The sequence below is a fragment of the Mycolicibacterium sp. Y3 genome (genome assembly GCF_051188035.1).
GTDB lineage: Bacteria > Actinomycetota > Actinomycetes > Mycobacteriales > Mycobacteriaceae > Mycobacterium > Mycobacterium fluoranthenivorans.
Genome location: NZ_JAVQLT010000001.1, coordinates 2,175,252 through 2,232,922, shown reverse-complemented (window position 1 = coordinate 2,232,922; position 57,671 = coordinate 2,175,252). Strand labels below are relative to the sequence as shown.

Annotated in this window: 54 protein-coding genes and 1 tRNA gene (2 of these 55 cut by a window edge); 27 read left to right on the top strand and 28 right to left on the bottom strand. The window is 67.9% G+C overall.

Going from position 1 to position 57,671, the window contains the following annotated elements; all coding sequences use genetic code 11:
• The 7 genes from QN239_RS10930 to QN239_RS10900 all read left to right on the top strand — a co-directional run.
• Nucleotides 1-822: the 3' portion of a mannitol dehydrogenase family protein gene (locus QN239_RS10930; protein WP_499010217.1), read on the top strand. It extends 672 nt beyond the left edge of the window; 822 of the gene's 1,494 nt are visible here — the last part of the coding sequence; its start codon lies off the left edge, out of view; it ends in the stop codon at nt 820-822.
• Nucleotides 819-1,868: an L-idonate 5-dehydrogenase gene (locus tag QN239_RS10925; RefSeq protein WP_499010215.1), complete on the top strand. Its 1,050-nt coding sequence runs from the start codon at nt 819-821 to the stop codon at nt 1,866-1,868. Before QN239_RS10930 ends, QN239_RS10925 begins: the two co-directional genes overlap by 4 nt.
• On the top strand, nt 1,865-3,256 hold the full coding sequence (locus tag QN239_RS10920) for an MFS transporter (RefSeq protein ID WP_499010213.1): 1,392 nt from the start codon (nt 1,865-1,867) through the stop codon (nt 3,254-3,256). The genes QN239_RS10925 and QN239_RS10920 overlap by 4 nt, the downstream gene beginning before the upstream one ends.
• A 37-nt stretch (nt 3,257-3,293) precedes the next feature.
• Nucleotides 3,294-4,535 (top strand): D-mannonate dehydratase ManD, encoded by a 1,242-nt coding sequence (manD, locus tag QN239_RS10915; protein ID WP_499010212.1) that lies wholly within the window; start codon nt 3,294-3,296, stop codon nt 4,533-4,535.
• Nucleotides 4,525-5,181, top strand: coding sequence for a bifunctional 4-hydroxy-2-oxoglutarate aldolase/2-dehydro-3-deoxy-phosphogluconate aldolase (locus tag QN239_RS10910; RefSeq protein WP_499010210.1), 657 nt, complete (start codon nt 4,525-4,527; stop codon nt 5,179-5,181). The genes manD and QN239_RS10910 overlap by 11 nt, the downstream gene beginning before the upstream one ends.
• On the top strand, nt 5,178-6,125 hold the full coding sequence (locus tag QN239_RS10905) for a sugar kinase (RefSeq protein ID WP_499010208.1): 948 nt from the start codon (nt 5,178-5,180) through the stop codon (nt 6,123-6,125). Before QN239_RS10910 ends, QN239_RS10905 begins: the two co-directional genes overlap by 4 nt.
• 84 nt (nt 6,126-6,209) lie before the next feature.
• Nucleotides 6,210-6,614 carry a GlcG/HbpS family heme-binding protein gene (locus tag QN239_RS10900; protein WP_499010206.1) on the top strand — a complete coding sequence of 135 codons (405 nt, stop codon included), beginning with the start codon at nt 6,210-6,212 and terminating at the stop codon, nt 6,612-6,614.
• 318 nt (nt 6,615-6,932) lie between these two features.
• Here QN239_RS10900 and QN239_RS10895 read toward each other — a convergent pair whose 3' ends face one another.
• Both QN239_RS10895 and QN239_RS10890 read right to left on the bottom strand, forming a co-directional pair.
• Nucleotides 6,933-7,703, bottom strand: a complete 771-nt coding sequence (locus QN239_RS10895) for an SDR family NAD(P)-dependent oxidoreductase (RefSeq protein WP_499010204.1) — start codon at nt 7,701-7,703, stop codon at nt 6,933-6,935.
• A gap of 302 nt (nt 7,704-8,005) precedes the next feature.
• Nucleotides 8,006-8,773 carry a FadR/GntR family transcriptional regulator gene (locus QN239_RS10890; protein ID WP_499010203.1) on the bottom strand — a complete coding sequence of 256 codons (768 nt, stop codon included), beginning with the start codon at nt 8,771-8,773 and terminating at the stop codon, nt 8,006-8,008.
• 48 nt (nt 8,774-8,821) lie between these two features.
• Here QN239_RS10890 and QN239_RS10885 point away from each other — a divergent pair, with 48 nt between their 5' ends.
• From QN239_RS10885 to QN239_RS10840, 10 genes are all read left to right on the top strand, one after another.
• Nucleotides 8,822-9,979, top strand: coding sequence for an acyl-CoA dehydrogenase family protein (locus tag QN239_RS10885; RefSeq protein WP_499010202.1), 1,158 nt, complete (start codon nt 8,822-8,824; stop codon nt 9,977-9,979).
• Nucleotides 9,976-10,872, top strand: coding sequence for an acyl-CoA dehydrogenase family protein (locus QN239_RS10880; RefSeq protein WP_499010200.1), 897 nt, complete (start codon nt 9,976-9,978; stop codon nt 10,870-10,872). Before QN239_RS10885 ends, QN239_RS10880 begins: the two co-directional genes overlap by 4 nt.
• On the top strand, nt 10,869-12,032 hold the full coding sequence (locus tag QN239_RS10875; RefSeq protein WP_499010198.1) for an acyl-CoA dehydrogenase family protein: 1,164 nt from the start codon (nt 10,869-10,871) through the stop codon (nt 12,030-12,032). Before QN239_RS10880 ends, QN239_RS10875 begins: the two co-directional genes overlap by 4 nt.
• Nucleotides 12,032-13,090, top strand: a complete 1,059-nt coding sequence (locus QN239_RS10870) for an acyl-CoA dehydrogenase family protein (RefSeq protein WP_499010196.1) — start codon at nt 12,032-12,034, stop codon at nt 13,088-13,090. Before QN239_RS10875 ends, QN239_RS10870 begins: the two co-directional genes overlap by 1 nt.
• 71 nt (nt 13,091-13,161) lie before the next feature.
• Nucleotides 13,162-13,692 (top strand): anti-apoptotic protein, encoded by a 531-nt coding sequence (locus QN239_RS10865; protein WP_187096475.1) that lies wholly within the window; start codon nt 13,162-13,164, stop codon nt 13,690-13,692.
• Nucleotides 13,693-13,867: 175 nt separating this feature from the next.
• Nucleotides 13,868-14,236: a heme-binding protein gene (locus tag QN239_RS10860; RefSeq protein WP_499010195.1), complete on the top strand. Its 369-nt coding sequence runs from the start codon at nt 13,868-13,870 to the stop codon at nt 14,234-14,236.
• Nucleotides 14,237-14,288: 52 nt separating this feature from the next.
• Nucleotides 14,289-15,056 carry an Rv3717 family N-acetylmuramoyl-L-alanine amidase gene (locus QN239_RS10855; protein ID WP_499010193.1) on the top strand — a complete coding sequence of 256 codons (768 nt, stop codon included), beginning with the start codon at nt 14,289-14,291 and terminating at the stop codon, nt 15,054-15,056.
• Between the two features lie 3 nt (nt 15,057-15,059).
• Nucleotides 15,060-16,496: a neutral zinc metallopeptidase gene (locus QN239_RS10850; protein WP_499010192.1), complete on the top strand. Its 1,437-nt coding sequence runs from the start codon at nt 15,060-15,062 to the stop codon at nt 16,494-16,496.
• The gene (locus tag QN239_RS10845; RefSeq protein WP_499010191.1) at nt 16,496-17,941 is read left to right on the top strand and encodes a serine/threonine-protein kinase; all 1,446 of its coding nucleotides are present in this window, start codon (nt 16,496-16,498) and stop codon (nt 17,939-17,941) included. Before QN239_RS10850 ends, QN239_RS10845 begins: the two co-directional genes overlap by 1 nt.
• A 6-nt stretch (nt 17,942-17,947) precedes the next feature.
• Nucleotides 17,948-18,475, top strand: a complete 528-nt coding sequence (locus QN239_RS10840) for a DUF4333 domain-containing protein (RefSeq protein WP_499010189.1) — start codon at nt 17,948-17,950, stop codon at nt 18,473-18,475.
• Between the two features lie 4 nt (nt 18,476-18,479).
• On the opposite strand, the gene QN239_RS10835 is transcribed toward QN239_RS10840, so the two are convergent.
• The 5 genes from QN239_RS10835 to QN239_RS10815 all read right to left on the bottom strand — a co-directional run bounded on the left by QN239_RS10835 (nt 18,480) and on the right by QN239_RS10815 (nt 25,192).
• Nucleotides 18,480-19,739 (bottom strand): ammonium transporter, encoded by a 1,260-nt coding sequence (locus QN239_RS10835; RefSeq protein ID WP_499010187.1) that lies wholly within the window; start codon nt 19,737-19,739, stop codon nt 18,480-18,482.
• 52 nt (nt 19,740-19,791) lie between these two features.
• Nucleotides 19,792-21,012, bottom strand: a complete 1,221-nt coding sequence (locus QN239_RS10830) for a sensor histidine kinase (RefSeq protein WP_499010185.1) — start codon at nt 21,010-21,012, stop codon at nt 19,792-19,794.
• A gap of 255 nt (nt 21,013-21,267) precedes the next feature.
• Complete coding sequence (locus QN239_RS10825; protein WP_499010183.1) at nt 21,268-23,043, bottom strand: PGRS repeat-containing protein; 1,776 nt, start codon at nt 23,041-23,043, stop codon at nt 21,268-21,270.
• Nucleotides 23,044-24,164: 1,121 nt separating this feature from the next.
• Complete coding sequence (locus QN239_RS10820; RefSeq protein ID WP_499010182.1) at nt 24,165-24,968, bottom strand: GAF and ANTAR domain-containing protein; 804 nt, start codon at nt 24,966-24,968, stop codon at nt 24,165-24,167.
• Nucleotides 24,969-25,107: 139 nt separating this feature from the next.
• A tRNA-Leu gene (locus tag QN239_RS10815) sits at nt 25,108-25,192 on the bottom strand.
• Between the two features lie 176 nt (nt 25,193-25,368).
• Here QN239_RS10815 and QN239_RS10810 point away from each other — a divergent pair.
• Together QN239_RS10810 and QN239_RS10805 are read left to right on the top strand one after the other, a co-directional pair.
• Complete coding sequence (locus tag QN239_RS10810) at nt 25,369-25,731, top strand: hypothetical protein (RefSeq protein WP_090352896.1); 363 nt, start codon at nt 25,369-25,371, stop codon at nt 25,729-25,731.
• Complete coding sequence (locus QN239_RS10805; RefSeq protein ID WP_090352894.1) at nt 25,728-26,072, top strand: DUF3817 domain-containing protein; 345 nt, start codon at nt 25,728-25,730, stop codon at nt 26,070-26,072. Before QN239_RS10810 ends, QN239_RS10805 begins: the two co-directional genes overlap by 4 nt.
• On the opposite strand, the gene QN239_RS10800 is transcribed toward QN239_RS10805, so the two are convergent.
• The 11 genes from QN239_RS10800 to clpS form a co-directional block, all read right to left on the bottom strand.
• A complete protein-coding gene (locus tag QN239_RS10800; RefSeq protein WP_499010180.1) occupies nt 26,020-27,471 on the bottom strand; it encodes an MFS transporter in 1,452 nt (483 codons plus the stop codon). The genes QN239_RS10805 and QN239_RS10800 overlap by 53 nt on opposite strands.
• A 27-nt stretch (nt 27,472-27,498) precedes the next feature.
• On the bottom strand, nt 27,499-28,113 hold the full coding sequence (gene rdgB, locus QN239_RS10795) for an RdgB/HAM1 family non-canonical purine NTP pyrophosphatase (RefSeq protein ID WP_499016697.1): 615 nt from the start codon (nt 28,111-28,113) through the stop codon (nt 27,499-27,501).
• On the bottom strand, nt 28,110-28,892 hold the full coding sequence (gene rph, locus QN239_RS10790; protein WP_090352891.1) for a ribonuclease PH: 783 nt from the start codon (nt 28,890-28,892) through the stop codon (nt 28,110-28,112). The genes rdgB and rph overlap by 4 nt, the downstream gene beginning before the upstream one ends.
• Before the next feature lie 22 nt (nt 28,893-28,914).
• Nucleotides 28,915-29,682, bottom strand: a complete 768-nt coding sequence (locus QN239_RS10785; RefSeq protein WP_090352888.1) for a cyclic nucleotide-degrading phosphodiesterase — start codon at nt 29,680-29,682, stop codon at nt 28,915-28,917.
• A 124-nt stretch (nt 29,683-29,806) separates the two neighbouring features.
• Nucleotides 29,807-30,466: a rhomboid family intramembrane serine protease gene (locus QN239_RS10780; protein WP_499010178.1), complete on the bottom strand. Its 660-nt coding sequence runs from the start codon at nt 30,464-30,466 to the stop codon at nt 29,807-29,809.
• A gap of 70 nt (nt 30,467-30,536) precedes the next feature.
• Nucleotides 30,537-31,505, bottom strand: coding sequence for a cysteine synthase (locus tag QN239_RS10775; RefSeq protein WP_499010177.1), 969 nt, complete (start codon nt 31,503-31,505; stop codon nt 30,537-30,539).
• 3 nt (nt 31,506-31,508) lie between these two features.
• The gene (locus QN239_RS10770) at nt 31,509-31,781 is read right to left on the bottom strand and encodes a MoaD/ThiS family protein (RefSeq protein WP_090352884.1); all 273 of its coding nucleotides are present in this window, start codon (nt 31,779-31,781) and stop codon (nt 31,509-31,511) included.
• A 9-nt stretch (nt 31,782-31,790) separates the two neighbouring features.
• Nucleotides 31,791-32,207, bottom strand: a complete 417-nt coding sequence (locus QN239_RS10765) for a M67 family metallopeptidase (protein WP_499010175.1) — start codon at nt 32,205-32,207, stop codon at nt 31,791-31,793.
• A 1-nt stretch (nt 32,208) separates the two neighbouring features.
• Nucleotides 32,209-33,270 carry a P1 family peptidase gene (locus QN239_RS10760; protein ID WP_499010174.1) on the bottom strand — a complete coding sequence of 354 codons (1,062 nt, stop codon included), beginning with the start codon at nt 33,268-33,270 and terminating at the stop codon, nt 32,209-32,211.
• 2 nt (nt 33,271-33,272) lie between these two features.
• On the bottom strand, nt 33,273-33,851 hold the full coding sequence (gene aosR / locus QN239_RS10755; protein ID WP_090352878.1) for an oxidative stress transcriptional regulator AosR: 579 nt from the start codon (nt 33,849-33,851) through the stop codon (nt 33,273-33,275).
• Nucleotides 33,852-33,855: 4 nt separating this feature from the next.
• On the bottom strand, nt 33,856-34,170 hold the full coding sequence (gene clpS, locus QN239_RS10750; RefSeq protein ID WP_167161222.1) for an ATP-dependent Clp protease adapter ClpS: 315 nt from the start codon (nt 34,168-34,170) through the stop codon (nt 33,856-33,858).
• A gap of 101 nt (nt 34,171-34,271) precedes the next feature.
• Between clpS and QN239_RS10745 the strand changes: the two genes are divergently transcribed.
• Genes QN239_RS10745 through QN239_RS10735 form a run of 3 tightly spaced genes read left to right on the top strand, consistent with a single transcriptional unit; the run spans nt 34,272 to nt 39,053 of the window.
• The gene (locus QN239_RS10745; protein ID WP_499010171.1) at nt 34,272-35,594 is read left to right on the top strand and encodes a nicotinate phosphoribosyltransferase; all 1,323 of its coding nucleotides are present in this window, start codon (nt 34,272-34,274) and stop codon (nt 35,592-35,594) included.
• Entirely contained in the window at nt 35,591-37,573 is a 1,983-nt protein-coding gene (locus tag QN239_RS10740; RefSeq protein ID WP_499010169.1) for an ATP-dependent DNA helicase, read from the top strand. Before QN239_RS10745 ends, QN239_RS10740 begins: the two co-directional genes overlap by 4 nt.
• A 43-nt stretch (nt 37,574-37,616) precedes the next feature.
• Entirely contained in the window at nt 37,617-39,053 is a 1,437-nt protein-coding gene (locus QN239_RS10735; RefSeq protein ID WP_499010167.1) for a neutral zinc metallopeptidase, read from the top strand.
• On the opposite strand, the gene QN239_RS10730 is transcribed toward QN239_RS10735, so the two are convergent.
• Genes QN239_RS10730 through glgP form a run of 3 tightly spaced genes read right to left on the bottom strand, consistent with a single transcriptional unit; the run spans nt 39,050 to nt 43,306 of the window.
• Nucleotides 39,050-39,781 (bottom strand): MspA family porin, encoded by a 732-nt coding sequence (locus QN239_RS10730; RefSeq protein ID WP_499010165.1) that lies wholly within the window; start codon nt 39,779-39,781, stop codon nt 39,050-39,052. The genes QN239_RS10735 and QN239_RS10730 overlap by 4 nt on opposite strands.
• A 58-nt stretch (nt 39,782-39,839) precedes the next feature.
• Nucleotides 39,840-40,691, bottom strand: coding sequence for a virginiamycin B lyase family protein (locus tag QN239_RS10725; RefSeq protein ID WP_499010163.1), 852 nt, complete (start codon nt 40,689-40,691; stop codon nt 39,840-39,842).
• Entirely contained in the window at nt 40,688-43,306 is a 2,619-nt protein-coding gene (gene glgP / locus QN239_RS10720; RefSeq protein WP_499010161.1) for an alpha-glucan family phosphorylase, read from the bottom strand. The genes QN239_RS10725 and glgP overlap by 4 nt, the downstream gene beginning before the upstream one ends.
• Nucleotides 43,307-43,457: 151 nt before the next feature.
• On the opposite strand from glgP, the gene QN239_RS10715 reads away from it, so the two are divergent.
• A complete protein-coding gene (locus tag QN239_RS10715; protein ID WP_499010158.1) occupies nt 43,458-45,527 on the top strand; it encodes an alpha-1,4-glucan--maltose-1-phosphate maltosyltransferase in 2,070 nt (689 codons plus the stop codon).
• A 4-nt stretch (nt 45,528-45,531) separates the two neighbouring features.
• Nucleotides 45,532-47,727, top strand: a complete 2,196-nt coding sequence (glgB, locus tag QN239_RS10710; protein WP_499010156.1) for a 1,4-alpha-glucan branching protein GlgB — start codon at nt 45,532-45,534, stop codon at nt 47,725-47,727.
• 9 nt (nt 47,728-47,736) lie between these two features.
• On the opposite strand, the gene QN239_RS10705 is transcribed toward glgB, so the two are convergent.
• From QN239_RS10705 to QN239_RS10695, 3 genes are all read right to left on the bottom strand, one after another.
• Nucleotides 47,737-48,618: a tetratricopeptide repeat protein gene (locus tag QN239_RS10705; protein WP_267293863.1), complete on the bottom strand. Its 882-nt coding sequence runs from the start codon at nt 48,616-48,618 to the stop codon at nt 47,737-47,739.
• 13 nt (nt 48,619-48,631) lie between these two features.
• Nucleotides 48,632-49,009 carry a DUF3817 domain-containing protein gene (locus QN239_RS10700; RefSeq protein ID WP_499010154.1) on the bottom strand — a complete coding sequence of 126 codons (378 nt, stop codon included), beginning with the start codon at nt 49,007-49,009 and terminating at the stop codon, nt 48,632-48,634.
• A gap of 65 nt (nt 49,010-49,074) precedes the next feature.
• A complete protein-coding gene (locus tag QN239_RS10695) occupies nt 49,075-50,268 on the bottom strand; it encodes an acetyl-CoA C-acetyltransferase (RefSeq protein ID WP_499010152.1) in 1,194 nt (397 codons plus the stop codon).
• Nucleotides 50,269-50,364: 96 nt separating this feature from the next.
• On the opposite strand from QN239_RS10695, the gene mce reads away from it, so the two are divergent.
• Nucleotides 50,365-50,841, top strand: coding sequence for a methylmalonyl-CoA epimerase (mce, locus tag QN239_RS10690; protein ID WP_499010150.1), 477 nt, complete (start codon nt 50,365-50,367; stop codon nt 50,839-50,841).
• Between the two features lie 7 nt (nt 50,842-50,848).
• Here the strand turns inward: mce and QN239_RS10685 are convergent, their stop codons facing one another.
• Together QN239_RS10685 and nucS are read right to left on the bottom strand one after the other, a co-directional pair.
• Entirely contained in the window at nt 50,849-51,145 is a 297-nt protein-coding gene (locus QN239_RS10685; protein WP_499010148.1) for an Rv1322 family protein, read from the bottom strand.
• On the bottom strand, nt 51,145-51,831 hold the full coding sequence (gene nucS / locus QN239_RS10680) for an endonuclease NucS (protein WP_267293867.1): 687 nt from the start codon (nt 51,829-51,831) through the stop codon (nt 51,145-51,147). The genes QN239_RS10685 and nucS overlap by 1 nt, the downstream gene beginning before the upstream one ends.
• Before the next feature lie 47 nt (nt 51,832-51,878).
• On the opposite strand from nucS, the gene QN239_RS10675 reads away from it, so the two are divergent.
• The gene (locus QN239_RS10675) at nt 51,879-53,483 is read left to right on the top strand and encodes an adenylate/guanylate cyclase domain-containing protein (RefSeq protein WP_499010145.1); all 1,605 of its coding nucleotides are present in this window, start codon (nt 51,879-51,881) and stop codon (nt 53,481-53,483) included.
• On the opposite strand, the gene glsA is transcribed toward QN239_RS10675, so the two are convergent.
• Nucleotides 53,472-54,764, bottom strand: coding sequence for a glutaminase A (gene glsA, locus QN239_RS10670; protein WP_499010143.1), 1,293 nt, complete (start codon nt 54,762-54,764; stop codon nt 53,472-53,474). The genes QN239_RS10675 and glsA overlap by 12 nt on opposite strands.
• 11 nt (nt 54,765-54,775) lie before the next feature.
• Complete coding sequence (locus QN239_RS10665) at nt 54,776-56,692, bottom strand: DUF1214 domain-containing protein (protein ID WP_499010140.1); 1,917 nt, start codon at nt 56,690-56,692, stop codon at nt 54,776-54,778.
• Between the two features lie 376 nt (nt 56,693-57,068).
• On the opposite strand from QN239_RS10665, the gene QN239_RS10660 reads away from it, so the two are divergent.
• Nucleotides 57,069-57,671, top strand: partial view of a TetR/AcrR family transcriptional regulator gene (locus QN239_RS10660; RefSeq protein WP_499010138.1) — the 5' portion only. Its footprint extends 72 nt past the window's final position; only the first 603 of its 675 coding nucleotides appear in the window; its start codon is at nt 57,069-57,071; the stop codon falls past the right edge of the window.

Genomic DNA, 57,671 nt, shown 5'->3' with positions numbered 1-57,671 from the left:
ATCGTGCCGGCGACCACCGGCCAGACCAGCGCCGAGGTCGCCGAGTTGATCGGTGTGGAGGACCGCTGTCCCGTGCCCGCCGAGAGCTTCACCATGTGGGTGTTGGAGGACGACTTCGCCGCCGGGCGGCCGGCCTGGGAGCAGGCAGGCGCGATCATGAGCGACGAGGTGCACGCCTACGAACTGGTCAAGTTGAGGCTGCTCAACGGATCGCATTCGCTGATCGCGTATCTGGGCATCCTGGACGGCCAGGCCGGCATCGCCGACGCCTGGGCGCAGGACTTCGTCAGGGACGCGGTACGCGCCGGCATCGCCGCGGACTATCTGCCCACCATCGCGCTGCCGAAGGGATTCGATACGGACGCCTACCTGACATCGCTCGCCCACCGGTGGGCCAACGCGGCGCTGGGCCACCGTACGTCCCAAGTGGGCACCGACGGTTCGGTGAAACTCCTGCAGCGCATCCCCGAGCCGGCCCTCATCGCGCTGCGCGCCGGCCGGGTGCCGCACCTGCTGGCCCTGACGGTGGCCGGGTGGATCTGCACGGTCGCTCCGCCACCAGGATTTGCTCCCGGCCCCTACGCCGCCGAGGTCCGCGAACCCGCGCGCCCCCGGCTCGCGGAGGTGACCAGAGGCGCGATCAGTCCGCGAGATCACGCAATGGCGGTGTTGAACAACGGGTTTCTCCCCGACGCCCTCACCGCGCACACCGCATTCACCGACCGGGTGGCCGACCTCGTGCTGGCGATCACGACAAGCGGGGTGCGCGCCGCCGCACGCGAAGCCACCGAGGCGGCCGACCAAGACAGGAAAGTCTCATGAAAGCACTCGCGATCCACGGCAAAGAGGACATCCGCTGGGAGGACCGCGGCGAGCCGGTCCCGGCCGACGGGGAGATCCGGCTGCGGGTCAGCTACGTGGGCATCTGTGGCTCGGACCTGCACTACTACTTCCACGGGGCCAACGGCGAGAACGTGGTGCGGGAGCCCTTCACTCCCGGGCACGAACTGTCGGGCGTCGTGGATCTCGACCCGTCCGGGCGCTACCCGGCGGGCACCGCGGTGACGGTGCATCCCGCGAGGTACGGGCAGCCGGTACCAGGTCTGACCGATCACCCCCACCTTCGTCCCGGCGGGGACTACCTGGGTAGTGCGGCCACCTTCCCGCATCGACAGGGCGGCGCAGCCGAACTGCTGATCGTCGAGGACCGGATGGTCCGTGCCCTGCCCGCCGGGTTGCCGTTACGCCGAGCAGCACTGGCCGAGCCGCTCGCGGTGGCATTGCACGCGGTCGGATTGGCCGGTGAGCTCACCGGCCGGCGTGTGCTGGTGATCGGCGCCGGCCCGATCGGTCTCCTCGTCGTCGCGGCCGCCCGGCATCACGGCGCCACCGAGATCGGGGTGAGCGATCTGCGCCCGGAGCCGTTGGCCCGAGCGGTGGCTTTGGGAGCCACCGAGTCCGTCCTGGTGGGACACGACAGCATCGCCGACGAGTCGTATGACGTCATCTTCGAATGCTCCGGCGTCGGCGTCTCGCTGACCCAGGCGGTGCGCGCCGCGCGTCGCGCCGGGACGGTGGTACAGGTCGGAACGCTTCCCAACAGCGAGATCTCGGTGAACCTGGCACCGATGCTGAGCAAGGAACTACACCTGCTGGGCGCCTTCCGGTTCGCGGGCGAAATCGACGACGCGATCAGCTTGCTCGCCACCTCCGACCACTTCGACGCCGTCATCTCCCATGTCGTCCCGGCGACCGACGCCATCAATGCCTTCACCTTGGCGCGGGATGCCTCGGCGTCGGCCAAGGTCCTGCTTGCGCTCCAAACCGACACTGACGACTCCGACACTCACGACGAGGAACAGCGATGACCACTGCTCACGACCCACAGGCCCCCGCCCGCGCACCGGCCACCCAGCGCAGCATGGCCGACCTGATCCGCGCCGCCGTATCCGGATGGCTCGGCACCGCACTGGAATTCATGGATTTCCAGCTGTATTCACTGGCCGCCGCGCTGGTCTTCAGCCAGCTGTTCTTCTCCGGCGAAAGCGCGGGGATGGCGGTGGTGCTGTCGATGGCCACCTATGGGGTGGGCTACATCGCCCGCCCGTTGGGTGCGGTGTTCTTCGGCAGGCTCGGCGACCGGATCGGTCGGCGAAAGGTGCTGTTCTACACCATCGCGCTGATGGGCGCGGCGACGACGCTGATCGGCGTGCTGCCCACCTACCACCAGGTGGGCATGTTGGCGCCCATCCTGCTGGTGACGTTGCGACTGCTGCAGGGGTTCGGCGCTGGTGCCGAGATCAGTGGCGCCGGAGTCATGCTCGCCGAGTACGCACCCCCACACCGGCGCGGATTCGTGGCCTCGCTGGTGGGACTGGGCACCAACTGCGGCACGCTGTTCGCATCGGCGATCTGGGCCATCCTGCTGGGCACGCTGGTCGAAAGCGATGTGATCGCCTGGGGCTGGCGCATCCCGTTCATCGCCAGCGCCGTGGTGATGGTCTTCGCGGTGTGGATTCGGTTGAACCTCAAGGAAAGCCCGGTCTTCGAAGAACGCGAGGATGTCGTCGACGGGCGGGCACTGACCCGCGAGCAGATCCTCGAGCGGGCCACCGACCGGGCAGACACCCGCACCTTGGAAGCGATGCAACGCAAGCCGGTCAAGGCCCTTGTGGTGTCGTTCTTCCTGCGGTTCGGCCAGGCCGGTAACTCCGGCCTCATCCAGACCTACCTGATCTCGTTCATGACGCTGACTCTCACCCTGCAGAAGGGCGTCAGCGCCAATGTCGTGATCGTGTCCTCGCTCGTCGGTTTCCTCACCATCCCGGCGATCGGCTGGCTCGGTGACCGGCTGGGCCGGCGCCGGATGTACATCATCGTCATGTCGGCGGCACTGGTGGTCATCGTTCCGGCCATGCTGGCCATCGATTCGAGGGACCTGGTGTGGGTGTTCGTCGGCTACGTCGTGCTGCACAACGTCGCGGTACTCAGCCCGGCCTCACTGGAGAACGTCTCGATCCCGGAGATCTTCGGTGCCCGCAACCGGTACACGATGACCGCGATCATCCGTGAGATCGCGGCGGTGATCGCCACCGGCATCGGTCCGGTCGTGGCCGCCGCGTGGGTCGCGGCCACCGGAAGCGCAGTGCCGATCATGGTGATGCTGGTGCTGTACTCACTGTCGGCACTGATCGTGGCCGTCTGGGCCAAGGACTGGACCGGTCGCGATCTCACCGACCCACGCCCGGCGATGTGACCGCTCCGAACATGAACCAGCGCAACGAAAGATAACAATGAGTATCGACAAGATCGACGTCAACGTCTGCAGTCCGGGGCGCAACTTCGTCACCCTCAAGATCGTCACGAGCGACGGAGTCGTCGGGTGGGGTGACGCCACCCTCAACGGACGCGAGCTGGCCGTCGCGGCCTACCTGTCCGAACACCTCGCGCCCACGCTGATCGGCCGGGACGAAGACCGCATCGAGGACACCTGGCAGTACCTCTACCGCGGTGCGTACTGGCGCCGCGGGCCGGTCACCATGGCCGCGATCGCCGCCGTCGACATGGCGCTGTGGGATATCAAGGCAAAGAAGGCCGGCGTGCCGCTGTACCAATTGCTCGGCGGCGCAAGCCGGGACAGCATCCGCGTCTACGGACACGCGTCCGGACCCGACTACCCCGCCCTCAAAGACGCCATCACCGGTTACCTCGAAGCGGGCTACACCGCTGTTCGGGTGCAGACCGGAATCCCGGGCCTGGGCCAGATCTACGGGGTGGCCACCAACAAGCCCGGCACACGCTACGACTACGAGCCCGCGCACCGTGGACCCGACGGGGGTGCGGCGACCGCCCCGATCGAAGAGACCTGGGACACCCGGGCCTACCTGACGCATATGCCGGGCGTCTTCGCGAAGATCCGCGAGGATTTCGGTAGCCAGGTGCGCATTCTCCATGACGGGCATCACCGGATGACCCCCATCGAAGCGGCCCGATTCGCCAAAGACGTTGAGCCCTATGATCTTTTTTGGCTGGAGGACTGCACACCGGGCGAGGATCAGGCCGCACTGCGCCTGGTGCGCCGGCATTCGACCACACCGCTGGCCATCGGCGAGGTGTTCAACTCGGTGTATGACTACCAGACCCTGATCACCGAGCGGCTCATCGACTACGTCCGCTCCGCGGTGACCCATACCGGCGGTGTCACCGCCATGAAGAAACTGCTGGACTTCGCCGGCATCTACGGGATCAGATCGGGTATGCACGGACCCACCGACATCTCCCCGGTGGGAATGGCCGCGGCCCTGCACCTCGACCTGGCGATTCACAACTTCGGCATCCAGGAATACATGCCGCACAACGACACCACGCTCGAGGTGTTCCAGACGTCGTTCACCTTCGACCGCGGCTTCCTGCATCCCGGCGACGCCCCCGGGCTCGGCGTGGAACTCGACGAGGGTGCCGCGGCCGCGTTCACCTATACCGCCGCGTACCTCCCGGTGAACCGGCTGCAGGACGGGACCGTTCATGACTGGTGACACGCTGACCCGTGTGACGATCCCGGCCCGCACGGCCACCACCAAGCTCATCGTCGTGGTGCGGGCGGCCGACGCCACCGACTACGACCGCATCCTCGACGTGCTCGTCGACGCCGGGATCGGCAGTGTCGAGTTGACGCTGACCACACCGGGCACCCTCGAGCGGTTGCCGCACCTCTTGGATCGCTTCGGCGATGCCGCGGACATCGGTGTGGGCACCGTGACCGACGCCGAGCAGTTGGCGGCCGCCATCGACGCCGGCGCGCACTACCTGGTCACGCCGATCACCGACGCGCACCTGGTGCAGACCGCCCACCGCGCCGGCGTGCCCATGGTGCCCGGCGGCCTGACCCCCACCGAGCTGTTCGCCGCCTGGCAGGCGGGGGCGGCGGCGGTGAAGATCTTCCCGGCCAACCAGGTCGGCGCCGGCTACGTGAAGGATCTGCGCGGCCCGTTCCCCGAGATCGCCGTCGTGCCCTCGGGCGGTGTCGACCTGCGCGGCGCCGTGGCCTGGCTGGCGGCCGGCGCCGCGGCGGTCAGTGTGGGTGGTCCGCTCCTGGGCGACGCCGTCCGCGGTGGTGATCTCGGTGCCCTTCGCGAACGCGCGCAAGCGTTTGTGGCCGCGTGCGGACCGGATACCGCGTGACGCCCCGGGTCGCCACCCTCGGCGAGACGATGGCCCTCATGCGCACGCGCGATATCGGTTCGCTGCGGCACGTGTCCGAGTTGGTCCTGGGCATCGGCGGCGCCGAGAGCAATGTGGCAATCGGCCTGCAACGCTTGGGAATCGAGGCACAGTGGCTCGGTAGGGTGGGCGACGACCCACTGGGTGAGCGGGTCACCAGAGAAATCCGCGCCGAGGGTGTGCAGGTGGACGGTGTCATCGACACCGACGCCCCGACCGGCCTGATGCTCAAGGAACGACCCACGATCAGCTCCACCGCCGTGCTCTACTACCGCGGCGGCTCGGCCGGGTCGCGGCTACGACCCGAGGATGTGCCACCCGGCTGGGTGGAGCAGGCCTCGGTGCTGCACGTGTCCGGTATCACGGCCTTGCTGTCGGACAGTGCACGCGAATGCATGCAGGCGGCCATCGACCGGGCACGTGCCGCGGGGGTACAGGTCAGCTTCGACGTGAACTATCGCGCCAGCCTGGCGCCCGCCGATCTCGCCGGGCCGCTGCTGCGCAAGTTCGCCGAGCAGGCCGATATCGTCTTCGGCGGTCCCGAAGAGCTGCAGTTGCTGCACCCCGACTCCCCCGCGGAAGACGCCGCACAACGACTTGTGCACTCCGGCCGAGGCGAGGTGGTGCTGAAGCTGGGCGCCGACGGCGCCGTGGCCTACCTGCCGGGCACACAGTTTCCCAGTGCCGGGTTTCCCGTCGAAGTGGTCGACACCGTCGGCGCCGGTGATGCTTTCGTCGCGGGTTACCTCAGCGGACTGTTGCAGGGGCTGACCGTGCCGCAGCGGCTACGGCGGGCCAACGCCTGCGGCGCCCTGCTGTGTATGACCCCCGGCGACTGGGAATCCAGCCCCACCCTCGGCGATGTCGACCGGTTCTGCGCGGGCGGGGATCCGGTCCTGCGATAGGCCGTACCCGTCTGCGCGCTTTGCGCCTCGGCAGTCGGGGCACACAATGAGTGCCACCATTCGCACCCACGAGGGAGAACCACTGTGCCGATTCCTGTTACCCGGGCGTGGGAGATGGTCACCGCCGCCCATGACGAGGCGCGCCGCCGTGCGGTCCGCGTCTCCGTCGCAGTCGTCGACGCGGGCGGCAATCTGGTGGCGTTCGGCCGGATGGACGGCGCGGAGATCGCCGGCCCCACGCTGGCGGTCGACAAGGCGTATACCGCCGTGGCGAACAGCACCGCAACCAGCGAACTGGCGGTGCTGGCAGCGCCCGGCGGCGAGCTCTTCGGCTTGCAGGCCAACGGAAACGGCCGGTTCGTGATCTTCGGTGGCGGCATTCCCGTCACCGACGGTCAGACGATCCTGGGCGCGATCGGGGTGAGCGGCGCGAGCGTGGCGGACGACGTCGCGTGCGCCGAGGCGGGTGTAGCCGCGTTCGGCGGGTGATCCTGGTCGGCGTCGTAAGACCGGCATGCTGTTTTCACCGCAACAGCACCACCGGACTTAGCCAGGCGCTGCTTGGGGTTTGGCAGCCGGACATCGCCGCCAGCGTGCCAGGCGGTCGACCAGGAAGTCGGCGAGATCTCGTTGCGTCGCGTGCCAGGGCTTCAAGGCGTCTCCCGAAATGTCATGCCGAATCGGACTCAGATTTGTGTCACATCCGAGGCGAGTTCTCCGCGGCGTCTGTCGTCGGCCGTTCCGACCATCAGCCGCAGCAACGGCCCACTCACGGACATACCGGGCTCCCAATCGACGTTTGCCGCGCTATTGCCCAACCGGCTCCCCGCCGAAGGAGTATCCCGCAGTGGCACCGCCGTCTACCGGCAGCACCGCACCGTTGACATAGCTGGCATCGTCGGACAACAGGAACGTCACCGGGCCGGCAACCTCCTCAGGCTGCGCAAGCCGGCCGATCGGCGTTAGACGGGTGTAGCGACTTTGCTCCTCAACAGTGAGCTCGGCGAACCAGTCTGTGACCATGGGCGTGACGGTCACGCTCGGACACACGACGTTGCTGCGCACCCCACGCGAAGCCCATGTCATCGCAAGGCTGCGCGTGAAGCCCACCACGGCATGCTTGGATGCGACGTAGGCATCGAGGCCAACATCTCCGGTCATACCGGCATCTGAGGCGATATTCACGATGGCTCCCCCACCGTCAAGTAGCGCGTCCAGGCACAGTTTTGTGACGAGGAAAGTTCCCCGCATGTTGATCGCGAACGGCAACTCCCACTGGCCGACACCCAGATCCTGAATGTTCCCAGCCATAGCGATTCCGGCCGAATTGACCACGAAGTCAAGGCCGCCGAGCTCATCGAGAAGCTCGGCGATGGCCGGAGCGATGGAATCCGGGTCACTGACATCAGCCGATGCCACAGCCCGCAGGTTCAGTGCATCCTTGGCCTCCTCCAGAGGTTGGATGCGACGACCAATTCCGGCGACCAGCGCACCTTCGGCAGCGAGTCGTTCACTTACTGCGCGACCGATCCCCGATGCCGCGCCGGTGACTATCGCCCTCTTGCCCTGGAATCTCAACAGGTTTCGTCCTTTCGTAGAGGTGAGAACAGTCCGCCCTGGTTTCCCAGCCCCGCGCAACCGGGGCCAGTCAAGGGACGGGCTCATCATCTCGCGCAATCTTCTCCAGCGCTGGGCAACACGGAGCGCAGGGTTGGCCACATGGCGTCGGCCTCGGGCACCCACCAAGGAGCGAACGAACATGGCGAGTAGTTCTTTTTGCTGGCCTTGGGGGTGTCAGGTACTCCCCACATATCATCGCCGATGCCATCGACGTCACCAAAGCCGCCGCCTACCAACAGGTCATGCGCGCCAACGCCAAGTCAGCAGCACCGTCCCGCCTGCGACTTTGTGCCACGAACGGCGTGCACCACGTCGTCGGTGAAGCGTTCCAGTAACAGTTCCTGCGTCGCGGCAAGGTGCCGCCGCGCGATGCGCTCGGCGTCCTCGGGCCGCCCGGCCGCGATCTCATCGACAAGCCGACGGTGTGTGCGCACCGCGCTGCGGGCTTCGGCCGCCGACGGGTACTCGCCGCGGCGCACCAGCGCGTCGGCCCACTTCTCCTCCTGCGCCGACCACAGCGCCACCAGACTGCCCACCACGTGGCGGATGGTGGCATTCGGCGTGAATTCGACCATCAGGTCATGGAATTCGCGGGCGCACCGGGTGAACGCGGCCCCGTCGCCCACCACATCCGCGCTGGCGTCGACATTGCGGGTCAGCACCGGCACCACCACCTTGAGGCGGTCGGAGCGCCGGGCCACCTCGGCGGCGCACAGCGGTTCCAGCACTTGCAGCCCCGCAGCCAAGTCCCCGATCGGCACCGACGCACCCTGCAGCGCCAGGCCGAGGTGATATGCCGCCGAGGATTCGTCGGGCCGGTGCACCTGCGCCCCGCCGACGCTGCCGCGACGCACCGTGACCAGGCCCTCGGTCTCCAGGATCCGCAGCGCCTCCCGCACCGAGGGATAGCTGACGCCGAACTCGGCGACCAACTGGTCCTGAGTGGGCAGCCGGTCGGCACCGGCCAGGATCCGGTTGCGCAGATCGGCGGCCACCGTCTCGGCGATACGGCGCTGCGGGGTGGGCACGAAACAAATACTAGCAATCCTTATAAGGATTGTCGTAGCATCGCCGCTGTGGACTTCGACATGGGGCCCGACGCCGCTGCCCTGCGCACCGAGCTGCGAGCGCTGGTGAAATCGCATGTGCCCGACGACTACCTGGGAGCGTTCACCGACGACCCGGCTGATCTGGAGGTCGCCCAGAACTTCTGCCGCGAGCTCGCCGGCCGTGGGCTGCTGTGCATGTCCTGGCCCACCGAATTCGGGGGGCGCGCCTCGTCGCCGTGGGAGCAGACCGTGGTGCGCGAGGAGATGTGGGCGCACCACGAACCGCGCGGAGCGCAGTACATGGGCGTGAACTGGGTGGGGCCGACCATCATGCGCTTCGGCACCGAGGAGCAGCAGCGCACCCATCTGCCGCCGATCGCGGCCGGCGAGGTGATCTGGTGCCAGGGCTTCTCCGAGCCCGAGGCCGGGTCGGATCTGGCATCGCTGCGCACGACCGCGGTGCGTGACGGGGACGGCTGGCGGATCAACGGTCAGAAGATCTGGACCTCCTACGCGACCATGGCGCACTGGTGTTTCCTACTCGCCCGAACCTCGAAGCTCGGCGAGGACGCAACCCGAAAAAAGCAACACGGCCTGAGCATCTTCCTGGTGCCGATGTCCGCCCCCGGCATCACCGTGCGACCCATCCGGACCATGATGGGTCCGCACCATCTCAATGAGGTCTTCTTCGACGACCTTCGGGTGACCGACGCCGACCTTCTGGGCACCGTGGACGACGGCTGGACCATCGTGCAGAACGTGCTGGCCTTCGAACGGGTCGGCATCGCCCGCTACGCCCGGTGTGAACGGCTGCTGCAGTTGGCACCCGGCGCGCTGGGCGATCGCTGGGCCGACCTGCCCGCCGAACTTCGCGGCCGGTGGGCGCGGATGCTCACCCACTGTCGCCGGGCCCGGCTGATGGCATATCGGATCGTCGCCTTGCAGAGCACCGGCCAGGTGCGCCCCACCGATTCGGCGGCCTATCGGATCGCGGTGACCAAACTGGACCAGGACAGTGCCGAGGTGTTGACGGAGATCACTGCGACCCTGCCCGACCACGAATCCCGACACTTCCGGGCCGAGGTCGAGGACCACTGGCGGTACTCGCAGGCCTCCACGGTGTCCTCGGGCAGTATCGAGATGCAGCGAATCCTGTTGGCCCGCACACTGTTGGCGACCTCGTGAACATCGACCTGAGCCCCGAGGCCAACGAGTACGGCGCCGAAGCGCGCAAGGCGTTCGAAGCCGCCGGGGGCGACGAGCTGTTGCAACGCGCCGAGGCCGACCCCGGCACCCGCGACACGGTGGTGGCCCCGGTGCTCGACGGGCTGGGCGCGTGGGAGCTGGAGCCCCGCACCGATCCCGACTCCGCAGAGGCCTCGGCGGCGCTGTGCCGCAGCGCCGGCTATTGGAGCCTGCCCTACCCGGTGGCCGAACGACTGGCCCGCCCTGCCGACGCCGACGGACTGCTCGTCGTCACCGAGCACGCCCCGGCAGGCACCCTCGCCGGGATCGCCGGGACATGGGCGACCGTCACCGCCACCGGCCGGCGGGGCCGGGTGACGGGCACCTCCGAGGACCGGGCCGGCTTTGTCACCTACCTTCGGGTCAGCGCGCTCGACGGCGACGGCACGGCCGATCTCGCGCTCGCCGTCACGCTGCCGTGCTGGACGCTGCTCGGAATGCTGGACCGGGCACTGGAACTCACCATCGCCCATGTGCAACTGAGACAGCAATTCGGCCAACCGCTGTCCGCGTTCCAGGGCGTGCAGTTCCAGCTCACCGACGCCGAAGTGGAACGCCGCGGCCTGGAGATGCTGGCCCGGTACGCACTCTGGAGCGGGGAGCTCGCCGATGCGCTGGCACTGCGGCTGGCCGCGCTGGAGGCTGCCGACGTGGTGTTCCGGGTTGCCCATCAACTCCACGGCGCCGTCGGTTTCTGCGAGGAGACGACGCTGTCCTGGCTGTCGCGCTACAGCCAGCCGCTGCGCCGGCTGCCCTGGGGCCTGTCGGCGACGCGCGAACTGCTCGCCGACGCGGTGGAGGCGCACGGATTGACGGGGCTCTACAGCGCATGAGCCTGCAGGACTTCCGGCGCCAGGTCCGGCAATGGTGCGAGGACCATGTGCCCACCGACTGGCGCGCCGCCCAGACCGGGGTGAGCGATGCGGAGTACGTACGCTTCCAGAAGGCGTGGTTCGCCGAATTGCACAGGGCCGGTTACGCCGTCCCGCATTGGCCGCGCGAATGGGGCGGCGGGATGTCGGTCGCCGAACAGGTGGCGCTCTACTCCGAGCTGGCCGCCCACGACGCACCCCGACTGGTGCTGGCGTTCGTCGGCATCCATCACGCCGCCTCGACCCTGCTTGCCGCGGGCACCGACGAGCAGCGCCGCCGCCACCTGCCGGCCATCCTGGACGGCGAGATCTGGGTACAGGGCTTCTCCGAACCCGAGGCCGGGTCCGACCTGGCCGCCTTGCGGACGACGGCCCGCCGGGACGGCGACGAGTACGTCGTCAACGGCCAGAAGCTGTGGGCCAGCGGCGGATTGCACGCCGACTGGTGCCTGCTGTTGGCTCGCACCGATCCGGACGCACCCAAACGCCACGGCATTTCGTACTTCCTGATGGACATGACCAGCCCCGGCATCGATGTGCGGCCGATCAGGCAGGCCACCGGCGAATCCCATTTCTGCGAGATCTTTCTCAACGATGTCCACATCCCGGCCGCCAACCTGATCGGGCCGGAGAACCAGGGCTGGCAGGTGGCGCAGCAGACGCTGGGCGCCGAACGCGGGATGACCATGCTGGAATTGGCCGAGCGGCTGGGCAACGCCGGGTTCGGCTGGCTGGTGGCAGAGTGCTCCCGCGCCGACGTGCTCGATGATTCTCTGGTCGCAGACCGGTTGGCGCAGTTCGAGATCGAGATCACCGGACTGCGTGGGATCTGCCGGCAGTTCGTCGAGACACCCGACCCGGCACCGGCGGACGCCTCGATGGTGAAGCTGTTCTACAGCGAACTGCTGCAACGGATGACGGATTTCGGCGCCGAGATCGCCGGGTTGGCCGGTCATACCGTACTGGCCAAGCCGATCTCCAGCGGATGGGAGTCCGGGGCCTGGGTGCTCGATTTCATCGGCTCCTGGGAATGGACCATCCCCGGCGGGGCCAGCGAGATCCAGCGCACCATCATCGCCGAACGCGGCCTCGGACTGCCGCGCGAACCGGCAGCGTCCTGATGACCCGCGAGTACGCCGAGTTGCACGGTGAACTGCGCAGCGTGGCAAGGGAACTGCTGGCCAAGGGTGACCCCGATGTCGGTGCTGTCGCGCAGGCCGGCTGGACCGGGCTGGAGGTCCCCGACGCTCTCGGGGGCGCCGGGGTGTCCTTCGCCGAAACCGCGGTCATCGCCGAGGAACTGGGCCGGGCCGCGTCCGGCACCGGCTATCTCGGAACCACGCTGGGTATCGGGACGCTGCTGGAGCTGGCCGCGGACGAGGTCAGGGACGACTGGCTGACCGCCGCCGCGACGGGCCGGCCCTGCCCGGTGGCTGCGCTGACGACCGGGGGCGCAGGCGGTACCGCGTTCACCCTCACGGGTGCCCAGCTGGACGGGCACGCCGAGTTCGTCGCCGACGCCGCGTCCGCCCCACTGCTGCTGGTGCTCGCGGTGGACGGCGCCGGCACACCAGTGGTGGCCGCCGTCGCCCCGGATTCCGACGGGGTGACGGTGACCGCACAACCGGTGCTCGACGAGACCCGGCGGCTGGCCGCCGTGCGCGCTGACGGCGCGCCCGTACACCACGTGTGGCGGTTCGCAGGTGATCCGGCGGCGGCCGCGCGGCGGCTGGCCGACCGCGCCGCGGTCATGATCGCCTGCGACAGCCTCGGGCTGGCCGAGGCCATGCTGGCCGCGACGGTCGGTTACGTGACCGTGCGGCATCAGTTCGGCCGACCCATCGGATCGTTTCAGGCGGTCAAGCACGCGTGTGCCGATATGGCGGTGCACATTCGGGTGACCCGCCGGCTGGTGGACGCCGCCGTCGACCGGCTGTGTGACGTGGACGCCGCGTCGGGGGCTGCGTCTATGGCGGCGTCGATGGCGGCGTCTATGGCGAAGGCCTACGCGTGCGACACCGCTGTGCAGGTTGCCGGCAAAGCGATGCAGTTGCACGGCGGCATCGGCTACACCTGGGAAAGCGGGGTCCACGTCTACCTGAAACGGGCCTCTTTGAACCGATCGCTGTTCGGTTCGCCCGCCACACACCGCAAAGCACTCGCCGTTCGCTACCGATAAGCGCCGACGTCACACCACGCAGCGTGAGATGTGCGATTGTGGTCGCGGTGTATCGACGTGAAGGAGGCTCCATGAATCGATGGTTGGCTGCCCCATTGGTGATGGCGGCTGCGGCGACACTGGCCGCGTGCTCTTTCTCGACCTCGGTCGGCAATACGTCGGTGAGCAAGGACGACGTCCAGAAGCAGATCAGTGAGAAGGTCACCGAGCAGGGCGGCACCAAGCCCGATTCGGTGACCTGCCCGTCCGACCTCAAGGCCGAGGTCGGTGCCACGTTGGACTGCAAGATGTCCGACGGCAAGAAGAACTACGGCGTGAACGTCACCGTGACCAGCGTGGACGGCAAGACCGTGAACTTCGACATCGTGCAGACGGTGGACAAGGACGCCGTCGCCGAGCAGATCTCCGAACAGCTCACCCAACAGGTAGGGCGTGCCCCGGAATCGGTGACCTGCCCGTCGGACCTCAAGGGCGACAAGGGCGCGACCCTGCAGTGCGAGCTCACCGATTCCGGCGAGACCTACGGCGTCACCGTCACCGTCACGAGCGTCAAGGGCGGCGACGTCAAGTTCGACTTCAAGGTCGACGACCAGCCCAAGTAGGCGTCCAGACCAGCGGCAGGATCCGCCCTCGCTGAACTGAGCCCCCGCTGCGCGGCCTGTCCGAAGTCGCTGGGAGTTGACTGTGTCCGCGAGCGCCGAGAGTGCCGGGTCGACACACTGAATGCTGCGGCGATACCGCACGGCCATCTCGCCGTCACCCGAAGAAGGAGTAGACATGCACGTCCGACCGACCCGTCTGGCCATCGGCGCAGGCACCCTCGCCGCATCCGTGTTGTTCGGATTGTTCGGTGCCATCCCCGCTGCGCTGGCCGACCAGGACCCGGCAGCGAACCCGCCGAACTGCAGCGCCGGGGATCTGGAGCAGGTCCGGGCCGGCGTGTCGGCGGCCACCTCGGTGTACCTGTTCACGCACCCGGACGTCAACGCCTTCTTCAGCAGCCTCAAGGGCCTCACCCGCGAGCAGGCCTCGCCGAAGGTGAAGGCCTACCTCGCCGCGAACCCACAAACCCATGACGAGCTGACGGCCATCCGGCAGCCCCTGACCGATCTGAAGAACCGCTGCGCCGCGGCACCCAGCGCCTGACGCCACCCTGACGGCGCCGCCGACGCGCCGCCGCCTTGTTAGCCTTTTCGTCATGCAGCGGTGGGTGCAACGCACGGTCACGGTGGCCGCGGCCGCCCTGGCCGTCGTCGCACTCTGCACCACGGCCGCTCCGGCCGCCGTGGCCACCGGCGATATCGGCGGCGCCACAGTGGTCCTCGACCCCGGTCACGGGGGCTCCAACGGCGCGAACGACGCTTCGCTGACCCGCCAGGTGCCCAATGGCCGCGGCGGCACCAAGGACTGCCAGACCACCGGCACCGCAACCGACGACGGCTATCCCGAGCACAGCTTCAACTGGGACGTCGTACAACGGGTGCGGGCCGGCCTGGAGCAGGCCGGTGTGCACACCGTCCTGACCCGCGGCGACGATGTGTCGGCGGGTCCGTGCGTGGACCAACGCGCGGCGGTCGCCAACGCGGTCGCACCCGCCGCGATCGTCAGCATCCACGCCGACGGCGGCCCGGTGTCCGGGAGCGGTTTCCACGTGAACTACTCCAGCCCGGCCCTCAATGATGCCCAGTCCGGTCCCGCACTCCGACTGGCCACGACGATGCGGGACGCGCTCATCGCGTCGGGCCTGACACCGGCGGGCTACATCGGCTCCGACGGGCTGTACGGCCGAGCTGACCTGGCCGGGCTGAACCTGGCCCGATATCCCGCCGTCCTGGTCGAACTCGGCAACATGCGCAACAGCGGCGAGGCCACCCGGATGGAAAGCGACAGCGGCCGAGCCGAATACGCGGCCGCCATCGTGTCCGGGGTGGCCGACTACCTTCGATCGACGTCCACCACGGGCTGATCGATGACCATCCCGCTTCGTCCGTTGCTCGGCTGCATGGTGGCCGCAGTGATGCTTCTGACCGGTTGCAGCACAACGGTGCTCCACGGGCACGCGGTGTCCATGTTGTACGACCCCAGCCGCGCCGGCGGCCTGCCGGCCAAGGACGGCTATAGCGGGCAGCGGGCCGGGGCCCCCGATCCCACACACACCGCCGCCAACAGCGACGGCGGTCCCGCCGACCGCCTTGCCCTGCTCGCGGTCGACGACCTGGAGGACTTCTGGTCGCACAACTGGAACGGAGCGCTCACCGGTACCTTCTCGCCGATCTCCGGTCTGGTGTCCTACGACTCCAACAGCACCACCAACCCGGATGTGTGCGGCGGCGGCCTGACCGATATGGCCAACGCCTTCTACTGCTTCAGCAACGACACGATGGCTTGGGACCGAGGCAGTTTCATACCGGGCGCGGCGAAGTACTTCGGCAACATGGGTGTCGTCGGGATCATGGCGCACGAGTTCGGCCACGCCGTCCAGGCCAAGGCCCATCTGGTGGAGAAGGGCACACCGGTCCTGGTCAAGGAGCAGCAGGCCGACTGTTTCGCGGGCGTGTATCTGCACTGGGTGGCCGCCGACAAATCGCCGCGTTTCTCGTTGTCCACCGGCGACGGCCTCAATCATGTTCTGGCCGGCGCCATCTACATCCGCGACCCGCTGATGACCCAGGAAGAGGCACTGGCCGCCGGTGACGCCCACGGTTCGGCACTGGACCGGATCAGCGCCTTCCAGATCGGGTTCAGCGGCAACGCCGATCAGTGTGCGGCGATCAACATGGACGAGATCAAGAAGCGCCAGGGCGACCTTCCGCAGTTCCTGTCCTACGACGCCTACGGCGCTCCGGCCAACGGCGACAGCCCCATCGACGAGAATCTGCTCACCAAATTGATGGCATCGCTGAACCAGATCTTCACCCCCGCCAACCCGCCGCAGCTGAGTCTGGAACCGGGAACCTGCCCCGACGCCAAGGCGACCTCGCCCGCGTCGTACTGCCCGGCCACCAACACCATCGGCATCGACATGCCCGCCCTCGAGGACGTCGGCACGCCGCGCAGCGAGAGCCAGGGAGTGCTGCTCCAGGGCGACAACACCGCACTGTCGATGGTCACCTCCCGCTATATGCTTGCGCTGCAACACGAACGCGGCACGCCGCTGCAGTCGACCACCACCGCGTTGCGGACCGCGTGCCTGACCGGCGTCGCGCAGAGCAAGATGAGCGAACCCGGCAGCCCGTTGATGCTCTCCGCCGGCGATACCGATGAGGCGATCTCCGGCCTGCTCACCAGCGGACTGGTCGCCAGCGATGTCGATGGCGTGACCGCGCTGGCCGGCTTCACTCGCATCCTGGCCTACCGTGCGGGCCTGCAGGGCGATGCCGACCAGTGCTACCAGAGGTTCTCCTGATGGCGATTCGGGTCGGTGAGAAGTTCGGGCCCTATGAACTGCGCGCGCTACTGGGCGTCGGTGGTATGGGTGAGGTGTACCAGGCCTTCGACACGGTCAAGGGACGCATGGTCGCACTCAAGCTGCTGCGACCGGAGCTGGCCGCCGATCCGTCGTTCCAGGAACGGTTCCGGCGCGAATCGCGGATCGCGGCGCAGCTGCACGAGCCGCACGTCATACCCGTCCATGACTTCGGCGAGATCGACGGCGTGCTCTATATCGACATGCGTCTGGTCTCCGGGCACAACCTGAAATCCGTACTGGCCCAGCAAGGCCCACTGCACCCGCTCCGCGCAGTGGCCGTAATAGCCCAGATCGCGGCCGCGCTGGATGCCGCCCACGCCGGCGGCCTGACGCACCGCGATGTCAAACCCGAGAACGTCCTGCTTACCCCCGACGATTTCGCCTATCTGGTGGACTTCGGCATTGCCCGCTCCGGCACCGACAGCGGGCTGACCACCGCCGGCTCCGCCATCGGGTCCTGCGCGTATATGGCGCCCGAACGGTTCACCGACGGTGCGGTGGGCCCGCCGACCGACGTCTATTCGCTGGCCTGCCTGCTCTACGAATTACTCACAGGTGTACCGCCGTTCCCCGCCAGCGATGTCGCCGTGCTGATGAATGCACACCTCTCGTCCCCGCCGCCGCGACCCAGTGTGGCGCACCCGGGGATCAGCCGGGCGTTCGACGACGTCGTCACCTGGGGGATGGCCAAGGACCCGGCGCAGCGCTGCCCGACGGCGGGCACGCTGGCACGGGCGGCCACGGCGGCGGCGACCGCGATATCCACCACACCTTCGGCACCCACGGTCCTCAACCAGTCGGGAGCCGAAAAGCTATCTGCTCCAAAGCGTTCCACCCGTCCAGTCCTGCTCGCCGTGATCGGTGTGGGCACACTGATCGCGGCGGCCGGTATCGGGGCATGGCTCATGTTCGGCCGGCACACCACCGCACATCCCCCGGAGGCGGTCCAGGCGACGGTGACACGCACCCCGATGGCGGCCCCCACCAGCTCGATCTCCTCGACGAGCTCTACCTCCACGACGTCCACCTCGACCATCGCCGCCCGGGCCTCCCTACCCGGCACCGATGCCCTGGGCTTCCTCGCCTACCCCGGCGCCCGGTGTGATCCGGGTCAGGTGCCGGTGACGCTGGGGCTGACCGCGCTGTCGGCAGTGGTCATCTGCGAAACACCGTCGGGGGCTTTCGTCTATCGCGGAGTCCGGCTCAGCGATGACGCCGGTATCGAACTCGGCGGCGCCGTGCACGTACCGGGCGGTGGTTTCGACATCACCAACCGCACCGATGGCACCCGCTATCAGATCCGCAATACCGCGTTGATCATCACCGGTCCCGACGGCAGTGAGCACACCGAGTCGATGGAGCAGTATGCATCCACGTTCTGAGGCCCGATGACGACTCCGCCCACCGACCCGATCCAGCCGTGGTGGACCAAACCGGGCGGTGCTCCCCCGCCGGGCGCGCCTGCCCCGCGCGCGCCGTATCCGCCTCCCCCGCAGCGCCCACCACCACCACCGCAGCCAGATCCCCATCGCTACCGGCTGCCGCCGCAGCCGCCCGCCTCGCATCGGGTGCCGAACCAGGCGTCGGGCCCGAACATGGTGCTACTCGGCGGAATCGCCGGCGCGGTGGTACTGCTCATCGTCGCGGGCGTGAGCATCTGGGCGTGGAAGTTCCGCGACAGCACCGTGATCGATGTCGCACAAGCCGAAGCCGGTGTGCGGGAGATCCTTTCCGATCCGATCAACGGCTACGGGTCCAACACCATCAGCGCAATGCGGTGCAACGGGGGCAAGAATCCGTCTGCCGCCAAAGGCGACAGTTTCACCTGTGAGGTGGAGATCGACGGCGCCGTGCGCCATGTCACCGTGGTGTTCCAGGATGACAAGGGCACCTTCGCCGTGGACGGGCCGCGCTGACCGACTACTGCACGCCCGGCCGCTTGTGCTGATGCCCGTGCACACCCTCGGCGTACGCCGTCTCGGCATGCTGGGTGAAGTCGATGCCCGCCAGCTCGTCTTCGCGGGTGACCCGGAAACCGAACGTCACGGTGATGAGCTTGCCGATCCCGTACGTCACCGCGAAGGCGAACAATGCGACCGCGACGATGGCCAGTGACTGCTTGCCCAGCTGGGTCAGTCCGCCCCCGTAGAACAGGCCCGCGGGCCCGCCGGAAACCATTTCGGCGGCCAGCAGGCCGATCAGGAAGGTGCCCACGACGCCACCGACGAAGTGCACACCGACCACGTCGAGCGAATCGTCGTAGCCGGCCCGGAACTTCCATCCGATGGCGAACGAGCAGACCACGCCGGCCGCGGTCCCGACGAGGGCCGCACCGATCGGCGTCACGAACCCGCATGAGGGCGTGATGGCGACCAGGCCGGCGACCACACCGGAGGCCGCGCCGAAGGTGGTCGGACGACCGTCGCGCACCCGCTCGACGGCGAGCCAACCCAGCATGCCCAGACAGCCGGCGACCAACGTGTTGAGGAAGATCACGGCGGCCTTGCCGTCCACGGCGAAGGCCGAACCGGCGTTGAAGCCGAACCAGCCGAACCACAGCAGGCCGACCCCGAGCAGCACGAACGGCAGGTTGTGCGGGCGCATAGGTTCGGACTTGAACCCGATACGGGGCCCGAGCACCAACGCCAGCGCCAACGCCGATGCCCCCGAGACGATTTCGACGACGAGTCCACCCGCGTAGTCCAGGGCACCGAAGGTCGTCAGCCAACCGCCCGGACCCCACACCCAGTGCGCCACCGGCGCGTACACCAGCAAGGTCCACAGCGGCAGGAACACGATCCACGCGGAGAACCTGGCCCGGTCGGCGATCGCACCGCTGACCAGTGCCGCGGTGAGGATCGCGAACGCCAACTGGAAGGTGACGAACAACAGCTCGGGCACGTTGGACCGGACGGCGGTGAGATCGATGTTCGCCAGGCCCAGATGATCCAGGTTGCCGATCAGGCCGCCGCCGGCGTCGGCGCCGAAGGCGAGGCTGTACCCGGCCAGCAGCCACGTCACGGTGACCACCGGGATGGCGATGAAGCTCATCATGATCATGTTGAGCACGCCGGTCGAACGGACCATACCGCCGTAGAAGATGGCCAGGCCGGGGGTCATCAACAAGACCAACGCGGTACTGGCGAGCAGCCAGGCGGTCGCGGCCGGATCGATCTGCACACGGACTCCTTCGTCTGGGCAAACGCTCGGACGAGAGTACGACACGTGCCTATCAGTCCGTGCCGGGCACCGGCAGCGTGATCGAGATCGCGGTGCCCGGTGCGCCGGTGACATCGAAGTCGCCGCCGGCGGCGAGCACCTTGGCCCGGACCGAGGCGAACCCGATGTGGCCGTTCTCGACTGCCATCGCCAGCCGGTCCGGCGGGATGCCCACCCCGTCGTCCGCGATACGCAACAGTGCCCGGCCGTCGGCACGGCAGAGGGTGAACCGGAGGCTGTTGGCCTTGGCGTGTTTGATCACGTTCGTGGAGAACTCCCGCGCCGCGCCGTAGAGCAGATGGTCGGCGTCGGTGCGCAGATCGTCCGGCCAACCGCCGGCGTCCACCTCGACGTCGAGCGCGGTCCGGGCGGCAATACCGTCGGCCAGGCTGGTCAGCGCGGCCTTGAGCCCGGACCGGGCCAGCACCTCGGGATGCAGTTCGCGCACCACGTCGCGTAACAGCCGGGAGGACTCCCCCAACGCCAGTTCGACGCGATCCATCCCGTCGGTCGATCCCTCGCGGACTTCCTCCATATCGCGTTTGGCCGCGAGCACGTACTGCAGTGCGCCGTCGTGCAGGCGTTCCGAGAGCGACTGGCGTTCGCGCTTCTCGAGGCTGATCACCTCTTCGAGCAATCCGGCCCGTTCCTGGGCCAGGCCGGCGATGGTCCGGGTATTGGACTGCTGAATCCAGGACAGTGCCACCGACCCGGCTGCCAGCCCGGTCAGCACCCCCGTCGTCACCACGATCGATCCCCACGGCTCGTCACCGTTGACGGACCTGTTGACGCAGTTGATGGCGAAGAAGGTGACGATCGCGGGGACGGCGACGATGGCGCTGATGACGGGATCGAGTTGGGCGGCGGCGATCAGCGGGATCAGGAACAGTCCGTACTGCAGCACATCGGAGGTCCAGGCTTGTGGTGAGCTGATCCCGGCCTCGACCGAAAGCACCGCCACCACAGTCAGATCCGCGCCCAGCATGAACAGCGGCACCGAGCGCGCGGGCTCGGTCGACGATCGGCCCGCGGGCCGCAGCCCCCACGCCGCCCACGCGGCGACCACCACGGCATAAGTGAGGGCCACACCCCAATGCAGCCACAGATGGGTGTCGGGCGGCTGCCACAACAGCGTGGCGGTGATGAAGGCGGCCAGCAGTATCCGCAGCCCGAGCTGAAGCTGCAGGCCACGGACCATTGCGCTGTCCGAACTCGGCACGAACCCCGTCGTCATGCTGTCCCCGTCCTGCGCAAAGTTGGCAGAAGTATAGGGCCGGAAAGGCCGAGAACGATGCGGGTGCGGCGATCGCGAATCCGCAGATGCACCACCTCCCGACAGGTGAAAGATGCTGCGCTGAACGAAGGTTCCACCGGATTGTTCGGTCGAACGGCGGCCGGTGGTCGGGCTGCCACGACATCAGGGGCGCCGGCACAGCCGACGCCCCTGATGTCCTCACAGCGCTCGTTTACTGAAGCGTTGCGCTATCGACTACGACGACGCGCCATTCGCTCCGGGAGAGCCGGCGTTGCCACCGGCGCCGCTGCTGCCGGCGTTGCCGGTCGCACCGGATGCCCCGGTGCTACCCGTCGCCCCGGTGGAGCCGGTCGCCCCGGTGTTACCCGTCGCGCCGTTGGCACCCGTGGTGCCGGTATGGCCGTTGCTGCCGAAAACGCCACTGTGACCGGCAGTACCTGCCGCCGCACCGTTACCACCGGTGCCACCGCTGCCGCCTGCCGCACCGGTACCACCCGTGCCGCCGGCGCCGCCGGTTCCGCTGGTCCCTCCGGACCCGCCCGGACCACCTGTGGCGCCGGTACCACCGGCTCCACCGGTTCCACCGACTCCGGTCCCGCCGGCGCCGGTGCCTGCGCCGCCCGCGCCACCGGAGCCACCGTTGCCGCCGGCATCGCCATTGCCACCGGTGCCACCTGAACCTCCGGTACCACCCGTGCCGCCGCCGCCACCGGCTTGGCCGGTGCCACCCGTGCCGCCGGTGCCACCCGTGCCGCCGTTCCCCGCAGCGCCGCCACCGCCGAAGAGACCGCCACGACCGCCGTTGCCGCCGGTGCCCGCCGGGCCGCCGGCGGTGCCGGTGCCTCCGACGTTGGTGCCATTGGCACCCGTGGTGCCGGTACCGCCGGTGCCGCCTGCTCCACCGGACTGCCCGGCAGCGCCGATGCCACCGTCACCGCCGATGCCGCCGTTGCCGCCCACACCCACTCCGCTGACGCTGACTCCCGCGCCACCGGCGCCACCGGCGCCGCCGTCGGTGGCGCCGGTTCCGCCATTGCCACCATCGGCGCCACTGCCACCAATAGCCGTGCCGCCGGCACCCGTTGTCGACGAGGCGCCACCCGCGCCACCGGCTCCACCGTTGCCACCATCGGTGCCGCCGGCGCCGGCCGCACCGGTGCCGCCGGTTGCCACCAGTGCCGTGCCTGCCACCGCGCCACCCGCGCCGCCGGCTCCACCGGGGCTGCCCGAAGTACCGGGGAGGCCGTCGCCACCGGTCACCGTGCCGGCGGCGCCCTCAGCACCTGCAACTCCCGCAGGACCGCCCGCGGCGGGATTGACGCCGTCGGCTCCGGTCCCGCCCACCGCGCCAGTTGTGCCGGTCGTACCGCTGGCAGCGGTGCCCGCGCCCGTCGCACCGACTGTGCCTGCCGAACCGCTACCCCCGACACCGCCGTTACCGCCGTGACCGAGCAGCGCCAAGGTGCCGGCGTTACCGCCGTTGCCGCCCGACGCGCCGATCCCGCCGGCTCCGCCGCTACCGCCGTTGCCGACGAAGAACCCGCCCTTGCCGCCGCTGCCGCCGGCTTGCCCCACGGCACCGGATCCGCCGGCACCACCGAAGCCCATCAACAGGCCGCCGTTACCGCCGTTGGCGCCCGTGCCTGCCGCACCGTTGGCCCCATTGCTGACGAAGATGTTCACAATCGGGATGAAGTTGCCGATACCGATGAGGTTGTAGAGCGGCGAATGCATCGTGGGACCGACGAAGGCAGCGGCCAGGGCGTTCGGAGTGGGCGTGAGTGCCAAGTAGCTGACCGCGCCACTCGTCGTCGTCACCACACCTGACGGGCATCCGGTGGCCACCATGAGGCACTGCACGCCCGCCGACGGTGATTGAAGGGACGTCAGAGGGGCAGGTGCGGGAGCGAGCAGCGGTGACGCTTGTGCGGCGCCCGCTCCGAGAGCCAACGCGGCGCCCGCTCCGACCATGGCAATACCGGTCGCGCACGGATAGATGTAGTTTCTCATTTTCGGTCTCCTAATAGAAATTTTCTGGTTGTTTCGGGCAGCGGGGCACGATAAGTTCATGGATCTATTTCCGTGAATTCCTTGTGCACGCGGCTGGGCGGCACTTCCCTGAAATGCGCCGCTTGATCCGGCTTTTGGCACGCTTCGCATTCACCGAAGCGTGAGCCTGAAGATGCCGACGGTCGGTCGACAAGAATTATTGAAAGCAGGTCGCAGACGAAGCTGTTGATTTAACTTCGTGTCGATGCGTGTCGATATCGATTTCCGTCATCAGCCGCAGCGTGAGACGACGACTGGAGTAAATCGATCTATGTGCGCATGCACTCTGGCATGACCGGGGACGTTGAAAGTCCGAACCGGTGGCGGCAGTGAAACCGCCGGCGATGCCCCCTTGCAGGCTGGAGACCATTGTCGTGGGCCCAGCGATCGAGTCGTTCCTCGATGGATCTTGAGTACTTCGAACCATAGCTTTGCTGTGCATATGTGTCAACCGTCACACATCGATGCTGAAGCTAATCTCTCAGCCGTCGCACGGCTCACCATGCTGGGTACTACCCATCGTCCTGAAAGCTGAAACCACTGCTCAATCGCTCAATGACGCCACAAGCGTGCAGCAAGACGCACCTTCTCAGGCAATCCTGCCGACCGATCTTCAGACTGGACGTCAATATTTGCTGCGTAATTTGCAGGACCCTGGTTCCACCCACACAAACACCACGAGCCGTCAGCACAGCGAACTCACGTGCGCCCTCGGCGGCAAGACCCCACTGCATTGACATGTGCCGCGTTCGAGTCCCCATCGCCGGCGACCGCCGAACGTTCACCTGCGATATCAGGGAGGTAGTCAAATCTCGGCTATGCGATAGGACATGGCCGGATCAGCGCGCAAACCGCGCAGTGTGCTCATTTCCTTCGCGACAGCTAATCCCCCAAAGGTGCGGGGCGACGACGACAGATATCAGATATCCGAGGGCGCCTGACGGGGATTTCAAAAGATACTGCGCGACCGGATTGCGGATTCTTCACGGCGCACAAAAACTGCGCGGAAATAGATGTATTTAATCCAACGACCCGTGGCCGATCAATATCCCCACGATAGAGGGGACGCCACGGGTACGTTTTCAGGTTCGGCTTCGCCGGGCACGAGCGCGGCGGACGGCCTCATCCAGAATGCTCTGGGCAATATCCACCATCTTGCGGTGTTCGCTCTGACTCATCGCCCGGAGTTGGGCCAGGGCATCCTCTGCGCCCAGCCCGCTACGACCACGAAGCAGGCCGATTGCCTGGTCGATTACCGGCCGGACCGACAAGGCGGCCCGCAGCTGAACCGTGAGCGCAATCGCCTGACTGAGAATCTGGGCGTTGTGTACCGCCACCGCAGCCGGTTTGGCGAAAAGCTCTCCGAGTCCCGCCGCATGCTCATCGAAGACACCCTTGCCGTGGGCATACACGTTGATCGCACCGATCACCTTCCCAGGCATCAGTAGCGGCAGGGACAACGCACTGTGGATACCCATATCGCTGACGTGCGGACCGAAGAGCGGCCACATATCCTCTCCGCCCAAGAAGCCGGACCGCACCGTGCGCCCTTCCTGCACGGCGGTGATACAGGGCCCCTCGTTGAGGGTGACGTACTGCACGTGATCGATCTCGGCGACGAATGGCGCACTCGCAGCCAATGCTTCGATCGTGTCGCCTGGCTGGTCGGCCTGCAGCAATGTCACGCCCGCGCCATCTGCACCGGGTATTGCGCGAACCGCGAATCCCGCTACCTCGGTGAGCAATTCCGGCAGTCCGAGGCTGCCGGCCACCAGGCTCGCAAGGGCACCGACGCCGGCAAGGAGGTCCGCGGTGTCAGCGCTGAACTGCTGGGCGGTCAGCGTCCCGCCCTTCGTGTCGTTTCCGCCCGAGTGGAACTCTGCCATGGTCGACACCTGCGCTAACAGCCCGAAGTAACCCGGCGGGGTCGCTGCGGGATCACTCCATGCTAGACGCCGACGAGAACCGACCACCTGCGCAAGACATCACGTTGGCGACATCGGTAACGATCCTGAAGCACTTACATGGTGCGCGAGGGGGGATTCGAACCCCCACGCCCAAAGGACAATGGCACCTAAAGCCATCGCGTCTGCCGTTCCGCCACTCGCGCAAGCGCGTCCAGACTACCGCTTGGGTCGTCGCCGACCATCACAAGGCGGCACCACCCGAGACCTGACCACCTTCTCTTCTGAACTGTGTCATCGATTGTTGACACAGTTCAGAAGAGAACTACCTCAGAGCCCGCCGACCAGCCAACGCCCGAAACCCGCACGGTACCGTTGACGCATGTCCACTACACGGCGTAGGAGGCCGGCGCTCATCGCGCTGGTGATCCTCGGCGCCGTGGGCTGCCTGCTTCTGGCGTGGTGGCAGTGGACCCGCTTCGAATCGTCCTCGGGCACCTTCCAGAATCTCGGCTACGCGCTGCAGTGGCCGATGTTCGCCGGCTTCTGCGTGTACGCGTACTACAAGTTCGTGCGCCTGGAGGAGGCGCCGCCGGCCGAGCCCAAGCCCGACTCCGAGATCCCCGCCGGCCTGCTGCCCGAACGCCCCAGACAGGCCACCGCAGCCGAGGACGACCCGACCCTGCGCGAGTACAACGCCTACCTCGCAGAGCTTGCGAAAACAGATAAGGAAGACACCGAATGAGCACCCCCGAAACGCCAGCCTCGGCCGCCCCCGTCGAGTCGATCCGCAAAGCTCTGCTGAGCTACCGCGTGATGGCGTGGGCGACGGGTCTGTGGCTGATCGCGCTGTGCTACGAGATGGTGATGAAGTACATCTTCAAGGACGCCTCCCTCAGCTGGATCGGCATCGTGCACGGCTGGGTGTACTTCGTCTACCTGCTCTGCACCGCGAACCTGGCGGTCAAGGCCCGCTGGCCCATCGGCCGGGCGATCGGCACGCTCATCTCCGGCACGGTGCCGCTGCTGGGCATCATCGTCGAGCACTTCCAGACGCAAGACGTGAAGAAGCGCTTCGGTCTCTAGCTTCTGCCGGGCGCGCGAGCGGGATCAACAACGCCAGCATCCCGGCCAGGGCGGCGACGCCCGCCGCGATCAACAGCGCGACCCGGAAGGCCTCCAGGGTCGGCACCGCGTGCCCACCCGCGGACACGGTCAGCCCGGCCAGCACCGCACCGATCACCGCACTGGAGATCGATGTTCCCAGCGATCGTGCGAGCGCATTGATGCCGTTGGCCGCCGCGGTCTCCGAGATCGGCACCGCCGCGTTGATCAACGTGGGCATGGACGCGTAAGCGAAACCCACCCCGACACTCACCAGCACGTTGAGCACCATCACCTGCGGCCCGCCACCGAGCAGCCAGAGCCCGGCGAGGTAGCCACCGGCAATGACCGCGCAGCCCACGAACAAGGTGAACCGCGGTCCGCGCGCGGCCATGACACGCGCCGCGATGGGCGCGGTCACCATCATCGCCAGCCCGCCCGGCGCCATCCAGAGCCCTGCTTCGAGCATGCTCATCCCGAGTCCGTAGCCGGTGCCGGCCGGTAGCTCCAGGATCTGCGGTGCGATCAGCGACAGCGCGAACATGGCGAACCCGACGCCGATCGAGGCGATGTTGGTGGTCAGCACAGGCCGACGCACCGTCGTACGCAGGTCGACGATCGGCGAGTCGAAACGCAGCTGCCACACCGCGAACAAGGCGAACACCACCAGCGAGGAGGCGAACATCCCCGTCGTGGTCGCCGAGGTCCAGCCCCACGCCCGGCCCTTGGTGATACCCAGCAACAACGTCACCAGTCCCGCCGCGAGCAGCAGCGCACCCAGCGGGTCGAGACGGTCGGTGGAGGTGGCCGGCACCGACGGCACCAGGAACACGAACATGGCGAGCGCACCGACGCCCAGCCCCGCGGCCACCCAGAACAACGCATGCCAGGTGAAGTGCTGGGCGATGGCCGCCGACAACGGCAGCCCGAGCGCCCCACCCACCCCGAGCGATGAGCTCATCAAACCCATTGCGGCACCGACCTTCTCGGCCGGCACCGAGGCGCGCAACACGCTGATGCCCAGCGGGATGATCGGAATCGCGAGCCCCTGCAGGCCGCGACCGGCGATGAAGGGCACCAGCGACGATGTCACCGCGCACACCAACGAACCCGCGGTCAGCAGCAGCGCGCACGCGATCAACACCCGTTTGGGTCCGTAGATATCGCCGAGGCGGCCGAACACCGGGGTCGCCACCGCCGCGGTGAGCAGCGTCGCGGTGATGGCCCAGGAGGCGTTGGCGGGATCGGTGTCCAGCAGCTTCGGCAGTTCCGGCACCAGCGGGATGATCAGGGTCTGCATCAGGGACACACCGATGCCCGCCGCCGACAGCACGGCGATGAGCACGCGTGGATGCGTCGAACCCCAGCCGCGTGAACTCACGGCCGCGAGCATTACACGTTAGTTTGTCTATGTAAAATTCAGCGCCCGCAGCGACGGCACCAGCAGACCCAGGGCGCGGCCGCGGTGCGACGCCGCATCCTTTTCGGCCGGGCTGAGTTCGGCCGCCGAACGCTGCGATCCGGCCGGCACGAAAATCGGGTCGTAACCGAATCCGCCGTCACCGCGCGGTGCGCGGGCGATCGCGCCGGGCCACTCCCCGCGGACTACCACCTCGTCCTGGTCGCCGGGACCGAAAACCAGCGCACATGCCGACACGAACGCCGCACCGCGACGTTCGTCGGGCACATCGCGCAGCTGTCCCAGCAGCAGTTCGAGATTGGCCACATCGTCGCCGTGCCGCCCGGCCCAGCGCGCCGACAGCACCCCCGGCATACCGTTCAGCGCGTCGACGGTCAGCCCGGAATCGTCGGCCACCGCCGGTAGGCCGGTCGCGGCGAACGCATCCCGCGCCTTGGCCAACGCGTTCTCCTCGAACGTCGCCCCCGTCTCGGGTGCCTCGTCGAAGGCAGGCACATCGTCGAGCGACAGCAGCTCCAGTCCGGACACCCCGGCTGCGTCGAGCACCCGCCGCAGTTCGGCCAGCTTCTTGGCGTTGCGGCTGGCGACGAGCAGCCGGCTCAGCTTCCGAACGCTTTCTTCGCCGGCCCGGTCGGCTCGGGCAGCACACCCGGATACGGCAGCTCGAGCGCCGCGCGCTGCAGGGCGAACAACTGATCGCATGCGGCGAGCGCCGCGTCGAGCAGCTTGTCCAGCGTGGAGCGCGGGAACGTCGCCCCTTCACCGGTGCCCTGGACCTCGACCAGAGTGCCGGTATCGGTCGCGACCACGTTCATGTCGACCTCGGCGCGCGAGTCCTCGGTATAGGGCAGATCGGTCCGGACACGCCCGTCGACGACACCGACCGACACCGCGGCGATGGCGCAGGACAGCGGCCGCGGATCGGAAAGCTTGCCCGCCGCAGCAAGATAGGTGATCGCGTCGGAGAGCGCGACATAGGCGCCGGTGATCGCCGCGGTGCGGGTGCCGCCGTCGGCCTGCAGCACATCGCAGTCGATCGCGATGGTGTTCTCCCCCAGCGCCCGCAGATCGATGCAGGCACGCAGCGACCGACCGATCAGCCGGCTGATCTCCTGAGTGCGTCCACCGACGCGGCCCTTGACCGACTCGCGGTCGGAGCGGCTGTGGGTGGCCGCGGGCAGCATCGCGTATTCGGCGGTGAGCCACCCGAGTCCGGAACCCTTGCGCCAGCGCGGGACGCCCTCGGTCACCGAAGCCGTGCACATCACCCGGGTTTGACCGAATTCGACCAGCACCGATCCCGCGGGATGGGTGGTGAAGCCGCGGGTGATGACCACCGGCCTCAGCTCGTCGTCAAGCCTGCCGTCTTCTCGTCTGGACACGGGCCAACCCTAGCCGGTGGGCTCAGTGGCGCGTGATGTCGATCGTCTCGTTGCACACCACGGCGTGCACCGGGCCGTCGAATTCGGCTTTCGCCTCGCTGATGACGTCCTCGCGCGAGGTCCACGGCGGGATGTGGGTGAGCAGCAGTTCACCCACGCCGGCGCGGGCCGCGATCTGGCCGGCTTCGGTCCCGGACAGGTGCAACTTCGGCGGGCGGTCCGGGGCGTGGGTCCAGGACGCCTCGCACAGGAAGACGTCCACCCCACGGGCCAGTTCGACGACGGCGTCGCAGATGCCGGTGTCACCGCTGTAGGCGAACGTCACACCGTCACGGTCGGTGAAGCGCATGCCGTAGGACTCCGTCGGATGACACACCAGACGGGGTTCCACCGTGAGCGCACCCAGGACGACGGGCTGCCCGTCAACCCACGGCTGCACGTCGAAGATGTCGGAGATGTCGTCGATCTCCCCACCCTCGGGCGAGGAGGCCGCACCGAGGCGTTCCCAGGTGTGCGTCGGCCCGTACAGCAGGGCTCGGCCCGTGGGTGGATTGGGGTGATACCGGCGCCAGACGAACAGGCCCGGCATATCGAGACAGTGGTCGGCGTGCAGGTGCGACAGCAGCACGTTCACCGCGCCGGGGTCTGCGTGTCGCTGCAACGCGCCCAGCACTCCGCCGCCGAAGTCGATGACCATCGGCGTGGTGTCGGGTTCGGTCAACAGGTAACCGGACGCCGGCGAATCGGGCCCGACAACACTGCCGGAACAACCCAGTACGGTGATTCGCACGCCGTCTAGCTTGCCACGTCTGCTATCCGGGCGACGAAAGCATCACCGCAATACGCGACAAGATTCATTTTCACCTGCGCGCAGTGACGCGTACCGCACTGCGGACGACCCAGCAAACATGGCGTCAGCTGCCCAGCGGTGCAATGCTCTTCCGGCGCTCCCTGGCTTTGCGTTCGCGACCGGAGAGCACATAGGCGGCGAAGATTCCCGCCAGCGCCCCACAGAGATGCCCCTGCCACGACACCCCCGGAGTACCGGGCAGCACACCGAAGAGCACACCGCCGTAGATGAACGCCACCACCACCCCGACCACGATCTGCCACGCGGTCCGGGTGAAGAAACCGAGCACGATGACGTACGTCAACCAGCCCATGATCAGCCCGGAGGCGCCGACGTGTGTGGTGGTGCACTGCACCCCCACGTACGGGCAGTGCGCGCCGAGGTTCCCGATGAGCCACGTGCCCAGGCCACCGAGAATCCAGATGATGGCGGTGGCACCGAGGAAGCGTCCGTATCCCGACAGGCTGGCGAGGAAGCCGAAGAGAAGCGCCGGCACCGTGTTCGCGACGAGGTGTGGCCAACCGCCGTGCAGCAGCGGCGCCCACAGGATTCCCCACAGCCCATCGGTCCGCAGCGGCTGGATGCCGTCCTGGTCGAGCCCGCCGCGGTATACCGTGGCGTCGACCGCTTCGATGACATACAGCAACGCGACGAACGCAAGGACCGTCGCGCCGCCGAGCTTCCAGGCGGCCGGCTTCTTCTCCTGCGGAACCGGGAGGGTCACGCGAACTCCTCAAGCCCCATGGTCGAACTCCTCAGCGCGGTTCGTCCCTCACCGCTTGGTCGTCGTTCGACTAGGCCCATAGCTGCCCTTCCAACGCGTCCTCGGCGTCATCCAGGCTACCGGCGTAGGCGCCGGTGGACAGGTACTTCCAGCCGGCGTCGCACACGGTGAACGCGATGTCGGCACGCTCGCCCGCCTTGATCGCCTTGGCCGCCATGCCGAGCGCGGCGTGCAGGATCGCCCCGGTCGAGATGCCCGCGAAGATGCCCTCCACCTCGACGAGCTCGCGGGTCCGTTTGATGGCATCGAACGCTCCCACCGAGAAGCGCGTCGTCAGCACCTCGGGGTCGTACAGTTCGGGCACGAAACCCTCGTCGATATTGCGCAGGGCGTACACACCCTCGCCGTAGCGCGGCTCGGCCGCCACGATCTGAATCCCCGGCACGTGCTCGCGCAGGAACCGGCCGGTCCCCATCAGCGTGCCGGTGGTACCGAGGCCGCCGACGAAATGGGTGATCTCGGGCAGATCGGCCAGCAGTTCGGGTCCGGTGCCCTCGTAGTGCGCGGCGGCATTCGCCGGGTTGCCGTACTGGTACAGCATCACCCACGAAGGGTTCTGCGCAGCAAGCTCTTTCGCGTGGGCGACGGCGGTGTTCGAACCGCCCTCGGCGGCGCTGTAGATGATCTTCGCCCCGTACAGCTCGAGCAGCTGGCGCCGCTCGATCGACGTGTTCTCCGGCATCACGCAGATCATCCGATAGCCCTTGAGCAGCGCGGCCATCGCCAGTGAGATACCGGTATTGCCACTGGTGGGCTCGAGCAGGGTGTCGCCCGGCTTGATCAACCCGTCACGCTCGGCCTGCTCGATCATCCGCAGCGCAGGCCGGTCCTTGATGGAGCCGGTCGGGTTGCGGTCCTCGAGCTTGGCCCACAACCGCACGTGGGGTCCGTTGGCGTCGTCCTCCCAGCGCGGCGAGAGCCGCTGCAGCCCGACGAGCGGTGTGTTCCCGAGCGCCTCCAGCAGCGAGTCGTACCGCACGACTCAGCCGCCTGCGACGGCAGGCAGGATGGTGACCGAGTCGCCGTCACTGATCGGGGTGTCCAGACCGCCGGAGAACCGCACGTCCTCGTCGTTGACATAGATGTTGACGAAGCGGTGCAGCTTGCCGTTGTCCACCAAACGCTCGGAGATGCCGGCGTGGTTGGCCTCCAGGTCACTGATGACGGCGGCCAGCGTGTCGCCGTCGGCGCTGACCCGCTTCTCGCCGCCGGTGTGCGGACGCAGGATGGTGGGGATCGAGACGGTTACTGCCACGGTCGTTCCTTACTGGTAGTTCTCAACGATGGATACGGGTTCTTCGGTGACGACCCCGTCGACGATGCGGTAGCTGCGCAACTCGTGCTGCTCGGGGTCGCGAGTCGAGACCAGGACGTAGTGCGCATCAGGTTCGGAGGCGAACGAGATGTCGGTGCGGCTCGGGTAGGCCTCGGTAGCGGTATGCGAGTGGTAGATGACGACGGGAACCTCGTCGTTATCGTCCATCTCGCGCCACACCTTGAGCTGCTCGGCCGAGTCGAACCGGTAGAACGTCGGCGAGCGCTCGGCATTGATCATCTGGATGAAACGCTCAGGCTGATCCGAACCCTCCGGCCCGGCGATCACACCGCAGGCCTCGTCGGGGTGGTCGGCGCGCGCGTGGGCGACCATGGCGTCCGCCAGGTCGGCGCGGATCACCAACACGTCAGGTCTCCGTTCGTCGTGGGAATGCTCCCGGCAACAGGCCGCGGTACGTCGGTATTCCGGCGACCGACTCGGCTGCCAGCACTCCTACCAGGACCGCCCGCGCCAGGCAATCCGCCGCCGCGGCCCCGACCGCGGTGACAACGGCCGTTTCCGGCGACATCGCCACCGGCGTCTTCGGGTTCGGCGGCACCTGCACCGCGCCGGTTGCCAGCGCGAACACCGTATCGCCGTCCAGCGGGGTGTGTGCGGGACGGATCGCGTGGGCAAGACCGTCCTGGGCAGCGACGGCGACCCGCCGGCAGCCCGCGGGGCTCAGCGCCGCGTCGGTGGCCACCACCGCGATGGTGGTGTTGAGCGGACCGCTCTTCTTGTCCAACGCCGCATACGCCGCGATCTGGTCGGCGGGCGGCGGGGTCAGCCCGAACTCGGCGATCAGGTCGGCCATCCACGGCAGGCCGGTCTTCGGGTCCACGACGTTGCCGCCGGGATTCACCGCGACCACCGCACCGACGGTGACACCGATATCGGGCAACGCGATCGACGCGGTACCCAGTCCGCCCTTGAGCACACCGGCGCGGGCCCCCGCCCCGGCGCCCACGTTGCCGATCGCCACCTCGGTGGTGGCGGCCCGTGCGGCCGCATGACCGAACTCCGCGGTGGGCCGGCAGCCCCAGCCCCCGACCGGCAGGTCGAAGATCACCGCCGCGGGCACGATCGGCACGACGCCGCCGTCCATCGCGACCCCGCGCCCGCGCTCCTCCAGCCAGGTCATCACGCCGTCTGCGGCGGCCAGCCCGTAGGCGCTGCCGCCGGTGAGCACCACGGCGTCCACGTGCCGGACGCTGTTGGCCGGGTCGAGCAGATCGGTCTCGCGGCTACCCGGTGCACCGCCGCGGCAGTCCACCGCGGCCGTGGTGCCCGGTGGGGCCACCACGACCGTGGTACCGCAGGCCCATCCGCTGCCCAGGGTGACGTCCGTGTCGATGCGGTGATGGTGGCCGACGAGGATGCCCGCCACATCGGTGATCGATCCGAAGTCGCTGCGCTCTGCCTCGGTCACGTCTACCTACCCATCATGCCGAGCACCAGATACTCCTGCAGCACCGTCAGCCACTGGTAGACGTCGAGGTGGCCGGCCATCGGATGCTCGGGCGGCAGTCGGTCCAGACCGTCGGGCCCGATATCGAGCATCGTGCCCAGCGCCAGCCGCACGTCGTTGACCGCCGATGCCCAGGCCTGCGCGTCGGCTTCGACCAGTTCGAGCTTGCCGCCACCTTCCGGCAGGGTCGCCAACAGTCGTTGCGCCGCTTCACGTTTCGCGTCGAGAATGGTGGGCTCATGCAGGCTGCGCAGCGCGCGGTTGAGGCTCTCGGCGGCGGTGGCGCCGGCCGGATGCTCGCTGCGGGACCGGTAGAAGTCGGGCAGCAGCCGTTTCATGGTCTCGTCCTCGGGCGGCTGTGAATGCCCGGTCCGGATGCCGGTGATATCGGCGAGCTCGTCGGACGGGGCCGAGGATTCGCGGTCGGCGAGCATCTCCACCATCGAGGTCACCAGATTGCGCAGCAGCGCCGCCTCATGGGCGGCCAGCGACGAACGGAACCGCGGACCTGCCGGGCCGTCGACCCGCTTCCACTTACGCACGTGCTCAGCGGTCCTGCTGCATCGTCGCCCACAGCCCGGCCGCGTGAAGTTTGGTCACGTCGACCTCCATGGATTCACGGCTACCCGCGGACACGACCGCCTTGCCGTCGTTGTGCACCTCAAGCATCAGCTTGGTCGCGTGCGGCTCGCTGTAGCCGAACAGCTTCTGGAAGACATACGTCACGTAGGACATCAGGTTGACCGGGTCGTCCCAGACGATCGTCACCCAGGGGCTGTCGGTCGCGGCGTCTTCCTCGTGACCAGTGTCGGCCTTGTGCTCCTCACGGGTACCCGGACGAGTCCGCGCTGGGGTAACCATGCCGCTGAGGATACCGGGGCGCGTTCACGCGCCGAGAATCGGAACGGTGCAGTTACGGTTGCCTCCGTGAGGATCAGCGAGGAGCCGGAGGCGGATCGCGCATGAGCACGGCGCTGTTGACCGACAAGTACGAGCTGACCATGCTCGCGGCGGCCTTGCGGGACGGCTCCGCGCACCGCCACTGCACGTTCGAGGTGTTCGCCCGCCGCCTGCCCGAGGGCCGCCGCTACGGCGTGGTGGCCGGCACCGGCCGCTTCTTGGAGGCGCTGGAGGACTTCACCTTCGACGACGATGCCCTGGCGTCGGTGTCCGGATTCCTCGACCCGGCCACCCTGGAGTTTCTGGCGAGCTACCGCTTCGCCGGTGACGTGGACGGCTACGCCGAGGGTGAGCTGTACTTCCCGGAGTCCCCGGTGCTGTCGGTGCACGGCAGTTTCGCCGAGTGCGTCATCCTGGAAACCCTTGTCCTGTCGATCCTCAACCATGACAGCGCCGTTGCCTCGGCCGCCGCGCGGATGGTGAGCGCCGCCGAAGGCCGGCCGCTGATCGAGATGGGCTCGCGGCGCACCCACGAGCAGGCCGCCATCGCCGCCGCACGCGCCGCCTGGATCGCCGGCTTTGCGGGCACGTCCAATCTGGCCGCCCAGCGCGCGTACGGGGTGCCCGCGCTCGGGACCAGCGCGCACGCTTTCACGCTGCTGCACACCGGCGACGCCGGACCGGACGAGCGCGCGGCGCGCGACCGATCTGAACGCTCCGCGTTCGCGGCCCAGGTCGACGCGCTCGGTGTCGGCACCACCCTGTTGGTCGACACCTACGACATCGCCTCCGGGGTGGCGAACGCCATCGCCGTGGCCGGCCCGGAGCTCGGTGCGGTGCGCATCGACTCCGGGGACCTGGGTGTGCTGGTGCGCCAGGTGCGCGACCAACTCGACGCGCTCGGCGCCACCGGCACCAAGATCGTGGTGTCCAGCGATCTCGACGAGTTCGCCATCGCGGCGCTACGCGCCGAGCCGGTCGACAGCTACGGGGTCGGCACCTCCTTGGTGACGGGTTCCGGCGCCCCCACCGCGGGCATGGTCTACAAGCTGGTCGAGGTCGACGGCCGGCCCGTGCAGAAGCGCAGTGCGCACAAGGAATCCCACGGCGGGCGCAAGGCGGCGCTGCGGCTGGCCAAACCGTCCGGGACGGTGGTCGAGGAGGTCGTCTACCGGCAGGGCCACCACCCCGAGATCGGCGCAAAGCTCACCGCCCGGCCGCTGACGGTCGAGCTGGTGCGGGCCGGGACGCGGGTCGGCGGTGACACCGATCTGGCGGCGGCGCGCGACCGGGTCACGGCGGGACTGCGCAGCCTGCCGTGGGACGGGCTGGGCCTGTCCAAGGGCGATCCCGCCATACCCACCCGGCTCCCCGCACCCGCGTGACCGCCACCCCGGTCCGCGACCTGCTCGCCGCCGCGGTCACCGCGCTCGGCGGTGCCCAGCGCCAGGGCCAGATCGAGATGGCCGAGGCCGTGGCACGCTCCTTCGATACCGGCGAGCACCTCGCCGTGCAGGCGGGCACCGGCACCGGCAAGTCGCTGGCCTATCTGGTGCCGTCCATCGCGCGTGCCGCCTCGGGACACGCCCCGGTGGTGGTATCCACCGCCACCATCGCCCTGCAACGTCAGCTGGTCGACCGCGACCTGCCCAGACTGGCCGACGCCCTGGCCCCGTCACTCCCGCGCAAGCCCACCTTCGCGCTGCTCAAAGGCCGCGGAAACTACCTGTGCCTCAACAAGATCCACAATGGCGCCAACACCGACCCCGCCGAGGACCAACCCCAGGAAGAACTGTTCGATGCGGTCGCCGCGACCGCGCTGGGCCGCGATGTGCAACGCCTGACCAAGTGGTCGTCGGACACCGAGACCGGCGACCGCGACGAGCTGGTGCCCGGCGTTCCGGACCGGTCGTGGAGCCAGGTCAGCGTGTCGGCGCGCGAGTGCATCGGGGTGGCGCGCTGCCCGTTCGGCACGGACTGCTTCTCCGAACGGGCCAGAGCCAAGGCGGGCACCGCCGATATCGTCGTCACCAACCACGCGCTGCTGGCCATCGACGCCATCGCCGATGCCTCGGTGCTGCCCGAACACGAACTCCTCGTCGTCGATGAGGCCCACGAACTCGTCGACCGGGTCACCGGGGTGGCCACCGGTGAGCTGTCGGCCACCCTGCTGGGTGCGGCTCAACGCCGTATCGGCCGCCTTGTCGATGCCGAACTCGCCGACCGGGTGGACGCCGCGGGCTCCATCCTCGCCTCGGCCATCCACGACGGCGAGCCCGGCCGCATCGACTACCTCGACGAGGAACTGGCCACCTACCTCACCGCGCTGCGCGACGCCGCGCACGCGGTCCGCACGGCCATCGACACCGCACCCACCGATCCGCAGGCCGCCGCGGCGCGGGCCGAGGCGGTCACCGCGGTGACCGAGATCGGCGATATCGCCTCCCGCATGCTGGATTCGTTCGTGCCCGCCATTCCCGACCGGCTCGATGTGGTGTGGCTGGAACATGAGGAGACGAAGAGCTCGGGTAAGCGGGCCATGCTGCGGGTGGCCCCACTGACGGTGTCAGGCCTGTTGCGTACCAGGATCTTTCAGCGTTCCACCGTGGTGTTGACCTCGGCCACGCTCACCCTCGGCGGCAACTTCACGGCGATGGCCGCCGGCTGGGGACTCGCCGGTGAGGAGACCGGAACCGCGTGGCGCGGAATCGATGTCGGTTCGCCGTTCGAACACGCCAAGTCCGGCATCCTCTACGTGGCCAAACATCTGCCCGCACCGGGCCGCGACGGCACCGGGTCGGCCGCCCAGCTCGATGAGATCGCCGAGCTCATCACCGCAGCGGGCGGGCGCACCCTCGGGTTGTTCTCCTCGATGCGGGCGGCCAAGGCCACCGCCGAGGCGATGGCCGCGCGGTTGGACACCCCGGTGCTGTGCCAGGGCGAGGACTCCACGGCCACCCTCGTCCAGCGGTTCAGCGACGACGAGGCCACCTCCCTGTTCGGCACGCTCTCGCTGTGGCAGGGCGTGGATGTGCCCGGTCCGTCGCTGTCGCTGGTGATCATCGACCGCATTCCCTTCCCGCGTCCCGACGACCCGTTGCTCACCGCGCGCCAGCGGGCCATCGCCGCGCGCGGCGGCAACGGATTCATGGCGGTGGCCGCCGGCCATGCGGCCCTGCTGCTCGCACAGGGGGCCGGCCGGCTGCTGCGCCGGGTCGACGACCGGGGCGTCGTCGCGATCCTCGATTCGCGGATGGCGACCGCGCGCTACGGCGGCTACCTGCGCGCATCGCTGCCCCCGTTCTGGACGACCACCGACACCGACCGGGTGATCGCGGCACTGAAGCGCCTGCGTAGCGAGTGATCGACCCGCCCTGCCGGGCCCGCGGTCACATATCCTTTCGGTCATGAATCGCCGACGGTGGGCGGGAACCGTGTTCAGCGCGTGCGTGCTGCTGCTGGTGGCCTCCTGCGCGCATACGCTGCAGGGCAACGCGGTATCTGTGTTCGCCGATCCGTTCCGGGTGGCCGGGATGCCCGCCACCGATGGGCCCACCGGCCTACGCGACGACGCCGCCGCGCCGACCCGCACGGCGCGCGACACCGACGGCGGGCAGATCGACCACCTGGCCGAGAGCTCCGTCAGCGATATCGAGGAATTCTGGCAGCAGGCCTACCCGCAGGCATTCGACGGTGAATTCACCCCTGTCAAAGAGCTGATCTCCTGGGATGCCGACGGTTTCGACGGCGAGTTCTGCGACTCGAACACCTACAACCTGGTCAATGCGGCGTTCTGCCGCGACGACAACACCATCGGCTGGGATCGCGGCGTGTTGATGCCCTCGCTGCGCAAGGCCAACGGCGATATGGCCGTCACCATGGTGCTCGCGCACGAATACGGACATTCGGTGCAGAAGCAGGCCAAGCTCACCCGCAAGGCCACCCCCACCCTGGTCTCCGAGCAGCAGGCCGACTGCCTGGCCGGCGTCTACATGCGCTGGGTCGCCGAGGGACATTCCACCCGGTTCACGCTGTCCACCGCAGACGGCCTGAACAACCTGCTGGCGGCGATGATCTCGTTCCGCGATCCGCTGCTCAACGAGGGTGATTCCGCCGCGGGCGAGGACGAACACGGCTCGGCCTTCGAGCGGATATCGGCCTTCCAGTTCGGCTTCACCGACGGCGCGCCCTCCTGCGCCTCGATCGACCCCGCGGAGATCAAACAGCGCCGCGGCGACCTGCCGGTGCTCCTGCCGGAAGACCAGTCGGGCGAACTGCAGATCACCGAGGCGTCGGCGCGCTCCATCGTCGACGCCATGGGCATCCTGTTCGCACCGAAGAACCCGCCCCAGCTGACCTTCGACCGGCCCGCGTGTGCCGATGCCCATTCCGATGCGGCCGTGACCTTCTGCCCCGCGAGCAACACCATCTCGGTGGATCTGCCCGCGCTGGAGGCCATGGGCGCCCAGTCCGAAGCCGAGCCCGGCACGGGCCTGACGACCGGCGACAACACCGCCTATTCGGTGCTGGTGTCCAGGTATATGCAGGCGATCCAACACGAGCGCGGCGGCCTGGCCCTCGACAGCGCCAAGGCCGCGTTGCGAACCGCCTGCCTGACCGGCGTCGCGACGGTGAAGATGACCCAAGCGGTGAACACCCCGGACGGCAACACGATTCAGCTCACGGCCGGCGATGTCGACGAGGCCATCTCCGGGATCCTCAGCAACGGTCTGGTGGCCAGCGATGTCAACGGCGAGTCCGTACCGTCGGGCTTCTCGCGCATCGACGCCTTCCGGGTCGGCGTGCTGGGCGATGAGGACCGCTGCTTCAAGCGGTTCCCCTAGACCTGTTTGGTCACCCCGTAATACCCGAGCACGACATCGGACTGATCCGTCGAGCGGGTCAGCACCGCGTAGGACCGCAGGAACGACTGGCCGACACAGCCGTCGATCTTGATGTGGAAGTTGGACACCATCACCCACGGATCCGGGCCTTTGAACTCCTTCTTCACCACCGGGACGATGTTGACGATGCCGGGCTTCAACGCGACCCCGATACCGCCGCTCACCGGAATGGAGAAGATCGGCGCCACGCCGGTGGGTAGCGCGCCCAGCGGCCCGCTCAAGCCCACACCACTGTTCAGACCGACCGAGCCGGTCAGGGTGACCCCGTTGGACGTGCTCATGTCGATTCCGCAGCCGATCTGGTAGCCGACCTCCAACACACCCCGGGGCGCCGACGCGCCATCCGGGGGCACCAATGATCCGTTGAACACGCCGCCTGCGCTGTACTCCCGGGAGGAGACGGCCGTCGTCAGCGGCGCGATCGGCAGCTGGACCTCGTCTTTCGACGAGACCGTCAGCGTCCAGCCGTCGGGTGTCTTCACGGTCTGCGGCGGTGCCGACGGGACCCTGCCGTCATCGACCGGCGGCGGTGGCACCTCGTCGGGCGGCGGTGCATCGGCGGTGGCCGGTTCAATCGCCGGCGGATCTTCAGGGTCGGCTACCGCGACAGGTGCGCACAGCACCAGCGCGACGGCACAGGTGCCGAAGGTGGCGGACCGGAGCGACATCCTCGGAACTTACCCGCCGTCCACCGCCGCCCGTGGCGAGTGGGAAAAGTGCATCCGCTCAACCGACGGGCAGTCGCAACACGTATCCCGATTCCAGGGCAACCCACAGCGCACCGTCGGGTGCCACCGCCACCCCGTGCGGTTCGCTTCCGGGCGGCAGGTCGATGGTCGCGACCTCGCCATCGGCGCCGACCCGGGCCAACTGGTCGGCACCCCACAGGCTCACCCAGACCCCGTCGGCCTGGTCGGCCACCACCGCATGCGGTTTGCCGGGCAGGTCGAGTTCCTGGATGGCCTCGTTCATCGGGATCCTCCCGAGCTTGTCGGCCCGGATGGCGGTGAACCAGACCGCGTCGTCATGGGTCGCGGTGATGCCCACCGGCCCGGCTGACGGCGTCGGAGTCTGCCGGGTGCTCAGCTTTCCCGCCATGTCCACCCGCCCGATCGCACTCGCGGCGTTGAGCGTGAACCACAGGGCTCCATCGGGTCCCGCGGTGACCATCGACGGTCCCCCACCGGGCATGGCCACCATGTCCACCGCACCGCCCGCGTCGACCCGCCCCACCGCCCCGGAGGCCGTCGCGGTGAACCACAGCGCACCGTCGGGGCCCACACACAGACCGAAAGGTGCACTGCCATCTGGTAATTCGATCTCGCTTCGGGCACCGTCCACCTCGATGCGACCGATCCGGTCGTCACCGTTGCGGGTGAACCACAGTGCACCGTCAGGGCCCGCGGCGATGATCGACGGCTTGCTGTCGGGATGCACGGGATAGACGCGGAGGTCACCGTCGGGCGCGATGCGCGCGATCTCGCCGCTGTGCACCAGCGTCACCCAGACGGCGCCGTCGGGTCCGGGGGCCAGCGCATACGGACCGCCGGGCACGGCGATGTCGAGAACCCCTCTCACGCGAGCGTGACGAGTCCGAGTTCGCCGGTGCCGGCCAGCAACCGGTGATACGGCAGCACGCGCACGGTGTAGCCGACGGGACCGGCCGCGGGCAGCGGCGCGGTGGTCGAGAAGATCTGGTTGCCGCCCTCACCGGGACCGGTGTGCGTCATCTCGACGGTGACCGGGTTCTGCAGCACGTCGGCGGCGTCCACACCGCCGAGCACGGCCTGCACCACGACCTCCTCGGGCGCCAGCCCGGCCAGGTGCACCGACGCGGTCAGGGTCAGCTCGCTGCCCAATACCGGTGTGTCGGGCAGCCCGTAACTGTCCACATCGGTGATCTGGATTCGCGGCCACGCCTCGAACGCGCGCCGCCGGTAGTCGGCCAGGTCTCGAGCGGCACCGAACGGGACCTCGGTCGCGTCACCGGCGGGCTCGATCGTGGCGCGCAGGGATTGCGCCGCGGGTGCGTAGTACTTCTCGGTGTAATCGCGCACCATCCGCGAGGCGAGCACCTTCGGTCCGAGCACCTGCAGGGTGTGCCGCACCATCTCCACCCAGCGACCGGGCACGCCGTGTTCGTTGCGCTCGTAGAACTTCGGTGTCACCGATGATTCCAGCAGGTCGTACAGGGCCCCCGCCTCGATATCATCGCGGCGGCTCTCGTCGGCCAGGCCGTCCGCCGTCGGGATCTCCCAGCCGTTCTCGCCGTCGTACCACTCGTCCCACCACCCGTCGCGGATGGACAGGTTCAGCCCGCCGTTGAGCGCGCTCTTCATACCCGAGGTCCCGCACGCCTCCAACGGGCGCAGCGGATTGTTCAACCAGACGTCGCAACCCCAGTAGAGCAGCCGCGCCATCGACATGTCGTAGTCCGGCAGGAACGCGATGCGGTGCCGCACCTCGGGTCGGTCGGCGAAGCGCACGATCTGCTGGATGAGCGCCTTACCGCCGTCGTCGGCCGGATGCGATTTACCGGCCACGATCAACTGCACCGGCCGCGACTCGTCGAGCAGCAGCTTCTCCAGCCGGACCGGGTCGCGCAGCATCAGGGTGAGCCGTTTGTAGGTCGGCACCCGGCGCGCGAACCCGATGGTCAGCACCTCGGGATCGAACGCAGTGGCGATCCAGCCGAGTTCCGCCTCCGAGGCGCCCCGCTCCAGCCAGGACCGGCGCAGCCGGGCTCGGACGTCCTCGACCAGGAGCGCGCGCAGCTGTGACCGGATCCACCACAGATGCCCGGGATCGACCTGTTGCAGCCGCTGCCAGGTCTCCGCCTCGCTCAGCGAGTCCAGATTGTCGCTGCCGATCAGGTCGCGGGCGAGCTCCACCCACTGCGGGGCGGCCCACGTCGGCGCGTGCACGCCGTTGGTGATGGAACCGATGGGCACCTCGGCGGTGTCGAAGCCCGGCCACAGCTCGTTGAACATCCCCCGGCTGACCCGCCCGTGCAGGAGCGACACCCCGTTGGCGCGCTGGGCCAGCCGCAGCCCCATATGCGCCATGTTGAACTTCGACGGGTCGTCCTCGGCGCCGAAGGCGATGATCCGGTCCAGGGGAACTCCGGGCAGCAGACGCGAATTCGCGCCGGAAGCGTTGCCGGGGTCAGCGCCGAAGTAGCGCTTCACCATGTCCACCGGGAACCGGTCGATACCGGCGGGCACGGGGGTGTGGGTGGTGAACACCGTCGACGAGCGCACCACGGTCAGCGCGGTGTCGAAGTCCAGTCCCGCGTCGATGAGCTCACGGATACGTTCAGCGCCCAGGAACCCCGCGTGCCCCTCGTTCATGTGGAACACTTCCGGGGCCGGACGGCCTTCGATCTCGGTGTAGGCGCGGATGGCGCGGACACCGCCGATACCGGCGAGGATCTCCTGCCGGATGCGGTGTTCCTGGTCACCGCCGTAGAGCCGGTCGGTGACCGTACGCAGGTCGTGTTCGTTCTCACCGATATCGGAATCGAGCAGCAGCAACGGAATTCGGCCCACCTGGGCCACCCAGACGTGGGCGGACAGGTGCGCACCCTCGGGCAGCGCGAGGGTGATCAACACCGGTTCACCGTCGGCGCTGGTCAGCAGCCGAAGTGGCAGACCCTGTGGATCCAGCGAGGGGTAGGTCTCGTGTTGCCAGCCGTCGGCGGTCAGCGACTGACGGAAGTACCCGGACCGGTAGTACAAACCGACACCGATCAGGGGCAGACCCAGATCGGATGCGGATTTAAGGTGATCACCGGCGAGGATACCCAGGCCACCCGAGTAATTCGGCAATACCTCGGCGACGCCGAACTCCATGGAGAAATAAGCGATTCCGCTGGGCAGACCATCCCCGGCGGCCTGTCTCTCCTGATACCACAGCGGCCGGGTCAGATAGGTGTCCAGGTCCTCCGCCAACTGGTCGACGCGTTCCAGGAAACCTCCGTCGAGCGCCAGCTCGTCCAGGCGTTTCGGATCGACCCCGCCCAGCAGGGCGATGGGATCCTGCCCGACCCGCTGCCACAACTCTGCGTCGATCGCCGCGAACAGGTCCTGGGTCGGCTTGTGCCAGGACCATCTCAGGTTGTTGGACAGCCGCTCAAGCGCGCCGAGGCGGTCGGGTAGGTGGGCTCGGACGGTGAACCGGCGAAGAGCTTTCACGTGACTTGACCTTACTGAAAATTCAGGCCGCGGTCGGATTCCCGAGGTTGGATTACAGACTGGTTCCATCGGGCACCCTGTGCCAGTCCGCCCACTACGGTGGACATCGACGCGCGGCGACAGAGCCGCGCCCGCATGAGGGAGTGAATGGGTGCCCGGTCGTATCGAGATCGATGACGCAGCGCCCGTGCTGTCCGGCGGGCGTTTCCCCGCCAAGGCTGTGGTCGGCGAGGTGGTACCCGTCAGCGCGGCGGTGTGGCGCGAAGGCCACGATGCGGTGGCCGCAACGCTGGTGGTGCGCTATCACGGCTCGGCATATCCGCAACTGGTCAGCGATCCACCGGGGATGAAACCGAGTCCGCCCGCCCCTGCCACCCCACCACGGATCAAACCGCAGGCGCTGCCCATGGCGCTGGGCCGCACGCCCGATGTGTTCCACGGCCAGTTCACGCCGGACAGGGTTGGGCTGTGGACTTTCCGGGTAGACGGCTGGGGTGACCCGATCAGCACCTGGCGAAAGGCGGTCACCGCCAAACTCGACGCCGGTCAGGGCGAGGCCGAACTGTCCAATGACCTCCTCGTCGGCGCCCACCTTCTGGAGCGCGCCTCGACCGGGGTGCCGCGCGAGCACCGACAGCCACTTCTGGACGCGGCGGCGGCGCTGCGCAGTCCGGGGGATCCGCTGACCCGCGCCGGCCTTGCCCTCTCTCCCGCGGTCGGTGATCTGCTGCGGAAATACCCGCTGCGCGAATTGCTCACCCGTGGTGAACAATTCGGCGTGTGGGTGGATCGGCCGCTGGCCCGGTTCTCGTCCTGGTACGAAATGTTCCCGCGTTCCACCGGTGGATGGGACAGCGAGGGAAGGCCGGTGCACGGCACCTTCGCCAGTGCTGCCAAGGAGTTGCCGCGCATCGCTCGGATGGGTTTCGACGTGGTGTATCTGCCCCCCATCCACCCGATCGGCAAGGTCCATCGCAAGGGCCCGAACAACTCGGTGACCGCCGCGCCCGGCGATGTCGGGTCACCGTGGGCGATCGGCAGCGACGAGGGCGGCCACGACGCGGTCCATCCCGATCTCGGCGGGATCGAGGGATTCGACGATTTCGTCGCTGCGGCAACCGATCACGGCCTGGAGGTGGCCCTGGATCTGGCGTTGCAGTGCGCACCGGATCATCCCTGGGCCAAGACACATCCGGAGTGGTTCACGGTGCTGCCCGACGGCACCATCGCCTACGCCGAGAACCCCCCGAAGAAGTACCAGGACATCTACCCACTGAACTTCGACAACGACCCGGCCGGGCTCTACGAAGAGGTCCTGCGGGTGGTGCGCTACTGGATCTCGCACGGCGTCAAGATCTTCCGAGTCGACAACCCGCACACCAAACCGCCGAACTTCTGGGCGTGGCTGATCGGTAAGGTCAAGGACGAGAGCCCCGACGTCCTGTTCCTCTCCGAGGCGTTCACCCGGCCGGCGCGGCTTTACGGCTTGGCGAAACTGGGCTTCACCCAGTCCTATTCGTACTTCACCTGGCGCACCGCCAAGTGGGAGCTCACCGAGTTCGGCGAGGATATCGCCAAGTACGCCGACTGCGCCCGGCCCAATCTGTTCGTCAACACCCCCGACATCCTGCACGAATCGCTGCAGCACGGCGGCCCCGGGATGTTCGCCATCCGGGCCGCGCTGGCCGCCACGCTCAGCCCGGTGTGGGGGGTGTACTCCGGCTACGAACTCTTCGAACACGAAGCGGTACGCGCCGGCAGCGAGGAGTACCTGAACTCCGAGAAGTACGAGCTGAGGCCACGAGATTTCGAGGGGGCGCTCGCCTCGGGGCGGTCTCTTGAACCATTCCTGACCCGGCTCAACGAGATTCGGCGCGTGCACCCGGCGCTGGCCCAGATGCGCACGATCAAGTTCCACCATATCGACAACGACGCGCTGCTGGCCTACAGCAAGTTCGACCCGATCAGCGGCGACTGCGTGCTGGTGGTGGTGACCCTCAACGCCTTCGGCCCGGAGGAGAGCACGTTGTGGCTGGACATGGAAGCACTCGGTATGGAGGCCTACGAACGGTTCTGGGTTCGCGACGAGATCACCGGCGAGGAGTACCAGTGGGGCCAGTCCAACTATGTGCGCCTCGATCCGGTCAGGACCGTCGCCCATGTCATCAACATGCCGCTGATCCCGCACGACGCCCGAACGACCCTACTGCGAAGGGAGTGAGCCGATGACCCGGATCAACCCGGCCACCAGCACTCACCTGCGTCCCGACGATGCCGATCTGCACCGCCTGCTGACCGGCGAGCACCACGACCCGCACTCCATCCTGGGTGCCCACGAATACGGCGACCACACCGTCATCCGCACCTTGCGCCCGCACGCCGAGACGGTGGCCGCCGTGATCGGCGGGGTGCGCTACGAGGCCACCCATATCGACGGCGGATTGTTCGCGGTGACGGTGCCGATCACCGGACTGATCGACTACCGGCTGGAGCTCGGCTATCCGGGTGCGCCCGTGCTCACCGTGGCCGACCCGTACCGATTCCTGCCCACGGTGGGCGAGATGGACATGCACCTGTTCGCCGAGGGCAGGCACGAACGGCTGTGGGAGATGCTGGGCGCACATCCGCGCACCTTCACCACCGCCGACGGCCCGGTACCCGGGGTGTCGTTCGCGGTGTGGGCGCCGAATGCCAAGGGCGTCAGCCTGATCGGCGAGTTCAATCATTGGGATGGCATCGAGGCGCCGATGCGCAGCCTTGGTTCGTCCGGCGTGTGGGAGGTGTTCTGGCCCGGCTTCCCCACCGACGGCATGTACAAGTTCCGGGTACACGGCGCCGACGGCGTGGTGTCCGACCGGGCCGATCCGATGGCCTTCGCCACGGAGGTGCCACCGCACACCGCATCGCGGGTGAACACCAGCTCGTATGAGTGGAGCGACGCCGACTGGATGGCCGGCCGCACCCTGCGCAACCCGGTGTTCGAGCCGATGAGCACCTACGAGGTGCACCTGATGTCGTGGCGGCCGGGCCTGAGCTACCGCCAGCTGGCCGTCGAACTCACCGAATACGTGGTGGCACAGGGCTTCACCCATGTGGAGTTGCTGCCGGTTGCCGAGCATCCGTTCGGTGGGTCGTGGGGATACCAGGTCACGTCGTACTACGCGCCGACCTCACGGCTCGGTACGCCCGACGAGTTCCGGCACCTGGTCGACACACTGCACCAGGCCGGGATCGGCGTCATCGTCGACTGGGTGCCCGCCCATTTCCCGAAGGACGCCTGGGCACTCGGACGGTTCGACGGCACCGCCCTCTACGAGCACGCCGACCCCCGACGTGGCGAGCAACTCGACTGGGGTACTTACGTATTCGACTTCGGCCGGCCCGAGGTGCGCAACTTCCTGGTGGCCAACGCGCTGTACTGGCTGCAGGAGTTCCACATCGACGGGCTCCGGGTCGATGCCGTGGCCTCCATGCTGTACCTGGACTACTCGCGGCCCGCGGACGGCTGGACACCCAACGAATACGGTGGCCGGGAGAATCTGGAAGCAGTGCAGTTCCTGCAGGAGATGAACGCCACGGTGCACAAGATCCACCCGGGCATCGTCACCGTCGCCGAGGAGTCCACCTCATGGCCCGGCGTCACCCGCCCGACCAACCTTGGCGGCCTTGGCTTTTCCATGAAATGGAACATGGGCTGGATGAACGACACACTGGCCTACATCGCCCGCGATCCCATCCACCGCAGCTTCCACCATCACGAGATGACGTTCTCGATGCTGTACGCGTTCAGCGAGAACTACGTGCTGCCGATCAGCCATGACGAGGTGGTGCACGGCAAGGGCACCCTGTGGGGCCGGATGCCGGGCAACGACCACAACAAGGCCGCCGGCGTACGGAGCCTGCTGGCCTACCAGTGGGCACATCCCGGTAAACAGCTGCTGTTCATGGGACAAGAATTCGGGCAGCGCGCCGAATGGTCCGAGGAGCGTGGACTGGACTGGTATCAGCTGGGCGAACAGAGCTTCTCCACCGGCATCCAGCAGCTGGTCGCCGATATCAACCGGCTGTACCGCAGCCGTCGTGCCCTGTGGTCCAGGGATACCGTTCCCGACGGTTACTCCTGGATCGACGCCAACGACTCGGCCAACAATGTGCTGAGCTTCCTGCGCTTCGGCGATGACGGATCGGTGCTGGCCTGCGTGTTCAACTTCTCCGGAAGCGAGCATGCCCAGTACCGCCTCGGGTTGCCCCATACCGGGACGTGGCGCGAGGTGCTCAATACCGACGCGACGATCTACAACGGTGCCGGGCTGGGCAATCTCGGTTCTGTCGAGGCCACCGCACAGCCCTGGCACGGCCGTCCCGCGTCGGCGGTGATGTCGCTGCCGCCGCTGGCCGCGCTCTGGTTCGAACCGGCCTGATCCGGCCGGTCAGTACAGGGCGTTGGCCAGGTTGCGCCGGCCCGCGATGACATCCGGGTCGGCGGCGTCGAACAGTTCGAAAAGTTCGATCAGGCGGGTCCGCACCTTGGTGCGGTCATCGCCCGCGGTCCGCTTGACCAGCGCGATCAGCCTGTTGAACGCCGGTGCGACGCTCTGCTGCAGGATCTCGACATCGGCGGCGGCGAATGCGGCCTCGATATCGTCGGGGGCGGCGTCGGCCGCCGCCACGGCGTCGGGACTGTGCGTGGTGGCCCGCTGCAGGAACGAGATCTGCCGGATCGCCCCGGTGGCCTCGGCGTCGTTGGGCTTGGCCGCCAGAATCGCCTGATAAGCGGCCAGGGCGGCGTCGAAGTCACCGTTGTCCAGGTGCGCGCGGGCGGCCTCCACTTCGGGGTCGACCTGCTCTGCGTCGTCTCCCCCGCCGCCGGGGTTGCCCGCGGCCTGCAGCAGTGAGTCGATCCACCGCCGCAGCTGCTCGGGCGGCTGCGGCCCCTGGAAGCTGGCGACCGGCTGCCCGCCGACCACTGCCACCACGGTGGGTACCGCCTGCACGCCGAACATCTGCGCCACCCGCGGGGTGGTGTCGACGTTGACCATGGCCAGCACCCAGCTGCCACCGTCGGCCGCAGCCAGCTCGGCGAACGCGTCGCCGAGCGCGGCGCTGGCCTCGCTGCGTGGGGTCCACAACAGCACCACCACGGGTTTCTCGCCGGAACGGACCAGGACCTCGGCTTCGAGGTTGGCTTCGGTCACCTGCACGGCACCCGACGGGCCCGCGGCGGCGGCTTGTGAGGGCGGAGGTTGCTTGAGGGCCGACAGATCGACCGCGCCAGCCAGCGCGGGGCCCAGAGAAGACCGGGGTCGTGTCACATCGACAAGTCTGTCACGTCGCCGGCGCGCTCGACCCGGCTGGTTCGCCGCGCGTTGTCTTCCCGTCGCTTCGGACACCCAGCCGGCCGGTGCGATCCGCCCAGATGACGAAGATCACACTCGCCAACGGCACGATGCTGGCCAGCAATGCCGCTGCCCAGGTGGACAGCGACCACTTGTGGGCCAGCCCGACCAGCAGCGCCAGGACCACGAAGGCGATGAAGATGCCACCGTGGATCGGGCCGAACACCTTCACGCCGACCTCGGTGCGGGGTGTACCCAGGTACTTGAAGTACATCCCCACCAGCAGACCGACCCAGCTGACGGCTTCGGCGCCGGCCACCAGCCGGAACCAACTCGCGGCGCGTTCACCGCTGACCATGCGTGCCATAGGGCCCATTGTGCCCGAGCAACCACTGAGCTACTACGCCCTGTCGTTGAAGGTTGAGAACGCGCTCAGGGGCGGCGCAGGATCAGCGCGTCGCCCTGGCCACCGGCTCCGCACAGCGCGGCGACGGCGTAACCCGAGCCCTTGCGTGCCAGCTCCAGCGCCGCATGCAGGGTGATCCGGGCACCGGACATCCCGATCGGGTGGCCGATGGCAATGGCGCCGCCGTTGACGTTCACCTTGGCAGCGACAGCCGCCTCGTCCAACCCCAATTCGCGGGCCGAGGCCAGCGCCACCGCGGCGAACGCCTCGTTGATCTCGACGACATCGAGTTGATCGACCGTGATGCCCTCGCGCGCCATGGCCTTCTTGATCGCGTTGGCCGGCTGGCTCTGCAGCGTCGAGTCCGGACCGGCGACCACACCGTGCGCACCGATCTCGGCCAGCCAGCTCAGCCCGAGCTCCTGCGCCTTGGCCTTGCTCATCACGACGACCGCTGCGGCTCCGTCGGAGATCTGCGAGGCCGAACCGGCGGTGATGGTGCCGTCCTTACGAAACGCCGGCTTGAGCCCGCTCAGCGATTCCGCGGTGGTGTTGGCGCGAATGCCCTCATCCTCGTTGAACTCGAGCGGGTCACCCTTGCGCTGCGGGATCTGCACCGGCACGACCTCATCGGCGAAGACGCCGTCCTTCCAGGCCGCCGCCGCCTTCTGGTGCGACTGCGCGGCCAGCTCGTCCTGCTGGGCGCGGGTGAACTGGTCGACATCGTTGCGCTGCTCGGTGAGCGCGCCCATCGGCTGGTCGGTGAACACGTCGTACAGACCGTCGTAAGCCAGGTGATCCACCAGCGTGGTGTCGCCGTACTTGAAGCCCTCGCGACTCTTGGGCAGCAGGTGCGGGGCCTGGCTCATCGATTCCTGGCCACCGGCGACCACGACCTCGAACTCACCGGCGCGGATCAGCTGATCGGCCAGCGCGATGGCGTCGATACCCGACAGGCACATCTTGTTGATGGTCAGGGCGGGCACATCCCAGCCGATCCCGGCGGCGACGGCGGACTGGCGTGCCGGCATCTGGCCGGCACCCGCGGTGAGCACCTGCCCCATGATCACGTAGTCCACGGCGGAGGCGTCCACACCCGCCTTCTCCAGGGCGCCCTTGATGGCGATGGCCCCGAGATCGCTGCCCGAGAAGCCCTTGAGCGAGCCCAGCAGCTTGCCCACCGGGGTGCGGGCGCCCGCAACGATCACCGAGGTCGTCATTTCCATCCTCCAAAGGTTCTGTAAAGCCTGCCGAACGAGCTTAGTGTGGCCTATCACACAGGCATAAAATCGACTATGTCAGGTTACTTTTAGTCTATGACCACCGAGCACGTCGACGCCCGTCCGGCCCTTGCCAGCGCACTGGTGACCGCCATCGACCACGTCGGTATCGCCGTGCCGGATCTGGACGCCGCGATCAAGTGGTACCACGACCACCTCGGCATGATCGTGCTGCACGAGGAGGTCAACGAGGAGCAGGGCGTCCGGGAGGCCATGCTCTCGGTGCGCGGCGCGGCCAAGGGCAGCGCACAGATCCAGTTGCTCTCCCCGTTGGACGAGAAGTCCACCATCGCCAAGTTCATCGACACCCGCGGCCCCGGCCTGCAGCAGCTGGCCTACCGCACCAGCGATATCGACGCCCTCTCCGAGCGCCTGCGCGCCGACGGCGTCCGGCTGCTCTACGACGCGCCGCGCCGGGGTACCGCGGACTCGCGGATCAACTTCATCCACCCCAAGGATGCCGGCGGTGTGCTGATCGAGCTGGTCGAACCCGCCGCCGACGGCGATCACTGACGAGCCACTAGCTCCACTTGCGGGTCGGGCCTCGGTTGGCCCTGTTGGCCCAGCACGGCGTATGCCAGTGCCTGCGGTCGTCGATGTCTGCCTCAACACCGCCCGGACTCGCCGGCCACACCAGCACATGTGCGGTCGCCGGCTTGATCTCGTGATCGCAGCCCGGGCAGCGGTAGATCTTCTCAGCACGCCCCGCCGGCACCTGACGCACGTGATAGTCGTAACCGTCCGGTCCCACCTCGAGGCGCGGTGGCGTGGGCAGCGGCCGAAACGGCTGTGCGCGCCGGTTCGGACGGCGGCCCATCAGAACAGCCGGAACTCGTCGTTGTCCATCCCACGCATCTTGTCGTAATCCAGTACGACACAACGAATTCCGCGATCCTCGGCCAGCGTACGGGCCTGCGGCTTGATCTGCTGGGCGGCGAAGACACCACTCACCGGCGCCAGCACGGTATCGCGGTTGAGCAGCTCCAGATAGCGAGTCAACTGTTCGACGCCGTCGATCTCACCGCGCCGTTTGATCTCCACGGCCACCGACCGACCGGTCTCATCCCGGCACATCAGGTCCACCGGGCCGATCGCCGTCATGTACTCGCGGCGCACCAGAGTGAACCCCGCCCCGAGCAGTTCGACGTGTTCGGCGAGCAGCACCTGCAGGTGTGCCTCGACACCGTCCTTGACCAATCCCGGGTCCACCCCGAGTTCATGACTGGAGTCGTGCTCGATGTCCTGCACGGTGATGCGAAGCTGTTCCCCCGCTTTGTTCTCCACCACCCACACCATCTCGGCACCGTCGGCCGAGGCGTCCGGGACGCCCTCGGTGACCCAGCACGGCGGGCTCATCCAGTTCAGCGGCTTGTAGGCACGGTCGTCGGCGTGCACGCTCACCGAGCCGTCGGCTTTGAACAACAGCAGCCGACGGGCCGACGGGAGATGGGCGGTGAGGCGTCCGACGTAATCGACGGTGCATTGGGCGATGACGAGGCGCACCGAACCACCATAGATTGCCCGGGCGTTGTCACTAGGCTGACGCCACGATGACGGCCAAGAAGAGCACCGCGCAAAGACTCGGTCTGGTGTTGGAGAAGGTGACCAGCCAGAGCAGCCGGGTGCCGAGCACCCCGGCCTACGGATCATGGATTCTCGGTCGCGTTTCGGAGACCCAGCAACGCCGCCGCGTCCGCATCCAGACCATCCTCACCACGTTCGCACTCGGGGCCAATCTCATCGGTGTCGGCGTGGCCGTCCTGGTCGTCACGGTGACCTTCCCGGTCCCCGGCGTGTTCGACGCACGGGTGCGATGGATCACGTTCGCGGTGGCACCGGCCTACATCGTGCTGGCCTTCATCGTCGGGGTCGTCTGGGCGACCAACCGGGTCATCAACAACGTCCGGTGGGCGATCGAGGAACGCGAACCGACGCCGCGGGACCAGCGCAACACGTTCTTCGCGCCGTGGCGGCTCACCCGCGTCCTGCTGGCGCTGTGGGGCGGTGGCACCGTCGTGCTGACCGTGTTGTACGGACTGCAGGACACCAACTACATCCCGAAGGTGCTGCTCGGCATCAGCTTTCCCGGCATCGTGGTCTCGGCAAGCTGCTACCTGTTCACCGAATTCGCCCTGCGGCCGGTGGCCGCACAGGCCCTCGAGGTCGGTCCCCCGCCGCGGCGGTTCGCCCCCGGCATCATGGGCCGGACACTGACGGTCTGGGCACTCGGCTCCGGTGTGCCCGTGCTGGGCATCCTGCTGGCCGCGATCATCACGCTCTCGCTGCACATCGTGTCACCGACGCAGTTCACCGTCGCGGTGATGATCCTCGCGACCTTCGCGCTGGTGTTCGGCTTCATCCTGATGTGGATCCTGTCCTGGCTCACCGCCACCCCGGTGCGCGTCGTACGCGCCGCGCTCAACCGGGTGGAACGGGGCGACCTGGATACCGAGTTGGTCGTCTTCGACGGCACCGAGCTCGGCCAGCTCCAGCGCGGCTTCAACTCCATGGTCGTCGGCCTGCGCGAGCGCGAACGCGTACGCGACCTGTTCGGGCAGCACGTCGGACGCGAGGTCGCGGCGCTCGCGGAGAAGGAACGGCCTCAACTCGGCGGTGAAGAGCGCCATGCCGCAGTGATTTTCGTCGACGTGATCGGCTCGACCGCACTGGTGACCAGCCGCCCGGCGGTCGAGGTGGTCGCGCTGCTGAACCGGTTCTTCGCGGTCATCGTCGACGAGGTGGACCGCCACCACGGCCTGGTCAACAAGTTCGAAGGCGATGCGGTGCTGGCGGTATTCGGTGCGCCCGTCTCGCTGCCGAACCCCGAGGACGAGGCGCTGGGGGCCGCCCGGGCGATCGCCACCCGGCTCCGCGCCGAGGTCCCCGAGTTGAAAGCCGGTATCGGTGTGACGGCGGGTCAGGTGGTGGCGGGCAACGTCGGCGCCAAGGACCGATTCGAGTACACCGTCATCGGCGAGCCGGTCAACGAGGCCGCCCGGTTGTGTGAATTCGCCAAGTCGGTCCCCGGCCATCTGGTGGCGTCTTCGGACACGCTGCGCGGTGCCACCGAAACCGAAAGCGCCCATTGGACTCTGGGTGACACCGTCACCCTGCGCGGGCTGGATGCGCCGACCAGGCTGGCGTTACCGGTCTGAGAACTGCGCACGGATGAACGCCTGGGCGGCGTCGACGGCTTGCTCGATGGTCGCGTACCGGATGTTCTCGAACTCGGACCCGTCGGGGATCACCGTACGGTCCGGGTCCACGATCAGCCCGGCCTTGCCCCGGTCGCGCAGCGCCGTACTCATCCCGGACAGCAGAGCCCTGGCCGCGTCGTCGATATCGTCGACCCGCGAGACATCCAGGATCCCCACCGTGAAATCGTCGCAGCCGCGATCGACGGTGCGCACCACTTGCTCTGCACCGCAGAACAGCAGGTCGCCGTGCGTCTCGTAGACCCGGATGTTGTCGTGGGGTTGGTAGATGGCTCGCAGGGTGGCCCGGGAATCCCGCGACACGGTCAGGAAGTGCAGCCCCAGCTGCTCGGACAGACTGCGGCACAGCCGCACTCCCCGCACGCTGTTGCCCTTGGCGTCCAGTAGCGGCGAATAGACGCCGATGCCCACCTGCCCGGGCAGCACCGCCACGATCCCGCCACCCACCCCACTCTTGGCCGGCATGCCGACCGCACTGACCCAGTCGCCGGCCGCGTCGTACATCCCGCACGTCACCATCACCGACAAGGTGCGCCTGACCACCGCGGCGTCGGTGACCCGGCGGCCGGTCATCGGGTTGATACCGCCGCGGGCCAGCGTGGCGGCCATCCGGGCCAGGTCGGTGGTCGTGACATTGAACGAGCACTGCCGGAAGTACACGTCGAGCACCTCGTCGGGATCCCCGTCGAGCACACCGAAACTGGCCAGCATGTAGGCGATGGCGCGGTTGCGGCTGCCGGTCCGCATCTCCGATGCGTACACCTGCGGATCGATCTCCAGCTGCCTGCCCGCGAACGCGGAGTAGAACTCCCGGATCAGCCCGAACTTCTCATCGGGCGTGGCACCTGGAACCAGCGAAACGGCCGCAATCGCACCGGCATTGATCATCGGGTTCTTCGGCGTCTTGGTCGCGGGGTCGACGCTGATCTCGTTGAACGCCTCACCGGAGGGTTCGACGCCGATCTTGGCATCGACCGCGCGCTGCCCGATCTGATCCAGGGCAAGTGCGTAGGTGAACGGCTTGGAGATCGACTGGATGGTGAATTCCAGTGCCGCATCCCCGGATTCGTAGACGAATCCATCGGAGGAGGAAAGCGAGACCCCGAATCCGTCCGGGTCGACAGTGGTCAGCTCCGGGATGTAGCTGGCCAGCGCGCCCTCGGCCACCCCGGCGTGCTCGGATCGGATCAGGTCCAGATACTGCTGTACCAGTGCGGCCACAACCGCAGAGTCTACGGCTGCGGGTAGGGCGCGAACCGGTTGTCGAATCCGTTCTTGCGGACGGCGAGCTGCGCGGCCCGGTCGGCGGCGCCGACGTAAGTCGTCTCCGGGGGCAGCACGTCGCCGAGCTCGTCCAGGGTCACCAGCTGAGAGCCGACGGTCGGGGATGTCCCGTCCTGCAGTACCTGGAAGCGGATGGAGAGGGTGCCCTGATGCAGTCCACCGGTGGAAACCCAGTTCGCCACACCGGGATCGGTCGGCGACACCACGATCGTGTAGGTCCCGTCGTCGTTGGGTGTCGCCTGGGAGATGTTGAGGCTGGTCTGTTCGTTCCAGTAGTCCTTCGTGACGGTCCAGTCGTCGGTCACCGGGACGACGAAATATCCGGCGCCGTCCGGGTTGATCGTGAGCACCAGGGCCTGATCGTCGGCGAGCTGGAAGTAACCCGCACTCTGCAACTGGGTGGCCAGGAACTCGGCGTTGCGGGTCGGGTTGCGCAGCACGTTGGGTTCCTGACGTTGCCCCGTGGCCGGATCTGTGGTGGCGACGGCCATATAAGTGGCCTCGCGCTGAATGCCGAGCGCCATGATCACCGCGGTGACCGCGCCGCGCAGGACCGGAGGCACGGATGGGAGCGGCGGGATCAGCGAAACCAGTTTCGTCAGAACGGGATTGCGCACCACGGCCGGTCCGATCCGTGGAATGGCGAAGCCGCCGAGCTGGCTGAACAAGCTGTTCGGCGGACCTCCGACGCGGGTGATCTCCAGGCTCATCGGCACCTCGGTGCCCCAGTCCGACAACGTGTTGCGTGTCGCGATCAGGGTGGCGTCGGCGGGTAGTTGCAGATGGTTGACGCGCCCGTTGGCCGGCGTCGAGTCCGCGGTGATGGTGAACGTACCGTCGGGGTTGAACGTGAAGTTGTCCTTGGTGAGCACCGCCGCGGTGTTCCCGGTCAGACCGGTCAGCACGCTGAACGTGGTGTCGGCCGGCACGTGGGCAGGGTCGGCGAACCGCCCGGTGATCACGTACTTCGACGCGCCGTTGACCCCCATGAAGCGGTAGATGGTGTCCGGGTTGTCGTACAGGATGCGCGAGGCGGGAACGGTCTGGCCGGGTTGATCGGACCAGGTGTGCGGCGGGGCCACCTGCATGACGACGGTGGGTTCGGCCGAGTTGAGCAGCTGCTGCTGGAAGGCGGATGCCATGGCGTACGCATTCACCGCGGCGTCCAGGCGATCGACGTTCTCCTGGTCCGGTCCGCCGACCTTGTCGAACTGCTGCTTGGCAGCGGACAGGAACCCGGCACGCAGGGCGAGCTTCACCAACGCGACCGGCAGCGTGTTGACGACGCGCGTGGCCAGCTTCTCCGCCGCGAGCTGGTCCGGGGTGCCCAGGGGACTCGTCACCCCAGCCGGCTGCGCGGTGACCGCGGCAACCTTGGCCGTGGCAGTGGTCGTCGCCGTGGCGGTGCGGGCGCGGGAAGCGGTGTCGTTGTCATGGCCGACTTCGCGGCGTGCCACACCGGCAAGGGCCACCGCGGCCGGAGTGTCCTCGGGCACTGGTGGGCGATCCGGCGCCTCGTCATCGGGCTTGGGGGCAGGCGGCTCTCTCTTCGCCGTGACCAGACGCGACAGCGTGCGCTGGGCTCGGACGAGCGGCCGCCGCGACGTCGCGGTCCGAGGGCTTCCACCGGCCGTCGACGATGCGGCGGTGCCGTCGTTGGAGGATGGTGCCCGTTCGGAATCGGCCTTGGGCGTGGTTGCGGAGGCAGAGGTGTGGTCCGCGCCCGGCTGGCTCGCGCCGGCCGCGGGCGCGTCAGAAGGGGTCTCCGCGGCTGCGATACCCGGGGAGTTGGCGATCGCAGCTCCGATCCCCAAGGCCACGGCCAACCCGCCGATCCGTCCGATGAATGCTGCGCTGCTGGACAATCTGCACCTCTTTTGTGACGGCGATCACAACCCTGTATAGCAGCGCGGAAACCGCGGCATATCCAAACGTTCGATGCCGGATGCGCCCGCGACCTCCCGACCGGACGGCCCCGCTCGGCATTCGCGTGTCACCGACTCGCACTCAGCGGGCGGAGCAAACTTGCACAACCATGATTGATATGTCAATCTTTGCATCCCTGAGGTGCCCGCCGATGGTGGCGTGACAATCGGCCGCGGGTCCACCCCAGGTATCGAGGGGGCGCGACGGTGGTCAGGCGCGACGCGACTGACCACCCTCGTGAATTCCCTACGTGCCCGACTTCGGGTCCGCGGGTTACCCGAGAAGTTCAGCAGAGGATCGCTGTACACTCGCCGGGTGCAAGGGTCGGATGCCGCGGTCGAGGGCACTACACCGCGACGTGGCCGGCCGAAGACCGCGGGGCTGCAAGAGGCCCGGCGCAAGGCCATCGTCTCAGCGGCGTTCGCGGTGTTCACCCAGAAGGGGTATGACGACACCTCCATCGCCGATATCGCGGCTCATGCCGGAATCGGCCACGGCACCATTTACCGGTACTTCACCAGCAAACGCGAGATCCTGGATCACGTCTTCGATTTCGCGGTGGAGAAGACTGTGCACGCCCTCGCCTTCGAAGAACTCACCCTGGCCTTGGCCGACCGCGAACAGGCACGTGAATTGGTGCAGACAGTCGGCACGCGCCTTTTCGAACTGGTCGACCGCGAGCCCGGGCTACTCAAACTGATCACTGTGCAATGCAGTGCGATCGACCCGGAATTGCGCGAACGGGTCACCGGGCTGTACTCCATGCTGGACGCCGAATTATCGCGTGGCCTGCACCATCTGGCACCGTCGACCGATGACGACGGCGAGTGGACGCGCATGGGCCGTCTCGCGATCGGCATGATCGGCCCCGGCCTGGTGATGACTCTTCTCGGTGATTCCGACGAAGCCAAGCGCACG

Coding starts and splice junctions, on each gene's coding strand:
- QN239_RS10925 (WP_499010215.1), top strand. CDS start 819: ATGAAAGCACTCGCGATCCACGGCAAAGAGGACATCCGCTGGGAGGAC.
- QN239_RS10920 (WP_499010213.1), top strand. CDS start 1,865: ATGACCACTGCTCACGACCCACAGGCCCCCGCCCGCGCACCGGCCACC.
- manD (WP_499010212.1), top strand. CDS start 3,294: ATGAGTATCGACAAGATCGACGTCAACGTCTGCAGTCCGGGGCGCAAC.
- QN239_RS10910 (WP_499010210.1), top strand. CDS start 4,525: ATGACTGGTGACACGCTGACCCGTGTGACGATCCCGGCCCGCACGGCC.
- QN239_RS10875 (WP_499010198.1), top strand. CDS start 10,869: ATGAGCCTGCAGGACTTCCGGCGCCAGGTCCGGCAATGGTGCGAGGAC.
- QN239_RS10870 (WP_499010196.1), top strand. CDS start 12,032: ATGACCCGCGAGTACGCCGAGTTGCACGGTGAACTGCGCAGCGTGGCA.
- QN239_RS10865 (WP_187096475.1), top strand. CDS start 13,162: ATGAATCGATGGTTGGCTGCCCCATTGGTGATGGCGGCTGCGGCGACA.
- QN239_RS10860 (WP_499010195.1), top strand. CDS start 13,868: ATGCACGTCCGACCGACCCGTCTGGCCATCGGCGCAGGCACCCTCGCC.
- QN239_RS10855 (WP_499010193.1), top strand. CDS start 14,289: ATGCAGCGGTGGGTGCAACGCACGGTCACGGTGGCCGCGGCCGCCCTG.
- QN239_RS10850 (WP_499010192.1), top strand. CDS start 15,060: ATGACCATCCCGCTTCGTCCGTTGCTCGGCTGCATGGTGGCCGCAGTG.
- QN239_RS10845 (WP_499010191.1), top strand. CDS start 16,496: ATGGCGATTCGGGTCGGTGAGAAGTTCGGGCCCTATGAACTGCGCGCG.
- QN239_RS10840 (WP_499010189.1), top strand. CDS start 17,948: ATGACGACTCCGCCCACCGACCCGATCCAGCCGTGGTGGACCAAACCG.
- QN239_RS10830 (WP_499010185.1), bottom strand. CDS start 21,012: ATGACGACGGGGTTCGTGCCGAGTTCGGACAGCGCAATGGTCCGTGGC.
- QN239_RS10825 (WP_499010183.1), bottom strand. CDS start 23,043: ATGAGAAACTACATCTATCCGTGCGCGACCGGTATTGCCATGGTCGGA.
- QN239_RS10820 (WP_499010182.1), bottom strand. CDS start 24,968: ATGGCAGAGTTCCACTCGGGCGGAAACGACACGAAGGGCGGGACGCTG.
- QN239_RS10810 (WP_090352896.1), top strand. CDS start 25,369: ATGTCCACTACACGGCGTAGGAGGCCGGCGCTCATCGCGCTGGTGATC.
- QN239_RS10805 (WP_090352894.1), top strand. CDS start 25,728: ATGAGCACCCCCGAAACGCCAGCCTCGGCCGCCCCCGTCGAGTCGATC.
- clpS (WP_167161222.1), bottom strand. CDS start 34,170: ATGGTTACCCCAGCGCGGACTCGTCCGGGTACCCGTGAGGAGCACAAG.
- QN239_RS10745 (WP_499010171.1), top strand. CDS start 34,272: ATGAGCACGGCGCTGTTGACCGACAAGTACGAGCTGACCATGCTCGCG.
- QN239_RS10735 (WP_499010167.1), top strand. CDS start 37,617: ATGAATCGCCGACGGTGGGCGGGAACCGTGTTCAGCGCGTGCGTGCTG.
- QN239_RS10730 (WP_499010165.1), bottom strand. CDS start 39,781: ATGTCGCTCCGGTCCGCCACCTTCGGCACCTGTGCCGTCGCGCTGGTG.
- glgB (WP_499010156.1), top strand. CDS start 45,532: ATGACCCGGATCAACCCGGCCACCAGCACTCACCTGCGTCCCGACGAT.
- QN239_RS10700 (WP_499010154.1), bottom strand. CDS start 49,009: ATGGCACGCATGGTCAGCGGTGAACGCGCCGCGAGTTGGTTCCGGCTG.
- QN239_RS10695 (WP_499010152.1), bottom strand. CDS start 50,268: ATGACGACCTCGGTGATCGTTGCGGGCGCCCGCACCCCGGTGGGCAAG.
- mce (WP_499010150.1), top strand. CDS start 50,365: ATGACCACCGAGCACGTCGACGCCCGTCCGGCCCTTGCCAGCGCACTG.
- QN239_RS10685 (WP_499010148.1), bottom strand. CDS start 51,145: ATGGGCCGCCGTCCGAACCGGCGCGCACAGCCGTTTCGGCCGCTGCCC.
- QN239_RS10675 (WP_499010145.1), top strand. CDS start 51,879: ATGACGGCCAAGAAGAGCACCGCGCAAAGACTCGGTCTGGTGTTGGAG.